This is a genomic window from Craterilacuibacter sp. RT1T (genome assembly GCF_023502145.1).
GTDB lineage: Bacteria > Pseudomonadota > Gammaproteobacteria > Burkholderiales > Chromobacteriaceae > Craterilacuibacter.
Window position 1 is genome coordinate 399,034 of record NZ_JAMFLI010000002.1, and the last position, 56,595, is coordinate 455,628.

Sequence of the window (56,595 nt, forward strand, 5' to 3'; positions counted from 1 at the left end):
GCAATATCGATGGCTATGCATTGGCTTTGTGGCAGCTGTTTGTTGCCATGGCGGCGGCGGGGGCAGGCTTGCGCGAAAAATTGCTGCACCACGGGCTGGCCTTGGGTTACCACCCCGCTTTTGCCGAGCTGGCACAGGCGGACAGCCGGATGGCGCTTGAAGCAATAGGGCAGCGCTACGGTTTTGTCCGTAGCCGTCCGCCTGCCAAGGCAAAGCTGTGGCTGGTCGAGAAGGTGGCCGATGCGGCCGAGCCTATGGTGGCGAGTGTGCTGGAGGAGGCGGATGCCTACCTGACTTTCGGCCAGTTGGAGGCTGCGCTGGCCTTGCTTGAGCGCAGTATTGTCAGCGCGCCGGCGCAGCTTGAGCTCTATCCGCAGCTACTGGCCCTGTATGAAAAAATGGAAGATTTGCCCGGATTGCTAGCCTTGCAACAGCGCTTGCAGCATGGCACACAAACGCTGCCGGATGAGGGCGCCGTGATGATCAACACCCTTATCCGGCGCCTGCAAAGGCCTGCCGAGGTGGCCTGATAGATGATGACCACGATAGATAGCCACACTCTGGTGGTGCTGGCTCTAGGGATGGATGCACGCAAGCTGGCCATTTTGCGCATGGCTTTTCGCATGCATAAAGCGATATGTTACCAGCTGTCCGAATCTGCCCAGGATGAGCCGGTACTGGCCATTGTCGATGTTGACAGCCCGCAAGGCTGGGCCGTTTGGGATGATTTTCGCACCGCGCATCCCGCCTTGCCTGCATTGATTGTTTCGTCTTTTGCGGTCACGGATGCACCTGCGCCGGTGCTGCCCAAGCCTATCCGCGTCGAGACACTGTTTCCTGCCTTGCAACAGTTGCGGGTGAGTAAGCCGGTGCTGGCTGCGCCGCGACCAACTGCCGCCGTGCAAAGTGAGCTTGAACCGGTCGTTGCGCCGCGCGCGGTCATTGTTTCCGATGTGATCGCCGAGCCGGCTTCTTCCTGTGCAGTCATGCAAAAGCTTGAAATGACGGCGGCGGGGGGGGGCGGCGGCGATGAGCCGCAAAGTCATCCGCTTGTTTCGGCAAAGCAGAAGGCGGATGTACGGCCTAAGCCGCTTGCCGTGTGGCCGCAGACTATGGGCAGTTTTGACCCGAATGCCGGCTTGTATGGCGTGCTGCGCACCCTGTACCGTAAGCGGCGCAGTGCCGCGGTGTTGGTGCATGGCAAGGTTGTGCTGCACTTTTATCCGGCTCAGGAGAGGTGTGAGCTGTTTGCCGATCTGGCCCTGCTGATTCAGCTTTGCGCATCGCCTAACAGTGAGTTTCGCCTGGCCGTATTGCCGGATGGGCAAGAGAATGCACGCCCCGATGCGCCGAGCGCACATGCGGTGTTATGGCAAGTTGCGTTATGGACCGCCCGCGGGCGCATGCCCCGCGGGCTTGATGGTAATAGCCGCTTGCGTTTGCGCCACTGGCCCAACCTGACCCGCTTGGCCGATATTCCCGATGCCATGCGTATGGCTGCGTTCTGGACGCGCACGCCAGCGAGTGCCTGTATGGCGCAGCGTATGCTGGGGGTGCAGACGTCCGATTTGTGCAATTTTATTGCGGCATGCCTTGCTATTGATTTGCTTGATGCCCGCTTGTCTGCAACGGCAAGTAGCCCGCCACCCATGGTGCAACCCTTGCCCGACGTTGCGCGTCGTGGCCTGCTTTCCCGCCTGCTCGTGCGTTTGCGCGGGGCTTAAGATCAGGAATCGATATGCGTCAACAGGACAACAAAATCATCTTTACTGGCCCCGTCGGTGCCGGCAAGACAACGGCTATCGCAAGCATCAGCGAGATTAGCCCGGTCAGTACCGATGTGCAGGCCAGTGATATGACGCTCAATCGTAAGGGTGAGACCACCATCGCACTGGACTATGGCTTGATGCAACTGGGCGACGGTGTGCGTGTTCACCTGTACGGTACGCCGGGGCAGGAGCGTTTTGACTTTATGTGGGAGATCATCAGCAAGGGGGCGATTGGCCTGATTGTCCTGATCGATAACAGCCGGCCCAACCCCAGTGGCGATCTGCAGTTCTTTCTCAACGCTTTCAAGACGCTGCGCACGCATGCGCCGCTGGTGATCGGCGTCACCAAAACGGATCAGGCCCCGCAGCCTTCTGTTGAGGTCTATGCCAGTTTGCTGGAGAAATTTGGCCTGCACCCACCGATTCTCGAGGTCGATCCGCGCAATGGCGACGAGGTTCGCCAGTTGCTGATGGCCTTGCTTTTTACCATTGATCCAGGGCTGGAGGGCTGAGATGCAAGGGAGCTACCAGTTATGCGGTCCCTACTATGCCAGGGCAACGCCGGGTGGGGCCTATTACGCCGCGACAACAACGCGGCAAGATCCGGGGCGCAATATGATGCTGCATATCCTGCGAGATGGTGCAAGGGTGCCTCTGGATGATGCGACCTTGAGTCGCTGGTTTCCGGATGATGCACCCGAGGTGTTGGCCGAGCGCTTGTACCGCTTGCAAAAACTGGAATTTGTCGAGGCGCAGCTGACCGCGCAGCCACCGCAAGATACCCGTCTGGAAGTGCTGCTGCCGCCGTGGCTAAGCCGGCTGTCGGAAAGTGGCCGCGCCTTGCTGGCTGATGATAATGGCTTGTGTTACGCCAACTCAGGCTTTGCCCACGAAACGGCCGAAGAATTATCGGCGCTGGGCGGAGATTTGATTCAGCTGACCCATCGCCACCGCCGGCTGCTGCACAATAATTTACAGCTGGCGAGTCAGGCGTGGGCCTTAACGGCACCAGACGGTCAGGCTGAACTGAGCTTTCACCCCATTTTGATTGGTGAGCAGCCGTTTATGCTGGTGATCGGGGATGCCCCCAGATTGAATTCGTCGGCACTGGTCGACCTGATTGAGGCGCTTTGCCGCCGTTATACCTGACCCAAGGGATTCCCGGAGAAAACCCCATGCGCGAACAAATGCTCAAATCGATACTTAGCGACTTGAACGGCGCCAGCGCCGATATCGAGGCTTCTGCGATTATTTCGGCCGACGGGCTGACCATGGCTGCTTTACTGCCACAGAGTGTGGATGAAGACCGTGTCGGTGCCATGGCCGCCGCCATGCTGTCGCTGGGCGAGCGTACCGCGCGCGAACTGGCGCGTGGCACGTTGGAGCAGGTGATGATTAAGGGTGAGGACGGTTATATTTTGATGAGTTACGCCGGACGCGACGCCGTGTTGACGGTGATTGCGCGCAAAGAGGCCAAGCTGGGCCTGATCTTTCTGGATGCCCGTCGCGCAGCCAAAAGCGTGGCTGAAATCCTGTAGCGCGCTTGCCGCGATAGCCTTAGAACCTGTTCACGATCTGCTGCGCATCGGCGATACGGCGTTAAAAACAGCTTCGAAATGCTCATGTACCACCTGTACATTCCGCTTTCTCAGCCGTTTTCGCCTTGTTTCGCCCTCGTTCGCGAGATCGTGAACACGCTCTTATGGCTGGCGGCCTATCGGCCTGACTTCAATCAGGCCGGCGACTAGGCGGCGAGAGTGCTGAGCCAGCGGGCAATGCGCTGGGCTGCACTTTCCCAGCCTGCGTCCAGCATCATCATATGCGCCAGTTCCGGCAATATTTCCGCATTGACCCCCAATCGTGCGGCGCTGGCGGCAATATCGGCCGGCGTGATGATTTTGTCTTGGCCGGCGCCCAGTACCAGCGCCGGTGTGCCGTTCAAACGGCGTTGCCACAGCGGATTGATCAGGGTCATATCCATGATCGCGCGCTGGCTTTCCTGTTGCGAGCGTTGTGCCAGCAGTGCGACATCTTCCTCTGACGCCGCATCCGAAAACAGCAGGGCGCGTATCTCGGCCATAAAACGGTCTGCCATCGGCCCCGGGCTTGCCTGGTAGCGATTTAGCGCCAGTAGCAATTCGGGGGTGTAAGTCAGCATATTCAGGGCGGAGCCCGTCAGCCCCAATGGCGACACCGAGGCTAAGAATGCGGCGCCGGGCAGGGTATGGCGGGTGAGGTATTGCTGCAGCACAAAGCCGCCCATGGAGTGGGCGATCACGACGGGGGCGCGCTCCAGTGCGGCAATCGTGCGGCTTAAATTGTCGACATAGTCCTGAATGCTGATGGCGGCCAGATAGGGTTGTCCTTCGCTTGCAGCATGCCCCTCCAGGCTCAGCGCCAGGCAGTCGTAGCCTTGGGCGTTGAACCACGGCATAAAGTGGCGTTGCCAGCACCAGGCACCACTGAAAGCACCATGGACAAATAAAAGCGGCGGCCCTTTGGGCGCGCCGCTGGCAGGACTACGGAGCAGTTCTAGTTTTGCGGGCATTTACAGAATTTCAGTTGCGTAATCGGCCAGACGCGAGCGTTCGCCGCGCTGCAAGGTGATATGGCCGGCATAAGCCCAGCCCTTGAAGCGGTCGACGACGTAAGTCAGTCCAGAGCTGCCTTCGGTCAGATAAGGCGTGTCTATCTGCGAGATATTACCCAAGCATACCACTTTGGTGCCGGGGCCGGCGCGGGTAATCAGGGTTTTCATCTGCTTGGGGGTGAGGTTTTGTGCCTCGTCTATGATCAGGTATTTGTTGAGGAAGGTGCGTCCGCGCATGAAGTTCAGGCTCTTGACCTTGATGCGCGAGCGGATCAAGTCGCGCGTCGCTGCGCGCCCCCAGTCGCCGCCATCGTCTTCGCTATGGCCCAGCACATCGAGGTTGTCCTCCAGTGCGCCCATCCAGGGCGCCATCTTTTCCTCTTCGGTGCCGGGCAAAAAGCCGATATCTTCTCCGACCGGGATGGTGACGCGGGTCATGATGATTTCGCTATAGCGTTTGTCTTCCAGCGTCTGGGCCAGACCGGCCGCCAGCGTCAGCAGGGTCTTGCCGGTGCCGGCCTGGCCCAGCAGGCTGACAAAGTCGATTTCCGGATCCATCAGCAGATTAAGCGCAAAGTTCTGTTCGCGGTTGCGCGCAGTAATGCCCCAGATATTGTTCTTGTTGTGGCTGTAGTCCTTCAGCGTTTCCAGCGTGGCCTCCAGACTTTCAAGCCGGATCACCCGCAGCAGCAAGGGTTGCTCGCCCTGCTGGAACAAGAGCTGGTTGCGGTAAAGCGCGGCCACGTCCGGGCCATTGATCTTGTAGTAGCTGCGGCCGTGCTCGGTCCATGACTGGACATCATTGCCGTTGCGCTCCCAGAAGCCGGCATCGATTTCACGGCTGCCGGTGTAGAGCAGGTCGCTGTCTTCCAGCACCTTGTCGTTAAAGTAGTCTTCGGCATCCAGCGACAGCGCGCGTGCCTTGATGCGCATATTGATGTCTTTGGACACTAGAACGACCGGCCGCTCGGGATGCAACTCTTTGAGTGCGCGGACAATGCCGAGGATCTGGTTGTCGGCCTTGCCGGTCGGCATGGACGCCGGCAAAACGCTATGGATGATCTGTGTTTGCAGCAGCAAATGGCCGCTGGCTGCGCCTTTGCTGGAGTCTTGCAGCGGAATGCCCAGTTCGATCGGGCTTGCGCTGCTACGCAGAATCTCATCGAGAAAGCGGCTGGTCTGGCGCGCATTGCGTGCCACTTCGGACATGCCGCTTTTGTGCATGTCCAGCTCTTCCAGCGTAATGATGGGAATGAAAACGTCGTGTTCCTGAAAGCGGAACAAGCTGGTCGGGTCATGCAGCAGCACATTAGTGTCAAGCACGAAGAGTTTACGTGTTGGCGCTTTCTTGCGTGTCGTCATGATAACGCTCCTTAAACAGGATCGACCGGCTTGTCCGGCCCGGTTTACAGCCCCTTGATATAGGCGAGCACCTCGGCAGCGTGTTCGGCTACCTTAACGCCGCGCCAGCTTTTGAGTATCTGGTTGTCGGCGCCAATCACGAAAGTACTGCGTTCAATACCGCGCACTTCTTTACCATACATTTTCTTTTGCTTGATCACGCCAAACAGGCCGCAGGCCAGCTCTTCGCTATCCGACAGCAAGGCAAAGGGCAGGCTGAACTTGGCCTTGAAGTTCTCGTGCGACTTGAGGCTGTCGCGCGAAATACCGGCAATGTCGGCACCTGCAGCCTGAAATTCACTATACAGGTCACGGAAGGCGGCTGCCTCGTTGCTGCAGCCCGGGGTGTTGTCCTTAGGGTAGAAATACAGCACCAGCGGCTTTGGTGCGGCAGACAGATTAAAGCTCAGGCCGGAGGTGGCGGGCAGGGTGAAGTCGGGGCAGGTTTGGTCGTCCATAACATATCCTCTTATTTTTGAGATGGGGGTGCAGCTAGTGAACCTTAGGTTCGTGGCATTCAAGCTAGGGTGTCAACGCGCTGGCCCAGATGGGCAGGATTATTGAGCTGGGCCGGTGCCGGTACGCTTTGCAGTAGGGCCAGCGCGCCTTGTGCCTCTATCTGTGTGGCTTTTTTTAGCATGGTGATCTGTACGCTTTGCTGAACTTGCGCTTGCTGCATCTGGCTGATGGCTTCCATGACCCTCTCCCGATAGTGATGAACTATGACAGAATACACCGGTTTAATCACATCCCGTGCGGCAAGCTGATAAAATGCCCACCATTAATCGCCCACAGGAATGACCATCATGAGTGCAACTCGCCACAGCCCGCTGCTGATTCTAGGTTCCGGCCCTGCCGGCTACACTGCTGCCGTTTATGCGGCGCGTGCCAACCTGAAGCCGGTACTGATTACCGGTATGGCGCAAGGCGGCCAGCTGATGACGACCACCGATGTGGATAACTGGCCGGCTGATGCCGAAGGTGTGATGGGGCCGGATCTGATGCAGCGTTTTCAGCAGCATGCCGAACGTTTCGGCACCGAAATGATTTTTGACCAGATTCATACCACCCATGTGCATGAAAAGCCTATCCGCCTGGTGGGCGATGCCGGCGAGTACACTTGCGACGCGCTGATTATCGCCACCGGCGCCTCGGCCCAGTATCTGGGCCTGCCTTCGGAAGAAGCCTTTTCCGGTAAGGGTGTTTCCGCCTGTGCCACTTGTGACGGCTTCTTCTATCGCAACCAGGATGTGGCCGTCATCGGCGGCGGCAATACGGCCGTGGAAGAGGCGCTGTATCTGGCCAATATCGCACGCCATGTGACGCTGGTTCATCGTCGTGACACCTTCCGTGCCGAGAAGATTCTGGTCGACAAGCTGATGGCGCGCGTCGCCGAAGGCAAGATCACGCTCAAGCTCAATGCCAATCTGGATGAAGTACTGGGCGACGCCAGCGGCGTAACCGGTGCCCGTCTGCGTGCCAACGACGGCTCGCTGGAAGAGATCAAGCTGATGGGGGTATTTATCGCGATCGGCCACAAGCCGAACACCGACATTTTCAAGGACCAGCTGGATATGGATGCCACCGGTTATCTGGTGACGCAGGGTGGGCGTGACGGCAATGCGACCGCCACCAGCGTAGCCGGTGTATTCGCGGCTGGCGACGTGCAGGATCATATCTACCGTCAGGCGGTGACCAGTGCCGCCTCGGGCTGTCAGGCCGCGCTGGATGCCGAGCGCTACCTTGATCAGCTGAAGTAAATCTTGAAGGCTTACAAGGCCGAGCTGAAAAAGCTCAAGCAACAGGTCAGGCCCAAGGCCTTGCCTGTTGTGCGTTCTGCGCCACTGCCCGAAAAAGACGAAGAGCCCGACTTTGCCCGGTTGTTTGCCGATGTCAGACCGCTTAAGCAGGCCGCGCGGGCGCCCGATACCCGGCCCAAGCCGCCGCACTGGCCTCGCCATGGCAAAGCCAGTCATGGCAGCAGCGACGCACTGGACGAACATCTGCTGCACGAGATGAGCGGCTGGTTCGAGCGCGACGAGCAGGCCGGGCATTTTCTGGGTAACGGGCTGCCCGCAGGCACGCTGAAAAAGCTGCGCGGCGGGCATTGGCCGGTGGTGGCCACGCTGGACTTGCATGGCACCAACCGCTACGAGGCACATAGCCTGCTGGCGCTATTTCTGCATCGCGCCCGCACACAGGGCAATTGTGTGCGCGTGATTCACGGCATGGGCTATGGCTCGCGCGGCACGCCGGTGTTGCCGCGCATGGTGCGCCACTGGCTGATGCACCACCCGCAGGTATTGGCTTTTTGTACCTCCCATGCCCGTGATGGCGGCGATGGCGCGCTTCTGGTTTTGCTTAAGCGTAGTGCGGTGTCGCGCGAAGATTGACGCCTGCGTTTGCCTGAACGCCTGTTCAGCCTCCCGCAAGCGAGCGCAAGACAAGGTAAAAACGGCTGAGAAAGCGCAGGATACATGCGCATTTCTCAGCCGTTTTTCATTTCGTATCACGGGCGCGCCGCCCTTGGTACTTACTCCGAGCGCCGGCGGCGTGCTTCTTCCAGCAGATAAAGCTGATAGTCGTCCAGATCGCCATCGAAGTCCTGTACCCCGCCACGCGAGACCAGCCAGAATTCGTCACAGACCGCGCGCAGCAAGGCACGATCGTGGCTGACCAGCATGACCGAGCCTTCGAACTCGTTGAGCGCGACACTCAGCGCCTCGCGGGTCGCCAAGTCCAGATGGTTGGTCGGTTCATCCAGTAGCAAGAGGTTGGGGCGCTGCCAGACCAGCATGCACAACACCAGTCGCGCTTTTTCGCCACCGCTCATGCTGCCCACGGCCTGTTTGACCATGTCGCCGCTGAAATTGAAGGTGCCGAGGAAGTTGCGCAAGCCCTGCTCGCGGCAATCGGCCGCATTGGGGCGGATGGCGGCCGGAATGTCGCGTGCCAGGCGGAACATGTGTTCTAGCGGGTTGTCTTCGGGGCGCAGTACATCCAGTTCCTGCTGCGAGAAGTAACCGATATTCAAGCCCTTGCCGCGGATGATTTCGCCGGAAATCGGGTTGAGCGCGCCGGCAACGGTTTTGACCAGCGTCGACTTGCCCTGTCCGTTGGCCCCCAGAATGCCGATACGCTGGCCGGCCAGTACCGAGCGGCTGACCTGCTGGACGATGGTAGTCGGCGGCGTACCCTCGGCGCTGCCTTCTGCCGGCGGGTAACCGAAGGCGGCTTCGGCGATGGTCAGCATCGGGTTGGGCAGGCTCATCGGCTCCTTGAACTCGAACTGGAAGTCGGCATCGGCCAGCACCGGCGCAATCTTTTCCATGCGCTCCAGTGCCTTGACGCGGCTTTGTGCCTGCTTGGCCTTGCTGGCCTTGGCCTTGAAACGGTCGATGAACTTTTGCAGGTGCGCCATCTTTTCCTGCTGCTTGGCCTGTGCCGCCTGTTGTAGCAGCATCTGTTCGGCCCGCATGTCTTCGAACTTGCTGTAGTTGCCGCCGTAGCGCACCAGCTGGCCATGGTCGATATGCAGCGTGACATGGGTAACGGCATCGAGGAATTCGCGGTCATGGCTGATTACCACCATGGTGCCGCCATAGTTCTTCAGCCAGGCTTCCAGCCAGACCAAGGCATCGAGGTCAAGGTGGTTGGTCGGCTCGTCTAGTAGCAGCAAATCGGACGGGCACATCAGTGCGCGCGCCAACTGCAGGCGCATACGCCAGCCGCCAGAGAAACTGTTAACCGGCAACTCCAGCTCGGCCACCTTGAAGCCCAGGCCCAGAATCAGCGATTGTGCGCGTGCGGCGGCATCGTGCTCGCCAGCATCGTTCAGTGCCATATAAGCATGGGCCATGGCCATGCCGTCATCGCCGGCTTCAGCCTCCATCACCTCGGCACGTGCTGCCAGTAGGACGGTGTCGCCTTCGATCACGAATTCGGTCGCGCTTTGCGCGGTTTCCGGCATGTCCTGTGCCACCTGCGCCATGCGCCACTGGCTGGGAATGGAGAATTCGCCGCTGTCTTCGTGCAGCGTGCCGTTGAGCATGGCAAACAGCGAGGATTTACCCGCGCCATTACGCCCGACCAGACCGACTTTTTCGCCGGGAGTGAGCGTGACCGAGGTGTTGTCCAGCAGGACTTTGGTGCCGCGACGCAAGGCCACGTTTTTCAGAATAATCATGGAGAGTGCCGACCGGCGGGTGTTGTATGCGTTAAAAGGCGGGTATTGCTTGCGACAGCCAAAGCGGCTGTTGTCGTGTGTGGCAGGGGCGCCGGCATTGCGCGGGCAAAGCGGCGTCCCTTCAGGCTATGGCCGGGCTTACTTCCACACCGGCTTGGGTGGGGTGCCTTCGGATACGGTCAGGATCTCGTAGCCGGTGTCGGTGACGAGCAGGGTGTGCTCCCACTGTGCCGACAGGCTTCTATCCTTGGTGACGACGGTCCAGTTGTCCGCGAGCATGCGCAGATGGCGTTTGCCCTGGTTGATCATCGGCTCGATGGTGAAAATCATGCCGGCCTTGATCTCGACGCCGGTGCCCGGGCGGCCGTAGTGCAATACCTGGGGCTCTTCGTGGAATTTGGTGCCGATGCCGTGGCCGCAGAATTCCTGCACCACGCTATAGCCCGCTTTTTCCGCATGCTGCTGGATGGCGTAGCCGATATCGCCCAGGCGCGCGCCCGGCTTGACCTTCTCTATCCCTTTCCACATGCATTCGTAAGTGATGCGGCACAGGCGGCGGGCGTGCTCGCCGACTTCACCCACGTAATACATGCGGCTGCTGTCGCCATGGTAGCCATCCTTGATCACGGTGATGTCGAGGTTGACGATCTCTCCGTTTTTGAGCGGCTTGTCGTTGGGAATGCCGTGGCAGATAACCGGGCCCACCGAGCTGCAGATGGATTTGGGGTAGGGCGTGCCGCCATCCGGCGCGTAGTTAAGCGGTGCCGGAATGGTGCCTTGCACATTCACCATATAGTCATGACACAGCCGGTCCAACTCTTCGGTGGTGACGCCCGGTTTAACAAAGGGCGTGATGTAATCCAGCACCTCGGACGCCAAGCGTCCGGCGATGCGCATTTTTTCTATATCCTGCTGGGTCTTGATGACGATGCTCATGGCGGTGTCGCAAAGAGTGTGATAACGCGCCATGGTAACAAAAACGGGCACCCTAAGGTACCCGTTGCGTTTCAAAGTGTTAAACGATCAGAAGTTGACGCGAATGCCGGCGCCGATGGCTTGCGGGTCGTTGCCGGCTGCAAGCACATCTTTGCCTGTCGCGTCTTTGCCGGTGTAAACGGCGTTGTTTTGGAAGTTGACGCTGGCTGCGCTGTTATTGTCGATCTTGGTCGCGTAGGCATAGACTTGAGTCATCTTGCTCAGGTTGTAAGTGCCGCCCAGGATCCATTGCGAAGCCTTGTAGTCGTCGGCGTTAACTTTGCCGTCCAGCTTGCCAAGTGCGCCGTAGGACAGACGAACCGAGGCCTTGCCGAAATTCTGCTGCACGCCAACAGTCCAGTCGTCCTGCTTCAGGTCGCTACCAACAGCCAGGTCGTCGCGTGCCCATTCGTAGCCAGCGATCAGCAGAGTGTCGGCGATCTTGTACGAAGCGGACAGCTTGGTGAACTTGCGGGTATCGACGCCAGTTGCGGCATTTTTCTGCTGGTCGTAGCCCAGACCCACTTTCAAGCCTTCCAGCGTGTACTGGCCGGCGATAGACCAGCGGTCGTTGCTGCCAGTGTCGGTTTCGTCAGCCTGCACCGACGCGCCGAACACCAAGCCGTTCCAGTTCTGGCTGGTGTAGCTGACACTATTGATGTAACGCGCTTCGCCGCGGCTGAAGATCTGACCTGAGCCCTGGTTGCCGGCGGTAGTGTTGACCATCAGGTCCTGGCCGGTGTCGGTCAGGCGCTTGTAAGCGGAGTCGAAGCGGCCAAGTACGACGGTGCCGAAGGTCGCGTCGGACAGGCCGACGAAGCTGTTGCGGCCAGCCCAAGTATTGCCGCCACCGTTGTCGTACAACGACAGCGAGTTTTCAATCTGCCATACCGCCTTCAGGCCGTTACCCAGATCTTCGCTGCCCTTGAAGCCGATGCGTGAATTGTCGGAGTTGACGCGAGTCGTGCGGTCGTACTCCGAGTTTAGAACCGGTTTTTTATCGGCATCGACAGCTTTGCCTATTTTGCTGGTGTCCGTACCCGTGGCTTTGGCCGAGTCAACGCTACCTGCCATAAAGCCATAAATCACGACATCGGCGTGGGCAACAACCGGCAGGGCGAACAGTGCGCTCAGGGCGAGGGCGAGGGTTTTCTTTTGCATGCTTGCAGTGCTCCGTTTCGAGAGGGCTAAATTATTTAGGCAGACCGGCCGCTTCTGTGGCGGCTCGATTGCTTGTGTTAATTTAGCAACCAAACATTGCACTTGTGTTGCAAAATAGGTAAAAACTACGTGAGGAGTAACCCTATGTGTTGTTTTTACGCCAAAAACTTGTTGGGGTAGATCTCGTCGATCAGGGTGCGGCAATCGACAATGCGCAACTGGTTGTCGCGTGCGAAGTCCATCAGAAAGGTGAAGATGGAAGGGTGGATTTTTTCCAGCTTCTTGTCGATGGCCACACAGCGTATGCCATCAAGCAACATGGGGCGGACAAACTGGTGGTAAGCCAGTTTCTGGTCCTCGCCGAAGGAGGACATGATGCCGGACAGTCGTTCGGCCCAGTCGCTGGGGCGGAAGGTGCGGCCTTCCTCGGTAATGCCTTGGATAACGATTTCGTAGGGATTGCAGATCATGATGGCGGCGCTTGCCTTGCAGGGTGGTTGTCTCTTGTATCCGGCATGCTGCGCGGGTGGTCGCGGCATGCCGGAGAGTTATTCCGCCATTCTATCCTAGTTTCAGATGCGCTTGAATGGGGGTAGTGAAGACAGCAGCTTTTTTCCATAGCGCTGACGGGTGATGCGGTTGTCGAGTATGGTGACGCGCCCCCAGTCCTGCTCGGTGCGGATCAGGCGGCCTACCGCCTGAATCAGCTTGATCGATGCTTCTGGGACGGTGACTTCGATAAATGGGTTGCCGCCACGTTTTTCTATCCAGCGCGCCAGCGTTTTGCCGACCGGATCGTCCGGCATGGCAAATGGCAGCTTGGCGATAATGACGTGCACGCAGGCTTCGCCCGGCAAATCCAGCCCTTCCGAGAATGAGTCCAGCCCGAAGATCACGCTGGCCTTGCCCTCCTTGATGCGCTGGTAATGGTTCTCCAGCAGTCTGCTCTTGGGGAGTTCGCCCTGTACCTGCACCGTGGCGCGCAAAGTGTCGGGCAGGGCGCCGGCGACGTCCTGCATCTGGCGGCGCGAAGAAAACAGCACCAGCGTGCCGACTGCCTGGGTTTCATCTATCAGCTTGGGCAGCCAGTCGGCGATTTCGCGCGTATGTGCGGCCGGGTCTTTGGGGCTGGCGGATAGCGGCGGCAGGTAGAGCTCGCCCTGCTCGCTGAAGTTGAATGGCGAATCCAGCGCAATGCAGCTCACTTCCGGCAGCCACTTGAGACCGGTTTGCGACAGCAATAGATCAAACTCGCCCAAAGAGCGCAAGGTGGCCGAGGTCAATAGCGCGGCGGCAGCGCGGCGCCATAGCGTAGCGGCCAGGCTGGCGGCAGCGCTAACCGGAGAGGCGCAGAACTGGTAGTCGCCCTTGCCGTCGAGTTTGCGCGACACCCATTTGGCAATCGGCGGCGCATTCTCGTCGCTTTCCTTTTCGAACAAATCCCATACCGCGTTGAGCTGCTCGCTGCGTGCAACAATAAAGCCCAGATCGGTTGCGGCCTTGTCCAGCGCCGGTGCTTCTTGCGGTTTTTCGCGCCGCACTTCGGACAGCGCATCGCCCATGCCGGAAATGTGCTTGTACAGCATGCGTGCGGCCAGGGCCATATTGCCGGCGGGTTGCTTCAGGTGCTCGGGCAGGCAACCGTCTTCCAGTAGCCAGGTCGGCTCCGGGTTGCCGTCCGAGGCCGACAGCGCCGGCTCGCCACCCAGTAGCCACAGCCACTCGGTCAGCGTTTCCATGCAGGCGGCCGCCGCTTCGATCGCGCCATTGCATAGCTCGGGCTTGGCAATGTGCGTCTCGATGCGTGCCGACAGTGCGGCGACCTTTTCCAGCCAGCCCATGGCTTGCGCCAGGCTATGTTCGGCGGCGAATTGATTGACCGCTTTTTTAGCCAGATGGTGCGCTTCGTCTATGCAGTAAAAACTGTCGTCCGGTGCCGGCAAAATCACGCCGCCACCCATGGCGATGTCGGCCAGCATCAGGTCGTGGTTGGCGACGACGACATCGACGTTTTCCAGCGTGTCGCGCGCCAGATAAAACGGGCATTCGGCACGGTTGGGACAGCTGGTTTTCAGGCAGCCATGCCTGTCGTTGGTGACGCGAAACCACAGGCTGTCGTCGATGATGGTCGGCCAGGTGTCGCGGTCGCCATTCCATTGGCGCTGATGAAAGGCCGAAGAAAGAATGTTGAGCGTGTCTAGCTCGGCCTGCTCCGGTTTTTTGTCCCATAGCGCCAGCGCAGGATCAGGGGCAAACAGCGCATCCTGTGCGTGCTCGGCGGTCAGGCCGTACAGCCGGTACGGGCACAGGTAGCGGCCCCGCCCTTTGGCCAGCGCAAACGTGAGTGGCAGGCCGCTGTTTTCAATGACAAAAGGCAGATCGCGGTTAACCAGTTGCTCCTGCAAGGCAATGGTGGCGCTGGTGACCACCAGTTTTTTGCCGCGCATCTTGGCCATGACGCCGCCGGCCAGCAAATAGGCCAGACTCTTGCCGACACCGGTTGGCCCTTCCACCACGACAATGCTTTCCCCTTGTCGCTCCGGCAGCTCTCCGTCTTCTATGCTTTTGCTACGCGAGAATGCGTTGGCAATTTCGGCCAGCATGCGGCGCTGGGCTGCGCGTGGGCGGAATCCGGGCAGGTTGTCGGACAAGGTTTTGTAGTGGTCGCGGATCGCGTCTTTTTCGGCATCGGTAAGCATGGCGGGATTGTAACGTATGGGGACTATGTGCGGTCGCAAAATGACGGCGCGCCCACAACTGGATACGATAGCCAAACGGCATTGGCCGTCACCATAATGAAGCCGGACGAAGTGGTATGGCTGCTGCCGCTTACGTTCGCAGGAGAATCAGATGAACCCTGTAAGTCGCGTATTGATTGTCAGTCACGATGCGGTGCTGGCCCGCGCCATGAGTAAGGGGCTGCAATTGGCCGCCCAGAAACTGGCCAACCCTTTCGGCCTGTGTTTTGCCACGGCAGCCTCGCCACAAAATGCGCTGGCGGAGATTGCCGCAGATGGCGAACTGCAGCTGGTATTGGTTGACCGTTATCTGCAAAGCGGCGGCTCATATGGCGATGTGGTGGCACTGATTAATGCGATCGGCGAGTTCCGTCCGGAATTGTCGTGCTATGTCTTGCTGGGGGACGAGGATGAAAAGCTGCAGATAGACGAGTTGGCCAGCCATGCGCTAAGTGGCTATTTCTACCGGGACGAGGCGGATTACCCCGGCTGGTTCCGTATCCTGAGTGCCGAGCTTGCCGAGAAATCGGCGACCCCTTTTTACGATGCTTTACGCCGCTATGTCTCCATGGCCAAGGATTCCTGGCATACGCCGGGACACTCCGGTGGCGAGTCCTTGCGCGGCAGTCCATGGGTCGGGGATTTTCACGAATTTGTCGGCGAGAACATGTTGCGTGCTGATTTGTCGGTGTCGGTGCCGATGCTGGATTCGCTGATGCACCCCACCGGCGTGATTGCCGAAGCGCAGGCGCTGGCGGCCAAGGCTTTTGGCGCGCGTGAAACCTATTTCGCCACCAACGGCACCTCGACTTCGAATAAGGTCATCTTTCAGACGCTGCTGGCTCCGGGTGACAAGCTGCTGCTGGATCGCAACTGTCACAAATCGGTGCATCACGGCGTGATTCTGTCCGGCGCACGGCCGGTTTATCTTGATTCGTCTGTTAACCGCCAGTACGGCATCTTCGGCCCGGTGCCCAAGGTCACCATTTCTCAAGCAATAGCCGACAATCCGGACGCACGGGTGTTGATCCTGACTTCATGTACCTACGATGGCCTGCGTTATGACCTGGCGCCCATCATCGCGGCGGCGCACGCGGCGGGGATCAAGGTGATTATTGATGAAGCCTGGTACGGCCATGCCCGCTTTCATCCCGCTTTGCGCCCGACCGCGATGGAAGCGGGGGCCGATTACGCGACGCAAAGTACACACAAGGTGCTGTCGGCGTTTTCGCAAGCCAGCATGATTCATGTCAACGATCCGGATTTTGATGCCCATCTGTTTCGTGAAAACTTCAATATGCACACCTCGACCAGCCCGCAGTACAACCTGATTGCCAGTCTGGATGTGGCGCGTAAGCAGGCGCAAATGGAGGGTTACCGCCTGTTGGCGCGTACGTTGAAGCTGGCGGAGGAGTTGCGGCTGAAAATTGATGCAACGGGTGTGTTCCGGGTGCTGGGGCTGGACGAATTGCTGCCGGAGGAGGTGAAGGGCGATGGTGTCCGGCTGGATCCGACCAAGCTGACCATCGATATCTCGCGCTCGGGTTATGGCGCCGAAGAGTTGCAGCGCGAATTATTCGAGCGTTTCAATATTCAGGTTGAAAAGTCGACGTTTAACACGCTGACGCTCTTGCTGACCATAGGCACGACCAAGAGCAAGGTGTCGCGCTTGATGGATGCCATGCTGCGTCTGGCGCGCGCGCAAAAACCGCCGCGCCCGCTGGTGCGTCTGCCCGAAATGCCGCGTTTTACCCGTCTGGCCTGCCTGCCGCGCGATGCGTATTACGAGGCCGGCGAGCGTCTGGCGCTGTTTGATGATGAGGGACGACCGAACAATGCCTTGATCGGCCGTATCGCTTGCGACCAGATCGTGCCTTACCCGCCGGGTATCCCGGTGCTGGTGCCCGGCCAGCTGATAGACGAAAGCGTGCTGACTTATCTTGCGCGCCTGATGAAGGCGCAAAAAGGGATAGAAATGCATGGGCTCGCTGATTTACAAGGGGAAATGGCTATCCGGGTGCTGGCAGAAAAAGAGCTTGCCAGGTTGCACTGCAATATAAATATGTCATGAGAGCTTGCCACGACTTGTGAATTGGGATACATATATAACTGTCGCAATTCTATAAAACATGCCAATGCATTGTTTTGGATTGTTGGTATCCTGACGTAAACAACTTGATATTGCGTATCGCAAAGTGCGTCGTGACCTGCCGCGTGCTGGCACGACTGCCGTTTTTTGGAAGATCTGATGAAAGAACCATGGCAGTACCTGAAATCCAGTGTCCCTTTATCTGCCGCCGGCCTTGATGCCTGCGAACGGGTCGGGCTACTGCGACGACGAAGCATCGCGGGCGAACTCTATCGTCCGCTGCCGGGTCAGGGTGCGCCCATGGTATTCGGCAAAAATTCGGCCTGACCTCTTGCGTGACCGGTGAGTTGCCCATGCGCTGGCCGGGATGCAAGGAATAGCTTCACCCAACCGGGTTTTGTTTGCCTGCCGCATGACGGCGCAAACAGCCAAGATTTCTGAAAGATAAAGACAATGAACAGCATCAAAAAAGTGGTACTCGCTTACTCCGGCGGTCTGGATACTTCCGTTATCCTGAAGTGGCTGCAGGACACCTATCAGTGTGAAGTCGTCACCTTTACCGCCGACATCGGTCAGGGCGAGGAAGTGGAGCCGGCGCGGCAGAAGGCGATCGCGCTGGGGATCAAGCCGGAAAACATCTATATCGATGATTTGCGCGAAGAATTCGTCCGCGATTTTGTCTTCCCGATGTTCCGCGCCAATACCGTCTATGAGGGCGAGTATCTGCTGGGCACCTCGATTGCCCGTCCGCTGATCGCCAAGCGCCAGATCGAAATTGCGCGTGCAGTGGGGGCCGATTCGGTCAGCCATGGCGCCACCGGCAAGGGCAATGATCAGGTGCGTTTCGAGCTGGGCTATTACGCGCTGCAGCCCAATATCCATGTGATCGCACCATGGCGCGAATGGGATCTGCTCTCGCGTGAAAAACTGCTGGCCTATGCCGAAACCCACGGCATCGATATCAGCAAGCGCAAGAGCGGCGCCAGTCCTTACTCGATGGATGCCAACCTGCTGCATATCTCCTACGAAGGTCTGGCGCTGGAAAACCCGGCGGCCGAGCCGGAAGAAGAGATGTGGCTGTGGTCCAATTCGCCGGAAAGCGCTCCGGATCAGGCCGAATATCTGGAGCTTGAATACCAGAACGGCGATATCGTCGCGATTAACGGTGTTGCCATGAGCCCGGCCCAAGTGCTGACCCAGCTTAACCAGATCGGCGGCAAGCACGGTATCGGCCGTCTGGACATTGTCGAAAACCGTTATGTCGGCATGAAGTCGCGCGGCTGCTACGAAACGCCGGGCGGCACCATCATGCTCAAGGCGCACCGCGCCATCGAATCGATCACGCTGGACCGTGAAGTGGCGCATCTGAAGGATGAGTTGATGCCCAAGTACGCCAAGCTGATTTACACCGGCTACTGGTGGAGTCCGGAGCGCGCCATGATGCAAACCATGATCGATGCCTCGCAAGCGACGGTAAACGGCTGGGTGCGCCTGAAGCTGTACAAGGGTAATGTGATGGTGGTTGGGCGCGAGTCCAAGACCGACTCCCTGTTCGACCCGAATATCGCGACTTTTGATGAGGACGGCGGCGCTTACAATCACGCCGATGCAGCCGGTTTCATTCGTCTGAATGCACTGCGGATGCGTATCGCGGCTAACGCCAAACTCAAGCGCGGCTAAGCTTGAGCGCTGAAACAATAAAGCCCCGTACGCTGTCAGGCGTACGGGGCTTTTGTCTGGGCGGGCTTAGTTGTGATACGCGGTCACGCGTTCGACTTCTTCTTTCGAACCCAGGAAGACCGCGACGCGTTCATGCAGGGCGGCCGGCTGGATGTCCAGAATGCGCTGATGGCCGTTGGTGGCCATGCCGCCGGCCTGCTCGACGATAAAGGCCATCGGGTTGCCTTCGTACATCAGGCGCAGCTTGCCCGGCTTGGCCGGATCGCGTGCATCTTTCGGATACATAAACACGCCGCCGCGCACCAGAATGCGGTGCACTTCGGCCACCATGGACGCAACCCAGCGCATATTGTAATCCTTGGCCAAGGGGCCGGTCTTGCCCGCCAAGAGTTCGCCCACATAGCGCTGCACCGGCGCTTCCCAGTGGCGCATATTCGACATATTGATGGCGAACTCGCCGGTTGCCTGCGGGATTTTCATCTCGGAATGGGTCAGTACGAAGCTGCCGTTCTCCCGATCCAGAGTGAAGCCGTAGACGCCGTTGCCAAAGGTCAGCACCAGCATGGTCTGCGGGCCGTAGACGGTGTAGCCGGCGGCAACCTGACGCGTGCCCGGCTGCAGGAAATCGGCCTCGGTCGGGTGGCCGCTGACCGACTCATCGCATTCGAGCACCGAAAAAATGGTGCCAACCGAAATATTGACGTCGATATTGGATGAGCCATCCAGCGGATCAAACAGCATCAGGTAGCGTCCGCGCGGCAGGCCGTCCGGAATCGAGTACGGCAGCTCCATCTCTTCGGAGGCCATCGCCGCCAGATTGCCGCCCCATTCATTGGCTTCCAGCAATACATCATTGGCGATCACATCCAGCTTTTTCTGCGCCTCGCCCTGCACATTGCCGGTGCCGGCTTCGCCCAGAATGCCGGCCAGTTCGCCCTTGCCCACCGAGTGCGAGATTGCCTTGCAGGCACGGGCGACGGTTTCTATCAGGTGGCGCAGATCCGGCGGCAGAGTGCCGGCCTTGCGTTGTTGTTCGATCAGGAAGCGGGAAAGGGAGGTGCGGCTCATGAAAACCTCGGGTGTTTTAACGATGACAGGTTGGCTTTGCGCGGAATTATACCCGTGCGGGATGATGGCTGTCTTGCAGTGCCGCGCGCCGGGTGTCCGGGCGCGGCACCTGCTTTAGTTGCTCAGCAAGCCTCTAAGCACAAAGGGCAGAATGCCGCCTGCGCGGTAGTAATCCACTTCAATCGGCGTGTCGATGCGGCAGCGTAACGGAATTTGGACACTGCTGCCGTCTGGCCGGGTCATGCTCAGGCTGAGTAGCTGCTGCGGCGCAAGGCCTTGGGCAATGCCCTCGATGGTAAAGATTTCGTTCCCCTGTATGCCCAGGCTTTGCCAGCTATCGCTGCCCATGAACTGTAAAGGCAGCACGCCCATGCCGACCAGGTTGCTGCGGTGTATGCGCTCGAAGCTGCGGGCGATGACGGCGCGTATCCCCAGAAGCTGGCTGCCCTTGGCCGCCCAGTCGCGGCTGGAGCCGGTGCCGTATTCTTCGCCGGCAAACACCAAGGTCGCGATGCCGCGTTGTTGCCAGACCATGGCCGCCTGGTAGACGCTGGTTTGCACGCCATCGAGCAAGGTGTAGCCACCCTCGATCCGGCTGCCGTCGTCTTTAGCCGGCAGCATCATGTTTTTGATGCGTACATTGGCGAAAGTGCCGCGCAACATCACTTCATGATTGCCGCGCCGGCTGCCGTAGCTATTGAAGTCGGCACGCTTAAGCCCCAGAGACGACAAGTACTGTCCGGCGGGCGTGTTCTCGCCGAAAGAACCGGCCGGCGAGATATGGTCGGTGGTGACCGAGTCGCCCAACAGCAGCAGGGCGCGGGCGCCCCGAATGTCGGTTACGGGTTTTTCCTGCATGGAAAAACCGTCGAAAAAAGGCGGGCGGGCAATATAGCTGCTGCTAGGCCAGGGGTAGGTTTCGCCTTGTGGCGCGCTGATTTCATTCCATAAATCGTGGTCGCGGGTAAAGTCGGCATATAGCCGGCGGAAGGTGGCCGGATCAAAGGCCGTGGCCATCAGCGCAGCGATTTCGCTGGAGCCCGGCCAGATATCCCTGAGGTGAACCGGCTGGCCGTCCTTGCCTGTGCCCAGAGGGTCGCGCGTGAGGTCGATATCGATGCGCCCGGCGATGGCGAAGGCGACCACCAGCGGCGGCGAGGCCAGATAGTTGGCGCGCAAGTTGGGGTGGATTCGTGCTTCGAAGTTGCGGTTGCCGGACAGTACCGCCGCGCATACCAGATCATGCCGGGTAATGGTGTTGTTGAGCTCGGGAGCAAGGTCCCCGGCATTGCCTATGCAGGTGGTGCAGCCATAGGCCGCCAGCGCAAAGCCCAGTTTGGCTAGCGGAGCCAGCAGGCCGGCTGCTTCCAGATAGGCGGTCACCACGCGCGAGCCGGGGGCCAGGCTGGTCTTGATGCGCGGGTTGACCTGCAGGCCCTTGGCCACCGCTTTTTGCGCCAACAGCCCGGCGGCCAGCATAACCCCGGGGTTGGAGGTATTGGTGCAGCTGGTAATGGCGGCAATCAGGATGTCGCCATGCCCCAGATCGCCTGATCCGTTTGCGTAAGGGGTGTGGTCCGGAGTCGGACGGTTGTCGACCATTTCCACGACATCGCGTGCCAGGCTTTTGTCTTGCAGGCGCTGACTGCTGTCGGCACTTTGTCCGCTTCCCTGATGTGACAGCGGGTAGCGTTTGGCAAGATCGGCCGGCGCTTTGTTAAAGCCGTTTTCCGCTGCCGGCATGGAAAACAAGCGGGTGAAATTGTCTTTCATCGCCTCAAGGCCGATACGGTCTTGCGGGCGTTTGGGGCCGGCAAGGCTGGGGGTGATGCTTGCCAGATCCAGTCGCAGGGTGCGGCTGTAGGCAATATCGCCGGGCTTGGGCATGCCGAATAGCCCTTGTGCCTTGAAGTAGCCGGCGAAAGCCAGAATGTCGGCCTCGCTGCGGCCGGTGCCGCGCATATAGGCCAGCGTATTGTCGTCTACCGGAAAGAAGCCCATGGTGGCGCCGTACTCTGGCGCCATATTGGCGATGGTGGCGCGATCGGCAACCGACAAGCTGGCGCTGCCCGCGCCAAAAAACTCGACAAAGCAGCCGACGACTTTTTCACTACGCAGCATCTGGGTCAGGGTGAGCACCAGATCGGTGGCGCTTATGCCTTCGGCTAACTGCCCATCCAGCTCGACGCCGACCACGTCGGGTGTCAGTAAATAGACCGGCTGTCCCAGCATGGCCGCTTCGGCTTCTATTCCGCCCACCCCCCAGCCGACGACACCGACGCCGTTAATCATGGTGGTATGGCTATCTGTGCCGACCAAGGTGTCGGGAAAGACCACGCCATCCTGCTCGCGCAAGCCGTGAAACAGATACTCTAGATTAAGCTGATGCACGATGCCTATGCCCGGCGGCACGACCTGGAAGGTATCGAAGGCCTGCATGCCCCATTTCATAAACTGGTAGCGCTCGCGGTTGCGGGCAAACTCGTGCTCCATATTGTGTCTGAGCGCCTGGGGGCTGGCGAACTCGTCCACCATCACCGAATGGTCCACCACCAGATCGACCGGCACCAAGGGCTCAATGCGCTTGGGATCAAGCTTCATGTCACTGGCGACGCTACGCATGGCGGCCAGATCTGCCAAGAGTGGCACACCGGTAAAGTCCTGCAAAATAACGCGCGCCACGGTAAACGGAATCTCGCCGTGGCGCTCGGCCCTGGGTTGCCAGTTGGCCAGCGCCCTGACATGTTCCGGTGTGACTTTCAAGCCGTCGCAGTGGCGCAGCACCGACTCCAGTACGATGCGGATGGAAACCGGCAGGGTAGACACCGGCCCGATGCCGGTCGCCTCCAGCGAGGGCAGGCTGAAATAGTCAAGCACACGCCCGTCACTCAGGGCTAGGGTGTGGCGGGTCGCGGCGTAAGGGTGGCGCATGGCAGGCTCCTGGGGCGGGTGATCTGAACGCTATGGCTCAAGTCTAGAGCGCCGATGCCCATGCTGCGCCAAAGATCAGGGGCTTGGCGCTTGCGCCTCCTGCTCCAGCCACTGGCAGAAGGCGTTGATGGCCATGTCGCTGATGGCGGCGCGCGGGGCGACCCAGCAGTAGCCGCGTACCGGTACGGCTGGGCCTTTAAGCGGGGCAATCAGCGTGCCTTGCGCAATGAGTCGCTCGGCCATCGGTCGCGGCCCAAGCACAATGCCTAATCCTTCGGCGGCGGCTTGCAAGGCGAAGGAGAAGCGGTCGAAGTGCAAGGTATGCGCCGCTTTAAGCTCGGGCACACCGGCGAGCGTGAGCCAGCGCTGCCATGCGGTCGGTCGGGTGTCGGCATACAACAGGGTGTGGCGCGCCAGATCGGCCGGGCTGTGTATGGCATGCTTGCCCAGCAGTTCGGGGTGGCACAGCGGTAACTCCCACTCGTCCAGGAAAGGCTTGGCAATATGGCCGGGCCAGTCGCCGGGGCCGCGGCGGATGGCGATATCGAACGGGGTATCCAGCCGGCTGATGTCGCGGTCAGAGTTCACCAGATGCAGTTCGATATCGGGGCAGGCGGCACGAAAGCGCTTGAGTCTGGGGAGTAGCCAGTACATGGCAAAAGTCGGCGTGGCGTTAATGGTCAGGCGGCGCAAGCGGTCGGCCTGCATCAGTTGGCTGGTCGCGTTGGCGATCAGGTCCAGGCCGTCCTGTACCTGAATCAGGTAGCGCCAGCCGGCATCGCTTAGGCGCACCCGGCCGCCGCTGCGCGTAAATAGCGCGACGCCCAGCCAGGCTTCCAGTTGCTTGATCTGCTTGCTCACAGCACCGTGCGTGACAAACAACTCTTCGGCAGCGGCAGAAAAGCTCTCCAGCCTTGCTGCCGCCTCGAAAATACGCAGTGCGTTCAAAGGCGGGTAGGTATTCATGTTGTGATTTTATCTCACAAACAGTGTGGCGAATAATCCTTTGTATCTGTGAGGCATAGCGCGTACGCTAACGCCATCTCGGTGTAATGGGTTTTGCCCGTGCGCCGGAGGCTGGACGCCCCGTGTGCCAGCATTATCTGCAAATTACAATCAAGCAAAAAGGTCAGAAGCCATGCTCGTAGCCTACCGTCAGCACGTTGCCGAGCGCGCCGCGCTGGGTATTCCGCCCCTCGCACTTTCCGCCTCCCAGGTTGAAGAACTGGTCGAGCTGCTGAAAGCCCCGCCTGCAGGCGAAGAAGATTTTCTGGTTGAACTGATTACCCATCGTGTACCGCCTGGTGTGGATGATGCGGCCAAGGTCAAGGCCTCCTTCCTCGCCGCCGTCGCCGAAGGGTCGGTCGTATCGCCTTTGCTGTCGCGCGCGATGGCAACCGAACTGCTGGGCACCATGCTTGGCGGCTATAACGTCAAGCCTTTGATTGACCTGCTGGACGATGAGGCCGTGGCCGAAGTTGCGGCAGCCGGTCTGAAGAAAACCCTGCTGGTGTTCGATTATTTCCACGACGTGAAGGTCAAGGCCGACGCCGGCAATGCCTACGCCAAGGCTGTGCTGCAAAGCTGGGCCGACGCCGAGTGGTTCACTTCGCGCCCTGAAGTCGCACAAAAAATCACGGTAACCGTATTCAAGGTGCCGGGCGAAACCAATACCGACGACTTGTCGCCGGCACCGGACGCGACCACCCGTCCCGACATCCCGATGCACTATCTGGCGATGCTGAAAAATACCCGTCCGGACGCGGCGTTCAAGCCGGAAGAAGACGGCAAGCGCGGTCCGATGCAGTTTATCGAAGACCTGAAGCAAAAAGGCCATCTGGTTGCTTATGTGGGCGACGTGGTCGGCACCGGTTCTTCGCGCAAATCCGCCACCAACTCGGTGGTGTGGGCGACGGGCCAGGACATTCCGTTTGTACCGAACAAGCGCTTCGGCGGCGTGACGCTGGGCGGGAAAATTGCCCCTATCTTCTTTAATACTCAGGAAGACTCCGGCTCGCTGCCGATTGAAGTTGACGTTTCCAAGCTGGAAATGGGCGATGTAATCGATATCTACCCGTACGACGGCAAGATCGAGAAAGACGGCGCGCTCATCGCCGAATTCGCGCTCAAGAGCCAGGTCTTGCTGGATGAAGTGCGTGCCGGCGGCCGTATTAACCTGATTATCGGCCGCGGCCTGACCGCCAAAGCGCGTGAAGCGCTGGGTCTGCCGGTATCGACTGAGTTCCGCCTGCCGAAAGATCCGGCCGGTTCGAACAAGGGCTTTAGCCTGGCACAGAAGATGGTGGGTCGTGCTTGCGGTCTGGCCGAAGGGCAGGGCGTGCGCCCGGGCACCTACTGCGAGCCCAAGATGACGACCGTCGGCTCGCAAGACACCACCGGCCCGATGACCCGTGACGAGCTGAAGGACCTGGCTTGCCTGGGCTTCTCTGCCGATCTGGTGATGCAGTCTTTCTGCCATACCGCAGCGTATCCAAAGCCGGTCGATGTGCGCATGCATAAAGAGCTGCCAGCCTTTATCAGCACCCGTGGCGGCGTATCGCTGCGTCCGGGCGATGGCGTGATTCACTCTTGGCTCAACCGTCTGCTGTTGCCGGACACCGTCGGCACCGGTGGCGACAGCCACACCCGCTTCCCGATCGGTATTTCCTTCCCGGCCGGCTCCGGTCTGGTCGCCTTTGCTGCCGCGACCGGCGTGATGCCGCTGGATATGCCGGAATCGGTACTGGTACGCTTCAAGGGCGAGTTGCAGCCTGGCGTGACCTTGCGTGATCTGGTTGGTGCGATCCCGCTGTACGCGATCAAGCAAGGCTTGTTGACGGTCGCCAAAGCCGGCAAGAAGAATGTGTTCTCCGGCCGTATCCTCGAAATCGAAGGCCTGCCTAATCTGAAGGTCGAGCAGGCGTTCGAGTTGTCCGACGCCGCTGCCGAGCGTTCGGCCGCTGCTTGCGCCATTGCACTGGACAAGGCACCGATCGCCGAGTACATGCAGTCCAATATCACGCTGATGAAGTGGATGATCGCCGAAGGCTATCAGGATGCGCGCACGCTGGAGCGCCGTATTCAGGCGATGGAAGAGTGGGTGGCCAATGGCGAACTCCTGAAGCGTGACGAGGATGCCGAGTACGCCGCCGTGATCGAAATCGATCTGGCCGATATCAAAGAGCCTATCGTGGCTTGCCCGAACGATCCGGACGATGTGAAGTTTATGTCCGAAGTGGCCGGCACCCAGATCGATGAGGTATTTATCGGTTCGTGCATGACCAATATCGGCCACTTCCGCGCCGCTTCCAAGCTGCTGGAAGGCAAGCAGGATATCCCGGTAAAACTGTGGGTCGCCCCGCCGACCAAGATGGATGCCAAGCAGTTGACCGAAGAAGGCCACTACGGCGTACTGGGTCGTGCCGGCGCACGCATGGAAATGCCGGGCTGTTCCTTGTGCATGGGTAACCAGGCGCAGGTACGCGAGGGCGCGACCGTGATGTCCACTTCGACCCGCAACTTCCCGAACCGTCTGGGCAAAAACACCAATGTTTTCCTGGGCTCGGCCGAACTGGCTGCGGTATGCTCCAAGCTGGGCAAGATTCCGACGGTGGAAGAGTATCTGTCCAATGTCGGTATCTTGAACGCCAGCAGCGCCGAGGTGTACAAGTATCTGAACTTCAACCAGATCAAGGATTATCAGGATGTCGCCGATGGCGTATCGGCCTGAGTCTTGAAACTGGAAAACTGACGGCGGCCCCTTGCGAGGGGCCGTTTTTTACTGGAGCACGTGATGTACGGCAAATTATGGCTTGTGTTGGCGACCTTGGGTCTGGGGGCTTGTGCCGGTACGCCCCCCGCTCATCTCGGGGTCAAAGACGGCCGGCTTGCGCCTTGCCCGGCTTCACCTAACTGCGTATCCAGCCAGGCGCCGGCCAGCGATGTGCAACATGCGATCGCGGCGCTGGAATTGCGGCGCGCCGATTTGCCATGGCCACAGATTGTGGATGTAGTCGGCAGCTTGCCGCGCACCCGCATCGTTAAACAGGAAGAGGGCTATCTGCATGCCGAAAGCCGTAGTGCCTGGCTGGGTTTTGTCGATGATGTCGAGCTTTATCGTCCGGCCAATAGCCAATGGCTGGCATTGCGTTCGGCTTCGCGTCTGGGTTATAGCGATCTGGGCGTGAACCGCGCCAGAATGCAGGCTTTGCGTGAAAGTATGGCTAAGGCGGGCTTACTGGCTGACTGAGCCCACTCATAGTTTGACGGGATCGGTTATGATTGGGATCAAATTTTCTTCTGATGGTTGGCGTAATGGATTTTTCTCATTTGACTGAAGAGCAGTTCACCAATATTTCCATGGTGATTTTTCTGGGCGGACTCATCCTGTTTATGGGCTTCATTATTTGGGATCTGGGCAAGAAATCCAAAGCCGGCAAATTCGGCACCTTTGTCCTGTTTCTGGCGCTGGGTACCGGTGTTGCAGGCTTTGTATTCAAGAATGCGCTGGTCGAGTTTCTGCTGATGCGTTAAGGCTTGTCTAAGAGCGTGTTCACGCTCTCGCGAGCGAGGGCGAGACAAGGCGAAAACGGCTGAGAAAGCGGAATGTACAGGTGGTACATGAGCATTTCGAAGCTGTTTTTAACGCCGTATCGCCGATGCGCGGCAGATCGTGAACAGGTTCTTACAGCAGGCTGGCCAGCGTTTGCCATAGGCTGCTGTTGGCAAACAGATCAAGCAGCAGTTGTAGCAGCCAGACAAACAGCAGCACGGCGACGATGCCGCTTGCGACTGCCGCCGCGAGTAGCCCCAGCCCCAGCTTGATCCAGCTTCCGCGCGATATGCTGGTGACGCGAGGCAGCAAGGAAGCGAGCATGGGCGCGTAACGCAGCAGAAATTTAGCTGCGATCATGATTTTCATAGGTATCCCTGTTGTTTCATCGTGTGCTTGTCGTTTTTTATGATTAGCCCAGATAGGCGATGCCAGCGGTCAGCGTGCTCGTTGCGCCAAGTACACCTAATAGACGGGCATCGCGCCTGTTTTTATCCTGACTTTCACGCCAAGCCGCTAGCCAGAGCGACATGCCGAGTAAAACCGAGATAATAAGGAGTGCGCTCATATGACTTGTGCCTTGGCAGGGCGTTTGGTGCAGCACAGACCCCATTGTTGCAGCAGGCTGACCAGAACTTCGCACTCGGCATCGGCAATGTGGCGGTCGGCTTCTATGACCCGTGCGCAAAGCTGCAAGACTTTTTTGCGTAACTCGGTATCGTTGACTTCTTCCAGCCAGTGTTGCAAGGCCTCGGGCTTAAAGTGGCTTGCATCCACCCATGGCAGACCGGTCAGCAAATCCTCGCAAAATGTATGCAGCAGCGTATGTAGATCATTCCGGCTTAGCCCCAGTTGGCGATAGGCATCGCATTCTTCCAGGATGTCCAGTTCGGACTGCGACAGGTGGCCGTCTGCAAGCATGGCCAGAATGATGATGCGGGCGGCAGACTGCGGGCTGTTTTGCGGGTAGGTACGCATGCTCGGGCTTCCTTGATCATTTGGCTTTGGGTCCGGCACAAAGTGTGTGGACAGGCGGAATATAGGGTGTAACTAAAACATAAAAAAGCAGACAATAAAGAACATAATGTTCTGGAAAAACTGAATATGAGTCTGGATTTCAGCTATCGCCATCTCTACTATTTCTGGGTGGTGGGCAAAGAAGGGGGGATCTCCCGTGCTGCCGAGCGCCTGGGGATGGCCGTGCAGACCGTGAGCACACAGGTGCGGGAGCTGGAGCGCAGTCTGGGAGTGGAGTTGCTCAAGCCATCCGGGCGTACGCTGGTATTGACCGAGGCCGGAGTGGCTGCATTGCAGCAGGCGGATCTGATTTTTCAGCTGGGCGAACAGTTGCCGGCGCGGGTGCGCGATGCGGTGAGTGCGCCGGTGTTGCGCTTATCCATCGGAACATCGGATGGCTTGTCCAAACTGATGGTGCACCGGCTATTGCAGCCGGTCATGGGTGTGCCGGGTCTGCGTCTGTCTTGTCATGAGGGCGAGTTTGATGACTTATTGGCCGATCTGGCCTTGCACCGGCTGGATTTGGTGCTGGCAGACCGGCCTGCACCAGGCAACCCCAATATCAGGGTGTATAGCCATGCTTTGGCAAGCTCTGCGCTGGCTTGGTATGGCATGCCTTCCTTGGCTGCCGAAGCACGCGTGGATTTTCCGCATTCGCTGGCGCGGGTGCCGGTGTTGCTGCCCAGCACCCACAGTGCCGTGCGTACCCGGCTTGATTTATGGTTCGAGCGCGAGGGGGTCAAGCCCTGCATCGTGGGCGAGTTTGAGGACAGCGCCTTGCTTAATACCTTTGCCGCCGGCGGGATGGGGGTGTTTCCTGCACCTGAGCGCGTGCACGAGGCGTTGATACATAGCCTGGGTGTCGAACGCATTGCAAGCTGCCATGCGGTGGAGGAGTGTTTTTTTGCTATCGGCAATGAAAAAAAGGTGCAGCATCCTTTGCTGCAGCGCATCCTGCAAAAAGAGCGCTAGCGGTGTTTACCCGGCCACGGCGTATGCGTGGCGCTGACAAGTACAGGGGCGGGCGCTAGAATGTGCAGCCTCATTAAGAAGGAAGCTATCATGCCATCGTTTGATATTGTCTCGGAAGTGAATCTGGTTGAAGTGCGCAATGCGGTTGATCAGGCCAGCAAGGAAGTTGCCACCCGTTATGACTTTAAAGGCTCCAGTGCGCGTCTTGAGTTGACGGAGAAGGTCGTAACCTTGTATGGCGACTCCGAGTTCCAGATCGAGCAGGTTAAAGATATTCTGGTCAATAAACTGGCCAAGCGCGGTCTGGATGTGCGTTGCCTCGATTATGGCAAGCTGGAAAGCGTGGGCGGCAACAAGGCCAAGCAGGTGATCACGGTTAAGGAAGGTATCGAAACCGAATTGGCCAAAAAAATCACCCGCATGATCAAGGACTCCAAGGTCAAGGTGCAGGCCAGCATTCAGGGCGAGTCCGTGCGGGTGAGCGGTGCCAAGCGCGATGTACTGCAAGAAGTCATTGCGATGATGAAGAAGGAAGTGACCGACTTTCCGTTGCAGTTTAATAATTTCCGTGACTAAGTCCGGCTGACGGGTCAGATTTTATTGTAGATTGTATACAATATTGCGCGAGATCAAAGTCCTTTGCGATAGCGGATTCTACTATCCGCTATCGCCTTTTGTTTTTCTGGTTTAAGCCATGGATTCCCGTTCTTCCAGCAGCACCGCGCATGCGGTGCTGCTTGTCATTTGTGCCATTGTGTTCTGGGCCAGTAATGTCGTGATTGCGCGCGCTTTTCGCGCCGAACTGACACCTTTCTGGCTGGCGTTCTGGCGCTGGTCCTGTGCGACGCTGGTGTTGTTTCCCTTTGTGCTCAAGCCTTTGTGGCGGGAACGTGCACAATTGTGGGCAGTGCGTGGGCGGCTGTTCTGGCTGGCACTGTTCGGCATTATGGGCAACAACGCCTTTATCTATCTTGGGGTCGCCAGCGCCAGCGCCACCAGCGCGGCCGCCTTGCAGACCTTTACCCCGGTGTGGATCATGCTGCTAGGTGCCCTGGTGCTGGGGCGGCGCCTGCCTTTACTGGCGTGGGCCGGGGTGGTGTGCGCGGTTGCCGGGGCATTGACCATTGCCACCGAAGGAAATCTGGCCTCGATTGTGGCGCTGCAGATGGGGGCGGGCGAGGCTTGGCTGATTGCGGCCAGCCTGTGCTGGGCGATTTACACGCTGATCGTGATGACCTTGCCGCGTGAACTGAATGCCGGCGCTTTGCTGGCCATCCAGATGGCGCTGGGGTCTTTGCTGTTGCTGCCCTTGGCGCTGGTGTTCGAGCCGGCGACGCTGGCGCCGGCCCTGTGGAGTAGTGAGACCATGGTGGCCGTGCTGTATCTGGGGGTTTTTCCTTCGGTGCTTGCCTATGTGTTCTACAACCGGGCAGTCAAGGTGCTGGGCGGCGAGCGTACCGGCAACTTTATGAACCTGCTGCCGGCGGCTTCGAGCTTGCTGTCTTTTGTTTTTCTGGGCGAGATGCTGCAAGGCTTCCATTTGCTGGGCTTTGCCGGAATCATGGGCGGGATCGTCTTGTCGGCGGGTACTAAGCCTAGCCTGCCGCGCTGGCTGCGCGAATTGGTGCGTGGCAATATCTTGCCGATGTCGCGTTAAATTAAAAGCCGGCGGCAGGGCGCCGCCGGCGGGTATCAGCCTACGCGGCCGACAATGGCGGCGGTGGCAATCAGCTCTTCCAGCAACGCGATCGAGGCCTTACCGCTGACCACAAAGGGGTTCAGCTCGGGCTTCTCCGAATACTTCAGCAAGGTGCCCGGATTGACCTTGGCCAGATTGACCTGGCCCATGGTCCAGTTGGCAAAACGCCGCTCGCTGATTTCCTCGAAATGCAGCAACTCGACGCCATGATGGCGCGTGTCGGCAGAAATCCGGCTGTAAAGCGCCGACACTTCGGCCCGGCCACCTTCCAGTACCTGCATGAAAATATCCCCGCTAAAACACAGAATGCCAGTCAGGCCGTTGGCCGGATTGTGTGCATGTGACTGCGCCAGAATCGAGTCCAGCAGATCCTGGGTGTGGGGCTGAACGGCACGACTAGCATAAAGCAGGCGAACGAGCATGGTGTGTGTCCTCAGTTTTTATTGGGAAGGAGCGCAAGAAACTCACGGCGCAGGTCTGGATTCTTCAGGAAAGAGCCGCGCATCACGCTATTGATCATCTTGGAATCCATATCCTTCACGCCGCGCCAGTGCATGCAGAAATGATCCGCTTCCATCACGATAGCCAGCCCGTCCGGGCTCATCTTGTCTTGCAGTAAATTGGCCAGCTGGATCACGGCTTCTTCCTGTATCTGCGGACGGCTCATCGTCCACTCGGCCAGGCGCGCATACTTGGACAGACCGATCAGATTGGAGTGCTCGTTGGGCATCACGCCTATCCACAGGCGGCCGATAATCGGACAGAAGTGGTGTGAACAGGCGCTGCGTACGGTAATCGGGCCGACGATCATCAGCTCATTCAGATGTTCGGCATTAGGGAACTCGGTCACCGGCGGTTGCTCGACATAGCGCCCCTTGAACACCTCGTTCAGGTACATCTTGGCCACGCGCCGTGCCGTATCTTGCGTGTTGTGGTCGCTCTCGGTATCGATGACCAGGCTTTCCAGCACACCCTTCATCTTGAGCTGAACCTCATCCAGCAGCTCTGCCATTTCTCCCGGCTCGATATAGGCCGCGATATTGTCATTGGCGTGAAACCGCTGGCCGCTGCGGCGGATGCGCTCGCGGATGCGGCTGGAGACGGGCGTTGTGTATTCGGTGCTGCCGTTGCTTTCCGGCTTGATGTCAGTGCTCACGCGCAAGGTCCTGTTCTGATGTCGCTAACTACGGCAGGGCTGGAGTAGGCCGTGCCGAACGGATGACAGCGAGTGTAGGGCAAATGCCGCATGCCGTCGATTAGCAGGGTGGAGGCTTACTTCAAGAACACAATATGGGATATAGGCTGTTTGCTATCAGCGCATTCGATGCGGCGCCGGGAAGTCGCTAGGACGAGTGGACTGACACATATTGTGAGCCAGGGCCTGCGTGCCGGGGGCGCGTATTTTGTGCTGGCGGCGCGTTGATTTTGCCATGCTTCCCCTTCTCCACTGAAAACACTTCCGCGAAATACGGGCTGATTCAGTGTGTGTTACGCAGATAGTCGTGCGCTGTCGCAAACTATAGATAACGATCAATAACTAATATTTAACGTATATGGCATATTCGCAGCTTGCTATATTCATCGATAGCCACCGCATGCAAGGTGATGCGGTGCGGGGCGCTGCCTTGGCGTGGCGAACCGTGAAAAACGTTGCCGAATCTGGCTTGATGTGTATCGGGGCATGGGGGAAGCAAGATTTTGAGTTGCAGGCATGGAAAAAGTGGAGCGGTGAACATCGGCATCATTCTACTGAAATGGTCAGCTCGTACTTTAAGCCCGGGCGCAGGGTGATTGCTGGCTTTGCCAGTCGTTAAAACGCCTGTTTTGAGTGCCGTCAGCAGACGGTAAGGGGCGCGAATGATGGCTGCTATCTTTGCTTGGTGAGGAGGGCGGCCGAGGCGTGTACTCACGCAGAGAGTCGCGGGAAAGTGCGATGACAAATAAGTTAATTGGCCGATCGCGCTTAATCGTATGGTATTTATTTTTAATATTTTCGCTGTGATAAATATATTATTGCTATTTGTTAATGCGTTGCACATTACCATTATATTTATGTCATATGCCGCTAAAAAAACAATTTCTACCCCTTTTCATGGTGTTGACTTGCATATTGCTCAGGTTTATATTCAATTTTTTCTTGCTTAATGGCTTGATTAAAGTCTAGGTTTGTAAGGCAATATTTGCCGGGTGTTCAGGTGTCTGCGTTTATGTAGGCTGCTGAATAAGGTTTGCATCCCGGATTAGGCTGTGGCGACTGCCGATATGGAAGTGGAGCATGTTATTGCCACGCAACTCTCTTAAATACAGCATAAAGGTTTGGTACTATTATGAGTAGCTATAACGCGGTATTAGCAAGAAATACAGAAAATGCACCTAAAGCTATTGGGCTGTATTCGCAGACTGTAGCTTTCTCTCATTATAATAATCTTTCCGCCCAGCTGCCGGTCGACCCAAAAACGGGTAAATTGGTTGCCGGTGGTGTTAAAGAGCAGGCTAAGCAGTGCTTCAATAATATCAAGGCAGTTGTGGAAAGTATTGACCACGCCATGGACGATGTTGTCCGGATTACCATCTTCCTCAAGAATATCGCTGATCTTGATGCCGTGAGCGAAGTTTACGCATCGTTCTTCTCCGGCTATATGCCAACGCTGACAACTGTCGCCGTATCCGCTTTGCCGATGGATGCTCAGGTGCAAGTTGAAGCCCTTATTTCGAATGGTGTAGGTACTATTCCTGGCGCGCCACAGGCCGGTGATCTTATCAAGACGACCCATAACACGGAAAATGCACCGGTGAGCGCGCTGTCCACGCAAACAGTTGCATTCTCGCATTACAATAATATTTCTGCTCAATTGCCTATCGATCCTAAAACCGGAAAACTGGTCGCAGGTGGCGTGAAAGAGCAAGCGGCTCAGTGTCTGAAAAACGTGAAGGCGATTCTTGAAGGGATCGACGTACCTTTTGACGATATCGTTAAGGTCAATGTCTTCCTGAAAAACTTCTCGGATATTGATGCCGTAAACGAAGTTTATACGACATTCTTCCCTGATTCGGCGATTGCTAGAACCGTAGCCTATGTTCCTGCACGCACTGTTATTGCCGCAGCTGCTTTGCCTATGGATGCGCTGGTGCAAGTCGAAGTGGTGGTATCGCACGGTGACGGCACGCCGCCGCAAGCGGTTGAAGATAGGCATGGTCTCGTTATCTGGGCAAACAATACCGATAATGCGCCTAAAAATGCCCTGTCCACGCAAACGGTAGCTTTCTCCCACTACAACCATCTTTCGGCACAATTGCCTTTGAATGCGAAGACGGGCGAAATGGTGGCGGGTGGTGTTAAGGAACAGGCAGAACAGTGCCTGAAAAACATCAAGGCTATTGTCGAGAGCATCGGCCATGTGCTGGGTGACGTGGTTAAGGTCAACGTCTTCCTGAAAAATATCGAAGATATGAATGCAGTAGACGAGGTTTACACCACGTTCTTCCCTGGTGGCGTACCAGCTCGCAGGACCGTGGGTGTGTCCGCATTGCCTCACGATGCGCTGATCCAGATTGATGTCGTCGTAGCGAATGCCGAAGGTACGCCACCTAAGGCATAACAGTCTTGAATGGGTAGACACGGAAACAGTGATGATTTCGTGTTGATGTCGGGGCGCGCAAGTCGCGTCACCACACATAAAAGGAGGCCGGTAGATTCCGGCCTCCTTTTTTATGGGCCGCATGGATTGCGCCGCAGATGGAAAAAGTAATGGCGGAGCGGTGGATAGGTAAAACGGGCTGCGAGCAGATATATAGTGCGCATCGCAGGGCGTTAACACCAACGTGCAATGAGGTATAGTCAAGAAAAAACCCAACCGAGATCGCTTGGGTTTTCAGTGTCTGGTGGGGCGGCGACTATCACAAAACGCCTTGCAAGCATTATTTTTGAAGGATTCGTGCATTTCGTTTTTTAAAAATACCAACATAAATACCAACAAGAAATTCATGCTGCGCTGGATCATTGCAGTCTTGTCGCGGCCTTGTCTGTGTACGGCGGCGCGGTCGCTCAAGAAATCAAAGGGGATTCGGCGTAGGCCGACTGCGGCGCCGGCTGTGCCTTTGGTGCCTCCTGCCAGACCCAGCGCCAGCACAGGGTCCAGATAATCGCCGCATCGACCAAGAAACCGGCACCCATCACCCATAGCACCTCGTGCATGCCGGGCACCCAGCCGCCTGCCTGCACGGCGTAAGCTGCCGGTAGCGTGATCAGCAGGGTAATCAGCGCCTTGATGCTCGGACCGGGCACTTTGGCCAGCATCGCCAGATTGTCTTCTTCGGCAAGCCAGGGGGTGAAGTCGCCAGCCCCGTGTCGCCATGCTTCGCGCAACGGCATTCTTTCCAGCCGGGTAAGTGGAGTTGTTATGCGTGGTCCTTGTCGATAGGTGGTCGTGCTTTTGGCCATCGGCTTTCCGGCTTCAGGCGCCAGTAAAGCGGCCATGATACGACAGCTTGACAGCGCATTACATGAGCATGGTCAAGGGTGTGGGTTTCCGGTTCTTAATAAGGGAAAACAACAGTCAGGAGGCGGTATTGGCATACTGTGTGCCGTATGTATTATGTTTTGTAAGCTTTTGCAGACCCATATCAATCAAATCGGGTGGGTTTTATGAGACTATTCCGGACAATATGTTCTTGCGAATGGAATAAGCGCGCATGGCCGAGCTCAATAAGACGACCCTCACCGAAACCGACATCATCACCAAATTCCTGCTGCCTGCGATCAAAGGGGCAGGGTGGGATGACTTAACCCAGATCCGGCAGGAGGTAAAGCTGCGGGACGGCAAGGTGGTGGTGCGCGGCCAGCTGGCGGCGCGCAAGAAGGTCAAATCGGCCGATATTGTGCTTTACCACAAGCTAGGTTTGCCGCTAGCGGTGGTCGAAGCCAAGGCCAACAAGCACGAGATGGGCAAGGGCATGCAGCAGGGGCTGGATTATGCGCGCCTGCTCGATGTGCCCTTTGCGTTTGCCAGCAATGGCGATGGCTTTGTGTTTCACGATAAAACCAACCCCGCGCAGCTGGAAACCGAGATCGCGCTGGCTGATTTCCCCACCCCCGCCCAGTTGTGGGACAAGTTTTGCGTCTGGAAGGGCTACAGTGCGGCGCAGCTGCCGGTCATCAGCCAGGACTACTACTCGGACGGCAGCGGCAAGTCGCCGCGCTATTACCAGCTGCAGGCCATCAACAAGACCATCGAGGCCATTTCGGCCGGGCAAGACCGGGTGCTGCTGGTGATGGCCACCGGCACCGGCAAGACCTACACCGCCTTTCAGATCATCTGGCGGCTGTGGAAGGCCAAAGCCAAAAAGCGCATCCTGTTTCTGGCCGACCGCAACATCCTGGTGGACCAGACCCGTATCAATGATTTTCAGCCCTTTGGCTCGGCCATGACCAAGGTCACAGGCCGCAGCGTCGATCCTGCCTATGAAATCCACCTTGCGCTGTATCAGGCGCTGACCGGGCCGGATGAGTCGCAAAAAGCCTTCAAGCAGGTAGCGCCGGATTTCTTCGATTTGATTGTGATAGACGAGTGCCACCGTGGCAGCGCAGCCGACGACAGCGCCTGGCGCGAGATCCTCGAATATTTCTCGGCAGCTACCCAGGTTGGCCTCACGGCCACGCCCAAGGAGACCGATACCGTTTCCAGTACCGATTACTTTGGCGATGCGGTCTACAGCTACTCGCTCAAAGAGGGGATCGAGGATGGTTTTCTCGCGCCCTATAAAGTGGTGCGGGTGGATATCAACGTCGATCTGCAAGGTTGGCGGCCGACCAAGGGCCAGCTTGATAAACATGGCAATCTGATTGAAGACCGCATCTACAACCAGAAGGATTTTGACCGCACGCTGGTGATCGACGAGCGCACTCAGTTGGTGGCCGAAACCATCAGCAACTACCTCAAGAAAACCGACCCGATGGCCAAAACCATCGTCTTCTGCAATGACATCGACCACGCCGAGCGCATGCGCCGGGCACTGGTCAATCTCAACCCGGAGCAGATGGCCAAGGATGACCGTTATGTGATGAAAATCACCGGCGACGATGAGCTGGGCAAGGCGCAACTTGATAATTTCATCAACCCCAAGAAGCCCTATCCGGTGATCGCCACCACCTCGGAGCTGATGAGCACCGGCGTGGATGCCAAGACCTGCAAGCTGGTGGTACTGGACCAGAACATCCAGTCCATGACCAAGTTCAAGCAGATCATCGGTCGCGGTACCCGCATCGATGAGAAGTTCGGCAAACTGTGGTTTACCATCCTCGACTTCAAGAAGGCCACCGAGCTGTTTGCCGATCCCCGTTTCGATGGTGATCCGGTACGGGTCATCATTACCGATCCGGATACCATCAATGATCCGGATGGGGATATGGACGACATCATCGACGGTAGCGACCCTGTGCCAGCGCGCGGGAAGGGGCTCGAGTCCGATGGCGAAGAAGGTGCTGATACGGACACCATTGGCGGTGGTAGCGAAGGGCAAGCGGGGGGCGAGGGCAGCGCCCCCATCGCTGAACCGGAGCCCGGTGTCGGCAAATTTTATATTAACGGGGTGACTGTCAGCGTGATGGCCGAACGGGTGCAGTATTACGATGCCGACGGCAAGCTGGTGACCGAATCGTTCAAGGATTACACCCGCAAAGCCCTGCTCAAAGAGTGCGCCACGCTGGATGCCTTTACCAAGCGCTGGCAGGGTGCCGAGCGCAAGCAGGCCATCATGGATGAGCTGGCCCAGGCGGGTGTATTGTGGGAGGTGCTCAGTGCCGAAGTGGGGCAGGATCTCGACCCGTTCGACCTGATCTGCCATGTGGTGTACGATCAGCCCCCGCTGACCCGCCGCGAGCGGGCGGAGAATGTCAAAAAGCGCAACTATTTCACCAAGTACAACGACACCGCCCGGCAAGTATTGAGCACGCTGCTCGACAAATATGCAGATCAGGGTGTGGCCGAAATAGAAACCAAAGATGCGCTTAAAGTGACCCCCTTTACCGAGCTGGGTCGCCCGCTGGAGCTGGCCAAAAAAGGCTTTGGTGGTCCAAAGCAGTTCGAACAGGCCATCACCGAACTGGAACAAGAGATTTACCGCCAGCCGCTACGGGCCTGACCCGCGCTGGCATCGCATTGCACCCGGATGGTCAACCCCGTGTTGGCCATTTGCATTTATTCAGTTAGCTAACGCCTTCGCCTTCAAGAGAATTTCATGTCATCCATTAGCTCCGTTATCAAATCCATCCAGGACATCATGCGCAAGGACGCCGGTATCGACGGCGATGCCCAGCGCCTCGGCCAGCTTTCCTGGCTGTTGTTTCTCAAGGTTTTCGACGCGCAGGAAGAAGAACTGGAATTCGAGCAGGGCGATGGCTACCGTCAGCCCATCCCCGAGCGTTTCTTGTGGCGCAACTGGGCGGCAGATAGCGAAGGGCTGACCGGCGACGCCCTGCTTGAATTCGTTAACAACGAGCTGTTCGACAGCCTGAAAAACCTGCCCGCCAATATCCGGCTTAACCCCCGTGGCTATGTGGTGCGCGAGGCGTTTTCCGACGCCTTCAACTACATGAAAAACGGCACCCTGCTCAAGCAGGTGATCAACAAGCTCAACGAAATCGACTTTGGCGACAGCAAAGAGCGCCATCTGTTCGGTGACATTTACGAGCAGATTCTGCGCGACCTGCAAAGCGCCGGTAACGCCGGCGAGTTTTACACCCCGCGCGCCGTGACCCGCTTTATGGTCAACCGCCTCGACCCCAAGCTGGGCGAGCGCATCATGGACCCAGCCTGCGGCACCGGCGGCTTTCTGGCCTGCGCCTTCGACCATGTAAAAACGCACTATGTCGAGACGTCGGCCGACCACCAGACCTTGCAACAGCAGATTCTGGGGGTCGAGAAAAAGCAGCTGCCGCATCTGCTGTGCACCACCAATATGCTGCTGCACGGCATTGAGGTGCCGGTGCAGATCCGCCACGGCAACACCCTCAACCAGCCGCTGTCCAGTTGGGATAGCGATATCGATGTCATCCTGACCAACCCGCCGTTTGGCGGCACCGAAGAAGACGGTATCGAGCAGAATTTCCCCGCTGATTTGCGCACCCGCGAAACCGCCGACCTGTTCCTGCAGTTGATTATCGAAGTGCTGAAAAAAGGCGGCCGTGCCGCCGTGGTGCTGCCCGATGGCACCCTGTTTGGCGAAGGGGTCAAGACCAAGATTAAGCAGCTGCTGACCAGCGAATGCAATCTGCACACCATTGTGCGCCTGCCCAACGGCGTGTTTGCCCCCTATACCGGCATCAAGACCAATATCCTGTTTTTCACCAAGGGCCTGCCCACCCGTGATGTCTGGTTTTACCAGCACCCTTATCCGGCGGGTGTGAAAAACTACAGCAAGACCAAGCCGATGAAGTTCGAAGAATTCGAAACTGAAATCGCCTGGTGGGGCGACGAGGCCGACGGTTTTGCCGCCCGCGTCGAAACCGAGCAGGCATGGAAGGTCGGCATCGACACCATCATCGAGAGGGGCTTCAACCTCGATATCAAAAACCCCCATGTCGGCGAGCAGATCAGCCACGATCCGGATGCGCTGCTGGCCAGCTATGCCAAAGAGCAGGGGGAGATTCAGGCCTTGCGCGACCAGCTCAAAGCCATCCTTGGCGAGGCACTGGGAGAGGCGGGTCAGCAGCATGACTGATAGCAGCCAAGAGATTGCGATCTTTGAAGGGGAAAACGGCGAAATCGCCGTCACCCTGCAACAGGATACGGTCTGGCTCAATCAGGCGCAGCTGGCAGCCCTGTTTGCCAAGAACAAGCGCACCATTTCCGAGCATATTCGCAACCTGTTTAAAGAGGGCGAGTTGGAAGAGAGCGCAGTTGTCCGGAATTTCCGGACAACTGCCAGCGATGGCAAAAGCTACGACACCCAGCACTACAACCTCGACGTCATCATCTCGGTCGGCTACCGGGTCAAATCGCCGCAAGGGGTGCGTTTTCGCCAGTGGGCGACCCGGCTATTGAAACAGCACCTGATTCAGGGTTACACCCTTAACCAGCAGCGTTTCGAGCAAAATGCTTGCCCGCGAGGCGACCTGAACTTGCTGGTGGCCGAGTCGGTCCCAGCGCAAAAAGACACCCTGATCCGCCTGATCATCAATATGCTGAGCCCGACGCCGGCTGTGACAGACTTTGGAACTACCCCATGAGCCCTATCGATTCCCTGATTACCGACCACCTCGATCTGTGGACAGCGGCGGTACGCCCCAAAAGCAGCGCCGGGCGCGGCAGCAATAGCAAGCTGGAACTCACCGGCATCAAAAAGCTGCGCGAGCTGATTCTGGAGCTGGCGGTGCGCGGCAAACTGGTGCCGCAAGACCCGAGCGATGAACCGGCCTCTGTGCTGCTGGAACGGATTGCTGCCGAAAAGGCGCAGTTGGTGATCGATGGCAAAATTAAAAAGCCCAAAGCCTTGCCGGAAATAGGTGAGGAAGAGAAGCCATTCGAACTGCCGGAAGGGTGGGAGTGGTGTCGGCTAGATGAGCTATCGCTTACATCTGAGGCTGGTTGGAGCCCGCTGTGCGACAATACCCCACGCAAAAATGAGCAATGGGGCGTATTAAAAGTCAGTGCTGTTACATGGGGTAAATTTTTAGCTGAAGAAAATAAGGCATTACCTGAGCCACTTGAACCAAAACCTGAATATGAGGTATTGCCAGGAGACTTCCTTATATCTAGAGCAAATACCGCAGAACTTGTCGCAAGAGCTGTTATAGCCCCCGCTAACACGCCTTGTAAGTTAATGATGAGTGACAAGATAATAAGGTTTCGCTTTTCTCATTTTGTTAACTCAAGTTACATTTGTTTAGCTAATGGCTCTTGCACATCTCGTGAGTATTACTCTCGTGTTGCTGGAGGAACCAGTAGCTCTATGAAGAATGTCTCCAGATTACAGATCCAGAATCTGGTTATTGCATTACCACCATTATCTGAGCAGAAAAGAATACTTGATAATTGTGAGAAGTTAATGGCCCTCTGCGACCATCTGGAGCAGCGCAGCGAATCACAGTTGGCGGCCCATCAGACGCTGGTGGAGGCCCTGCTGGCGACCCTGACCGACAGCGCCGACGCCGACGAGCTGGCGCAAAACTGGGCGCGGCTGGTCGGCCACTTCGATACCCTGTTTACCACCGACGCCAGCATCGACGCCTTGAAACAGACCATTCTGCAACTGGCGGTGATGGGCAAGCTGGTGACGCAAGATCCGAGCGATGAACCCGCCTCCGTCTTGTTGGAACGCATCGCTGCCGAAAAGGCGCGACTGGTTAAAGAGAAGAAAATCAAAAACGAGAAACCGCTGCCTGCGATTAGCGAAGATGAAAAACCGTTTGAACTGCCGTTGGGGTGGGAGTGGTGCCGTTTTGAAGATGTTGTTGATATTCAAAGCGGTATAACTAAAGGTAGAAAATTAACGAATCGGGAGCTAGTTACAGTTCCTTATTTAAGTGTTGCCAATGTTCAGCGTGGGTTTGTTGATGTGGCAGGTATTAAGTCAGTTGAGCTTCCTGTTGATGAAATTGAAAAATATCAGGTTTTGGCTGGTGATCTTCTGATTACTGAAGGAGGTGACTGGGATAAGGTTGGTCGCACAGCAATTTGGGCGGATGAAATGCCATATGTCGCACACCAGAACCATGTATTTAAGGCTAGAAAGTTTCTTCAAGAACAGGATGAATCTTGGTTAGAGATGTTCCTGAATGGGCCTTCAGCTAGAGATTATTTTGCTGGTTCAAGCAAACAAACGACTAATTTAGCATCGATCAATAAAACACAATTACGTGGTTGCCTAATTGCCATCCCACCCAAAAATGAAAAAAGTTGTATTGTTGCCAAAGTCGATGAGTTAATGACTCTCTGTGACCAACTTACAGCCCGCCTGCAAACCAGCCAGCAGACCCAGCTTGCCTTGGCCGAGACGCTAATGGAAGGTACTCTGGCCTGACAGCCGGCAGGGCGTCCGCAGTGGCGCCCTACATCCTTGCCATGGCTATTCTATGAAACCGCGTAATCCCATTTCCCCTTTACCGTTAAGCAGGTTGCTTCAGTTATGAGCCTCTACCATATCGCCGATAAAAACCTGACCCCGTTAACCCCGACCACCTTTGCCGCCGAGGGCTTGCACGAGCGTCAGGATCTGCAGGAGGCGTTGAAGCACAATATCGCTGCCATTGCGCCCGATTGTCTGGTGATTGCCGACGAGTTTTCCGACTGGGAAGACAGCCGCCGCCGCATCGACCTGCTAGCCATTGATCGCAATGCCAATCTGGTGGTGATCGAACTCAAGCGCGATGAAGTCGGCGCCCATATGGAGTTGCAGGCGCTGCGTTATGCCGCCATGGTTTCGAACATGACCTTTGACAAGGCCTGCGACTATTTCGAACGCTATCTTGTCGCCGAGGGGCTAGCCGATAGCGGCAGAGAGTGTGCCAGAGAGAAACTGCTGGCGTTTACCGGGCTGGATGAGAGCCAGCTTGATGATTTCGGCAATGATGTGCGCATCATGCTGGCCTCGGCCGACTTTGGCAAGGAACTGACCACCTCGGTGTTATGGCTGCGGGACAAAGGCATTGATATCAGCTGCGTGCGCTTAACCCCGTTCAAATACAAGGGCGAGGTGCTGATCAATGCCGAGCCGATCATCCCGGTGCCGGAAGCGGAAGCCTATCAGGTCAAATTCCGCGAAAAGCGCGCCGAAGAACGCGCCAGCCAGCAAAGCTCACGCGACTACAGCAAGTACCGTTTTAACGGCGAGGTCTACAACAAACGCAAGTTGGCGTTAGCGGTGATTAGGCAGTGGGTCCAGAATCGCCAGCTCACCAGCTTTGCGCAGATAAGCCACTATCTGTCGCAGTACGATTTGCCTAGGGCCGTCATCTTGGTTGATCAGATTGCCGAGAAAAATTTTAACCGCTGGCATTCGGCAGCCGGGGATCTCATCGAGCTGGCGTCTGGTGAACAAGTCGCGGTTTCTAATCAGTGGGGTGAAAATATCAATGATCTGGTGCGGGCGATGGCGCAACAGGTTGACACCATTGAAAAAGTTTAGTGTTTAAAGGGTGGTATGCTTGCATATTTTGATGTAAGTCAAACCTACGTGAGTCATTGGCTTTGTTGCACAAATCATGGTCGGAGCTGGTGAGGCAGAATGACTGCATGAACAAGCCCGCCCCACCCAAGTACAAGACTATCAACTGGAAGACCTACAACGCGGCGCTCAAGACACGTGGATCGCTGATGATCTGGCTGGATCGTGACATGAACTGGAACGGTGCCCCGCTCGGCAAACGTGGGCGCACGCCGACTTTCCGCGATGCGGCCATTCAGTTCTGCCTGACGATCAAATGCCTGTTCAACCTCGCACTCCGTCAAGCAGTGGGCATGGTGCAAAGCCTACTCAAACTGGCAGGGCTGGACTGGATGGTGCCGGACTACAGCACGGTGTGCCGGCGCCAGAAGCATCTGCAGGTGGTCATTCCTTGCCGTCCGACCGCGACCGGGCTACACCTGCTGATCGACAGCACCGGCATCAAGATGCTGGGCGAAGGCGAATGAAAAACAAAGAAACACGGCGCGGGGTACCGCCGCCAGTGGCGCAAGGTGCACTTGGGCATCGATGTGCAGACGCTGGAAATCTGGGCGATTGAAGTGACCGGCAACAAGGTAGGCGACGCACCGATGCTGCCTGAGCTGTTGAGCCAGATTCCACCGGAGGAAAGGATTGACTCCGTAAGCGGTGATGGTGCCTATGACACCAAAGGATGCCATGAGGCGATTGCCAAGCGAGAAGCTGAGGCAATGATTCCGACGCGGAAGAATGCCAAGCCATGGAAGGAGAATCGACTGGGTGCGCATGCCCGGAACGAGATTCTGCGCGCAACTCGCCGTTTGGGGAGCGTGATCTGGAAAAAGTGGAGCGGTTACCATCGCCGCAGTCTGGTAGAAACCAAGATGCGTTGTTTCAAATTACTGGGTGAGCGGGTAATGGCAAGGGACTTCGATCGCCAAGTCGCAGCGCTCCAAGTGCGTGCGGCGATCTTGAACCGCTTCACACGACTCGGTACGCCGATGACGGTGCGCATGCCATAAATCCGTCTGGGGAAAGGGGCTGTGCATGCCGCAGCCTATTTATGCAACAAAGCCGAAATAAAAAAACCCCGAGAGGCTTATTTCTCGGGGTTCTTGGTGTTTCATGACACGTCATGAAACGGTCGTTTGGTGGAGGCGGCGGGAATCGAACCCGCGTCCGGAAATCCTACACAGTGAGTTCTACATACTTAGTCGTGTCATTTGGATTTAACCTCGACCACGCCGACGGACAGGCTGGGTTCTGGCGAGTTACCTATTGTTTCGCACTGAGCCAAGTAACCCGACACAGCACTAGCAGATGTAAAGTGACACTACAGGGTTTTGACGCCCCCGGCCCATCTGCGAACCGTTGTAGTGTCTAGCCGGCCGTTAGGCTGCTAGAGCGTAAGTTTCGTCGTTTGCGACTAAAAAAATTCAGTGTTTTACGGGATGACTGAAATCCCGGTATGCCCTCATCCGCTTCGCAACCCCCGTCGAAACCAGGTCGCCCCCAGATTTGGTAGCGCGAGTATACCGCGTTGGCAGCGTGTCTGCCAGCTTTGTGTGGCCTTATAGATGCTGGAGCAGGTCCAGCGGGTGGTCGATGGCGATATCGGCCGCCCATTGTTCGGGTTTGTCGCTGTCAGCGATATAGCCCCAGTTGGCCAGCACCGTTTTCATGCCGACTATGCGTCCGGCCTGAATGTCGCGCTCGGCATCGCCCACATACAGGCAGTGTGCCGGCTGGATGCCGATCTGGCTGGCGGCGTGCAGCATGGGCTTGGGGTCGGGCTTGGCCACGCCGACGGTGTCGCCGCTGACCACGACCGCAGGCGCGAGCACAAAGGGCAGGGCGGGAACGAGGCGGTCGGTGAAGCGCATCGGCTTATTGGTAATAATGCCCCAGCTCAGGCCGCGTGCGGCCAGTGCCGCAATCATGTCGTTGACGCCGTCAAACAGGCAGGTTTCGTTGGCAAAGCCGTGTTCGTACTGCTCGAGAAAGCGCAGGCGATACTCTTCGAAACGCGGGTGTTCCTGCGTAATGCCGAAACCCAGGCTAACCAGGCCGCGCGCGCCGTGGCTGGCGATCGGGCGGATGGCGGCATAGGGCTGGGCGGGCAGGCCTTCTTCCGCCAGCAGGCGGTTGAGTGCGCCGCCAAGGTCGCGGGCGGTGTCGGCTAGCGTGCCGTCTAGGTCGAACAGGACTGCCTGTATGGTCATGATGGGTGTGGCTGCAAGTCGTGGGAAGGATATTGTCCCTGCGATCGGCTGCAGGGACAAGTTAAGGCCGGCTGTTAGCGCAGGGTCTTGCCCAGGAACAGCTTATAGGCCGGGTTGTCGGTTTCTTCGCTGCAGGGGTAGCCCAGCGTGTCGATAAAGTGCTGGAAGGCCTCGTTATCGGTGGCGGGAACCTGAATGCCGACCAGAACCCGGCCGTAGTCGGCGCCGTGGTTGCGGTAGTGAAAGAGCGAAATATTCCACTCGGTGCGCATGGCGTCGAGGAAGCGCTTGAGCGCGCCCGGGCGCTCGGGGAACTCGAAGCGCAACACGCGCTCGTCCTGCAACTGCGGTGCATGGCCGCCTACCAGATGGCGGATATGCAGCTTGGCCATTTCATTGTCGGTCAGGTCTATGCCTTCCAGGTCTTCGGCCCTGAGTGCATCGATAATGCGCTCGACGTCCTCGCGCCCGCTGATCTGGATGCCGACAAATACATGGGCAAGCTTGGGGTCGGCAAAGCGGTAGTTGAATTCGGTGATGTTGCGCTGGCCGATGATGTTGCAAAACTTCTTGAAGCTGCCCGGTGTTTCCGGAATGGAGACGGCGATAATCGCTTCGCGCCGCTCGCCCAGCTCCGAGCGTTCGGAGACATGGCGCAAACGGTCGAAATTCATATTGGCGCCGCAGTTAATGGCGACCAGGGTTCGCCCTTCACAACGTTCGCGCTCGGCGTAGGCTTTGGCGCCGGCCACCGCCAAGGCTCCTGCCGGCTCGCAGATGGCGCGGGTGTCTTCGAAAATGTCCTTGATTGCCGCGCAGACGGCATCGGTGTCGACCAGGATGATTTCGTCCAGCAATTCGCGGCACAGGCGGAAGGTTTCCTCGCCCACCAGCTTGACCGCGACGCCATCGGCAAACAGGCCGACATCCTTCAGTTCGACCCGGTGCCCGGCAGCGATAGACTGGCGCATGGCGTCCGAGTCGACCGGCTGCACGCCGATGACCTTGATTTCCGGCTTCAGGCGCTTGATATAGCTGGCGACACCGGCGGCCAGGCCACCGCCGCCAATGGCAACGAAGACCGCATCGATAGGGTCGGGGTGCTGGCGCAGGATTTCCATGGCGATGGTGCCCTGGCCGGCGATTACATCCGGGTCGTCGAAGGGCGGGATATACACCTTGCCGCTGCTGGCAACCAGTTCCATCGCATGCTGGTAGGCGTCGCTATAGGATTCGCCGAACAGCACCACCTTGCCGCCGCGGCTCAGTACACCGTCTATCTTGACCTGCGGCGTGGTAACCGGCATCACGATGGTGGCTTCGCAGCCTATCTTGCTGGCCGACAGGGCCACGCCCTGCGCATGGTTGCCGGCACTGGCGGTAATCACCCCTTGTTGCCTTTGCTCGGGTGTGAGCTTGGACATTTTGTTGTAAGCGCCGCGCAGCTTGAAGGAAAACACCGGCTGCAGGTCTTCGCGCTTGAGCAGGATGGTGTTGCGGGTGCGGCGCGACAGATTGGGGGCGATCTCCAGCGGCGATTCGATCGCCACGTCGTAGACGCGCGAGGTCAGGATGCGTTCAAGATAATCGGTCGGAGGGGTGGGCATGCGGGTTTCGTCCTTTGATGCATATGTCTTGTTTATTCAGGCTATCAGGAAATGGCAGCAGGGGGAACGGCTGATCGCAGCTGTTTTACGCTGCCGCGCGCAGAGCGCAGGCGTGTATAATCGCCAGCTGATTCTATGCGGACCTGTTGCGTCTGCCCTTATGCCTGAAACTAAACGATGAAAAAACTGACGTCCCTGATTGTTGCCGCCGCCTTTTCGCTGCCGGTTATTGCCAATACCGTATTCGTGCCGCCTGTGCCCGCCATTGCCGGCAAGGCCTATTACCTGACCGATTTCCATAGCGGCGAGACGATCGCCTCGCTGAATCCCGATCAGCGCATTGAGCCTGCTTCCCTGACCAAGCTGATGACCGCTTATCTGACCTTTAAGGCACTGAAGGAAAAGCGCCTGACGCTGGATCAGACCTTGACCGTGTCGCAAAAGGGCTGGAAAACCGAAGGCTCGCGCATGTTCCTCGACCCGAAAGTGCCGGCCAAGGTCGATGACCTGATCAAGGGCATGATCGTACAGTCGGGTAACGATGCTTGCGTCACGCTGTCCGAAGCGATTGCCGGCAGTGAAGAAGTGTTTGCCCAACTGATGACGGCCGAAGCCAAGCGTCTGGGCATGAAGAACACCAATTTCCAGAACTCGACCGGCCTGCCGGGCGACGCGCACTACACCACGGCGCATGATCTGGGGATTCTGGCGACGTCCATTATTCGCGACTTCCCGCAGTTCTATCAGATCTATTCGATGAAGTCGTTTACCTATAACGGCATCACCCAGCCTAACCGCAACCTGCTGCTGTACCGCGACCCGAACGTAGACGGCATGAAAACCGGCTTTACCAATTCGGCAGGCTACAACCTGATCGCGTCCAGCCATCGCGACGGCCGTCGCGTCGTGTCGGTGGTGGTCGGCACCAACAGTCCGGAAGCGCGCGCGGTGGAAAGCTCCAAGCTGCTGAACTACGGCTTGCAGTTCTTTGAAACGCCCAAACTGTATGAAGCCGATAAGCCGGTGTCCGAGGTCAGCGTCTACAAAGGCGAAGACAGCAAGTTGGCCATCGGCTTCAATCACAACGTCTATGCCACCGTCGCCAAGGGGCAGACCGGCAAGCTCAAGGCTGACCTGACCACCATGCAGCCGGTGATTGCTCCGATCAAAAAAGGGCAGACCGTCGGCAAGCTGGTGGTGTCGCTGGATGGCAAGGTGGTGCATGAAGAGCCGGTGGTGGCCCTGAAAGATGTGGCCGAAGGCGGTTTCTTCAGCCGGTTGTGGGACAGTATCAAGCTGATGCTGGGCTGGTAAGTCAGCACCGGGCGGTGCAGGGTTTCTCTGCCCGCCTGAGCCATACGGGCCTTGTGGCAAGGTCAATGGAAGGAAAGAGTATGAGCGAACAAAAAGATGTATTCGAATTCCCTTGCCGTTTTCCGGTCAAGGTCATGGGCGAGCGCCATGAAGAACTGACCGCCACCGTGATCGAAGTGGTGCGGGTGCATGCGCCGGATCTGGATGAAGTGGATGTGGTGGTGCGCGAAAGCAGCAGCGGCAAGTATCTGTCGCTGACGGTGACGGTGAATGCGCATAGCCGCGCCCAGCTGGACCAGATCTATCTGGCGCTGACGAGTCACCCCATGGTCAAGATTGTTCTGTGAGCATGCAGCGTCTTGTCAAACAGTTGGGGCTGGCCGATTACGAGCCCATCTGGCGCGATATGCAGGCTTTTACCGATGCGCGCACGGCCGACACCGCAGATGAACTGTGGGTGGTCGAGCATCCGCCGGTGTATACGCTGGGTCTGGCCGGCAAGCCCGAACATTTATTGTGCCCGACCGATATTCCGCTGGTGCGTACCGATCGCGGCGGGCAGGTTACCTATCACGGCCCCGGCCAGCTGGTGGTCTATCTGCTGATTGACTTCAAGCGTCTGGGCCTGGGGGTGCGCGAACTGGTGCGGCGCATTGAAAACGCCATTATCGCCATGTTGGCCGAGTGCGGCATCGCCGCCGCCGGCGATGTGAATGCGCCGGGTGTCTATGTGCAAGGCGAAAAAATCGCTTCGCTCGGGCTGCGCATCCGCAACGGTGCGGTCTACCACGGCCTGTCACTCAATGTCGACATGGATCTGACGCCATTTAACTGGATCAATCCCTGCGGCTATCAAGGCTTGAAAGTGACCCGGCTCAAAGACTTGGGTGTGTCGCTGACGGTGGCCGAGGCGGCTGAACGGCTGTTGCCGCATCTGGATCGCGAGCTGGATGCTCCGGTGCAGGGGCAGCCGGCGTAAACGAGATGCAACAATACAAGACTGGCACCGCCAAGGTGCAGGAAAACGGCAAGGAGTCCGCATGAAGCTGGAAAACGACGCAGGCGTCAAACACAAAGGTGCGGCCAAGACCGCGCGCATCCCGATCAAGGTGGTGCCGCTGGATGAAAAGCTGAAAAAGCCGGAGTGGATCCGCGCCAAGCTGCCATCGGGTCAGCGCTTTGGCGAGATCAAGGACATTCTGCGCGCGCAGAAACTGCATACCGTGTGTGAAGAGGCGACCTGTCCGAATATCGGCGAGTGCTTCAGCAAGGGTACGGCGACCTTTATGATCATGGGCGACATCTGTACCCGCCGCTGTCCGTTCTGTGATGTCGGCCACGGCCGGCCCAATCCGCTGGATGTGAACGAACCCAAACACCTGGCCGAAACGGTGGCCGCGCTCAAGCTGCGCTATGTCGTGATCACTTCGGTGGATCGTGATGATTTGCGTGACGGCGGTGCACAGCATTTTGCCGACTGCATCAGCGAAATCCGCAAGCTGTCGCCGGACACCCAGATCGAAGTGCTGGTGCCGGACTTCCGTGGCCGGCTGGACATCGCGCTGGAAATTCTGGCCGCCACGCCGCCCGATGTGATGAACCACAATCTGGAAACCGCGCCGCGCCTGTATAAGCAGGCCCGCCCGGGTGCCGACTATGTGCATTCGCTGGAACTGCTCAAGCAGTACAAGGCCTTGCGTCCGGAAGTGCGCACCAAGTCCGGCATTATGGTCGGTCTGGGTGAAACCGATGAAGAAGTGCGCGCGGTCATGGCGGATATGCGCCGCTACGATATCGATATGCTGACCGTAGGCCAGTATCTGCAGCCGACCGATGGCCATTTGCCGGTGTTGCGTTATGTGCACCCCGACCAGTTCAAGGCTTTTGAAACCGAGGCGTACGCCATGGGCTTCAAGCATGCCGCCGTCGGTGCCATGGTGCGCTCCAGCTATCACGCAGATCAGCAGGCTCATCAGGCCGGCGTGTAAAATTTGCGGCATGGCTGTTGCGGGATAAAGCCGGGTGCCTGGGGTGTCCGGCTTTTATTTTAGGGCGCAGCGGCATGCCGTTTGTCCGGCGCCGGTTTTTGCGTTAGAGTGCCGGCTCTTTTAAATGCCTCCGCGGCAACCCTCGCGCCATTAAAAACAATCCCATGCATAACACTATTTTTACCACCCCCGTAATCCGCACCCTGATGGCCTGGCTGTCCATCCTGCTGCTTAAACTCAGCGGCTGGAAGATCAACGGCAACTTCCCGGCCATTCCCAAGTACGTGATGATCGCCGCGCCGCATACCAGCAACTGGGATTTCCCGGTGACGCTGGCCGTCTGCTTTGCCAAGGGGGCGCAGATTTACTGGATGGGCAAGCATTCACTATTCAAAGGGCCGATGGGGCCGGTGATGCGCTGGCTGGGCGGGATTCCGGTGAATCGCAACCGCAACAACTCGCTGGTGCAGCAGATTGTCGATGTCTACCACGCATCGGACAGGCTGGTGGTGATCATTCCGCCGGAAGGCACGCGTGCCAAGGTGACCGAGTGGAAGACCGGCTTTTACCATATTGCCAAGGGCGCCGGCGTGCCGGTGGTGCCGGCCTATCTGGATTTCAGCCATAAACAGGCCGGCATTATGGAGCCGTTTTATCTGGGCGAGGATCTGGATACGGATATGGCCAAGATTCGCGCCCTGTTTGACGGCATCAACGGCAAGCGCCCGGATAGTTTCTAAGAACCTGTTCACGATCTGCTGCGCATCGGCGATACGGCGTTAAAAACAGCATTCGAAATGCGCATGTACCAGCTGTACATTCCGCTTTCTCAGCCGTTTTCGCCTTGTTTCGCCCTCGTTCGCGAGATCGTGAACACGACTCTAAGTAGGAAATGGCGGGGGCAAGGCGGGCTTCAGGCAAGAGGCGCACCTTGCCCCCGTTTTTGTCTTAGCGCGGGGCAAGCCAGCCTTGCTGTTCGGCCTCGGACAAGGCATCGCTCAGCCAGTCGGCAGCCTGCGGGCAGCCGGCGGCGACCTGACTAACGGCTTTGTCCTGAACTTGCTGGCGGCTGATTCCATTTTCGCGCCAGCTTTGTCCCTGGCTGTTAAGGTTAAGCAGGATGGGCATCATCCGGTCCATGGCATGGGCAAAACGGGCTTCTGCACTTTGTCCGGCATCGAATTCCAGCCAGTCATCCAGTAACTGTTCGGCTTGGGGCGCGGGCAAGAGGCCGAAGATGCGTTTAACGGCGGCCAACTCTGCCGCCTTGCGCTCGGCCAACCCTTCTTCGGCATAAAAAATGGTGTCGCCGGTGTCGATTTCGCCGATATCGTGCACCAGCAGCAAGCGAATCACCCGTTCGATATTGATGCTTTCGGTGGCATGTGGTGCCATGGCCAGCGCCAGCATGGCGACCTGCCAGCTGTGTTCCGCCGAGTTTTCATAGCGCTCCAGCGTGATCGGCTTGTTTTTCCTCAGCACGGCCTTGAGTTTGTCGATTTCGATAATGAAGGCGACGCGCGCCTGCAGTGCATGGTAGGGGCTGGGCATCTGTTCGGTTCTGTCCTGTGTTATTGAAGTTGTGCCGTATGCCGGGCAATGGCGACCAGCACTTCGACCGCCTTGTGCATGGCCTGGATGCTGACACATTCATGTTTGCCATGGAAATTAAAGCCGCCGGTAAACAGATTGGGGCAGGGCAGCCCCATAAACGACAGGCGCGAGCCATCGGTGCCGCCGCGTATGGGCTTGATCTTGGGCTTGATGCCGGCGCCCTGCATGGCGGCGCAGGCAATGTCGATAATATGCGGGTGTGGCGTTATCTTGCGGCGCATATTGAAATAGCTGTCGCTGACCGTCAGCACCAGGCGCGGCTGATCCAGCTCGCGGTTAAAGGCGGCCACCCGTTCGGCAAGATAGGCTTTACGCCGGGCAAAGCCCTCGTCGACAAAGTCGCGGATCAGATAATGCAGCTCAGCGGCTTCGACATCGCCCGCCATATGGTGCAGGTGGAAAAAACCTTCAAGCCCTTGCGTTTGTTCCGGCGTCTCGTGTTGCGGCATGCCGCTATGAAACACGCTGGCCAAGGTCAGGGCATTCACCAGCGTACCGTAGGCCGTGCCCGGGTGGACATTGTTGCCCTGTATTTTGATGCAGGCCGAGGCGGCGTTGAAGTTTTCGTATTCCAGCTCGCCCATTTCGCCGCCATCCACGGTATACGCCCACCTGGCCGGAAAACGCGCCAGCGGAAACAGATCGGCACCGCGGCCGATTTCTTCATCCGGGGTAAACGCCAGATAGATCTCGCCATGGATGATGTCGGGCGAGGCGAGCAGGGTTTCTACGGCCGTGACGATTTCGGCGATGCCGGCTTTGTCGTCGGCGCCAAGCAAGGTGCGGCCATCGGTGGTAATCAGGTCGTGGCCACGGCAGCTGCGCAGTGCCGGAAACGCCTTGAGCGAAATGCGCTCGCCACTGTCGCCAAGGGCGATGTCCTTGCCTTTCCATGCCGGGACGAACTGCGGCTTTAGCGGCTGGGCGGCAAAGTCGGGCGAGGTGTCCAGATGGGCAATCCAGCCTATGGCCGGCGCACTGCAGCCCGGGCTTGCCGGCAGACGGGCGGTCAGATAGCCGTTTTCATCCAGTGTCACCTCCGCCAAGCCTAGTGTAGTGAGTTCAGTCGCCAGTTCTTGCGCCAGGATGCGCTGCCCGGCTGTGCTGGGGCAAGATGGGCTGGCGGGGTCGGAGCGGGTATCGATATGGGCGTAACGCAAGAAGCGTTGAGTGAGCGGGCTTTGCATGGTGAGGCCTCATTCAAGCGTAGTGGGCTCACTATGCGCCGCGCCGCGCAGGATTTCCTTGCTTTAGCACAGACTCCTTCAAGAAAAATACCGGTTTCAGGGCAGTTTGGCCATGGCTTGTGCCATGCGCGCGAACATCGCGTCGGCATCCACTTCGGTCAGGTAAAGCGCGTTGCGGGATCGGCCGGTCGTGCCCCACCAGTCAACCGCGCAATGGCCTTGAGTCAGCGGGCTATCGGTTTCGACTTCGACATTGACCTGGCGGCCGCTGAACAGCTCGGGGGCCAGCAGCCAGGCGATGGCGCACGGATCGTGTAGCGGTGCGCCCATCTGGCCGTATTTCTGCACATCATGGCGCTCGAAACTGGTCAGCAGCGACGCCGCCAACGGGCCGCAATGGTTGGGCAGCGACGACAGGGCGGCGACGCGCGACGCCGATGTACAGGCTTTGTGGGTCACATCCAGCGGCAGCATGACCAGGGGAATGCCGGCATGCAGCACCTGTTGCGCCGCATGCGGGTCGACATAGAAATTGAATTCGGCCGAGGGGGTGACATTGCCGCCTTCGAAATAGGCGCCGCCCATCAGTACGATCTCTTTGATGCGCGAGGCGATGTCCGGCGCCTTCAATAGCGCCAGCGCAATATTGGTCAGCGGGCCGACCGGGCATAGCGTGACCGTGCCGGCTGGCTCGCGCCGCAAGGTATCGATCATGAAGTCGACGGCATGCGCAGCTTGCAAGGGCATGGCCGGCTCATGCATGGGCGCGCCTTCCATGCCGGTCTTGCCGTGTACATGCTCGGCGGTGACCAGCGGGCGCACCAAAGGCCGGGCAGCTCCGGCGTAAACCTTGATGTCGCTGCGCGCGGCCCATTCGCATACGATGCGCGCGTTGCGGCTGACGGCTTCTATGCCGACATTGCCGGCGACGCAGGTAATGCCCAGCAAGTCGATTTCATCCCGCGCGCCCAGCAAAAAGAGCAGGGCGATTGCGTCGTCCAGTCCCGGATCGGTATCAAAAATAATGGGCTGTTTGTGCATGGTGTATCCCTTTGGCTGGATGAGCGCGCGTCGAGTGATGCTAATGTATCGTTATCGTTCTTAACCTGATTTGATTTGACTATGGTAGCTTGGCATTTAGCCGTCAACCGACATGCAATTGGTCAGAACGGCGCCATCCTGCTACACTCTGCGACCTTTCTATGTAGCGCGCCAAGTCATTGTGAACAAAACGGAATTTTCATCGCTGGGGCTGTCGGCCCCCTTGCTCTCCAATCTCGACGGTCTGGGTTACCACCAGATGACGCCTATTCAGGCTCGCGCCTTGCCGGTGATTCTGTCCGGCGGTGACCTGATCGCACAGGCCAAGACCGGTAGCGGCAAGACCGCAGCCTTCGGTCTGGGCGTGCTGTCACGCATCAATCCGCGCTGGTTTGCCGTACAGGCGCTGGTGCTGTGCCCGACGCGCGAGCTGGCAGACCAGGTGGCGCGCGAAATCCGCCGCCTGGCGCGCGCGATCGACAATATCAAGGTCGTGACGCTGACCGGCGGCACGCCCATGGGCCCGCAGATCGGCTCCCTGTCGCACGGTGCCCATATCGTGGTTGGCACGCCGGGCCGCCTGCATGACCATCTGTTCCGCGAAACGCTGGATCTGTCCAAGGTAGAAACCTTGGTGCTGGACGAGGCCGACCGCATGGTCGACATGGGCTTTTACGAGGAAATCACCGGCATCGTCGATGCCTGTGCCAAGAAGCGCCAGACCTTGCTGTTCTCGGCGACGTATCCGGACAATATCCGCAAACTGGCGGCCCGTTTCCTGAAAAACCCCGAGCAGATCCGTCTGGAATCGCTGAACGACACTTCGCGTATCGAGCAGCGCTTTTACAAGGTCAGCCCCGAGGCACGCATTTCGACGGTGGCGGCGGCACTGGCGCACTTCCGTCCGGCCTCTACCCTGGTGTTTTGCAACACCAAGGAGCAGGTCAAAAATATGGCGCGCGACCTGAGCGCGCAGGGCTTTTCTTCGCTGGCGCTGTATGGCGATCTGGAACAGCGTGACCGCGACGAGATTCTGCTGCAGTTTGCCGCCGGGTGCGCCAGCGTGCTGGTGGCGACCGATGTCGCGGCGCGTGGTCTGGATATCACGACGCTCTCCTGTGTCGTGAATGCCGACCTTGCGCATGACCCGGAAATTCATATCCACCGCATTGGCCGTACCGGCCGTGGCCACGACAAGGGGCTGGCGCTCAGTCTGGTTGTGCCTAGCGACGGCAAGCGTCTGGCGCAGATTGAAGTGCAGCAGCAAGGCCCGGCCAACTGGCGCGATCTGAAAGAGCTGGTGGCGCAAAAGGCACCGGCCGCCGCACCGGCCATGGCCCTGATCTGCATGACCGGCGGCAAGAAAGACAAGATCCGTCCGGGCGACATTCTGGGCGCATTGACCGGTGATGCCGGCCTGCCGGGCAGCGCCATCGGCAAGATCAGTGTCAGCGACAATATCAGCTACGTGGCCATCGAGCGCGCACGCGCCAAGGAAGCGCTGGCGCATCTGGACGGCGGCCGCGTCAAGGGCCGCAATGTGAAGGCGCGGTTGGTGTAAAGCGCCAGCCTTGCATCACGCGAAACCCGTCACCAAGTGACGGGTTTTTTTTTGCATGGACTGTTGTTGGTGCGGGCCAAGGAAAGGGGCGCACACAAGCACGGCGGCCAAATATTTTTTGTGGATAGCCTATCCTGCATACAGACTCAATCCGGTTTTTTCATTGTTTCGGCATTCGGTGGGCTGCGCATGGGCGTTGCCATCCGGCTGCAAGGAGATAGAGATGCGTATTTTGTCCGTTTTCACGCGCCGCAGCGCCTGTCTTGCCTTGGCCGGCCTGTTGCTGGGCTCGGGGGTGCAGGCGGCTGAGGCGCTCAAGGTTGGCTCCAAAATCGATACCGAAGGCGCTTTGCTGGGCAATATGATTATTCAGGTGCTGGAGGCAAACGGCATCAAGACGGCCAACCGTTTGCAGCTGGGTAATACCAAGGTGGTGCGTACGGCCCTGACCGCAGGCGAGCTGGACATCTACCCCGAGTACACCGGTAATGGCGCTTTCTTTTTTGCCGATGAAAGCGACCCGGCCTGGAAAAAAGCCGATGCCGGCTATCAGCGGGTACGCCAGCTGGATCTGGCGCGCAACAAGCTGGTGTGGCTGCAGCCGGCACCGGCAAATAACACCTGGGTGATTGCCGTACGCAAGGATGTGGCCAGTGCCAACCGGCTTAAAACCATGGCCGATCTGGCGCGCTGGCTCAATCAGGGCGGGCGCTTCAAGCTGGCGGCCTCGGCCGAGTTTATCGAGCGCCCGGATGCCTTGCCGGCATTTGAAAAAGCCTATGGCTTCAAGCTTAAACAGCCGCAGTTGCTGACCTTGGCCGGTGGCGACACCTCGGCCACCATCAAGGCGGCGGCCGAAAAAAATTCGGAGGTGAATGCCGCCATGGCCTATGGCACCGATGGCCCTTTGGCCGCCTTGGGTCTGGTGGCGCTGGATGATGTGCGCGCGGTGCAACCGGTCTATGCCCCGGCGCCGGTGATACGCAGTGATGCACTGGCGCGCGCGCCACGGGTGCGCGAATTGCTGGCACCGGTGTTCCGTTCGCTGGATGGGCCGACCTTGCAGCGCTTGAACGCCAGTATTGCGCTAAA

Annotated in this window: 52 protein-coding genes, 1 other RNA gene and 2 pseudogenes (2 of these 55 cut by a window edge); 31 read left to right on the top strand and 24 right to left on the bottom strand. The window is 58.1% G+C overall.

Features of this window, described 5'->3' with window-relative positions:
* The 6 genes from M3P88_RS05705 to M3P88_RS15915 all read left to right on the top strand — a co-directional run.
* Positions 1–530, top strand: partial view of a tetratricopeptide repeat protein gene (locus M3P88_RS05705; RefSeq protein ID WP_249615077.1) — the 3' end only. The gene continues 814 nt to the left of window position 1, outside the view; 530 of the gene's 1,344 nt are visible here — the last part of the coding sequence; its start codon lies beyond the left edge, outside the window; the stop codon is at positions 528–530.
* Positions 531–533: 3 nt separating this feature from the next.
* Positions 534–1,724: a hypothetical protein gene (locus M3P88_RS05710; protein ID WP_249615078.1), complete on the top strand. Its 1,191-nt coding sequence runs from the start codon at positions 534–536 to the stop codon at positions 1,722–1,724.
* 14 nt (positions 1,725–1,738) lie between these two features.
* Positions 1,739–2,281, top strand: a complete 543-nt coding sequence (locus M3P88_RS05715) for a GTP-binding protein (RefSeq protein WP_249615079.1) — start codon at positions 1,739–1,741, stop codon at positions 2,279–2,281.
* A gap of 1 nt (position 2,282) precedes the next feature.
* On the top strand, positions 2,283–2,918 hold the full coding sequence (locus M3P88_RS05720) for a peptidase M23 (RefSeq protein WP_249615080.1): 636 nt from the start codon (positions 2,283–2,285) through the stop codon (positions 2,916–2,918).
* Positions 2,919–2,944: 26 nt separating this feature from the next.
* Positions 2,945–3,307 (top strand): roadblock/LC7 domain-containing protein, encoded by a 363-nt coding sequence (locus M3P88_RS05725; RefSeq protein ID WP_249615081.1) that lies wholly within the window; start codon positions 2,945–2,947, stop codon positions 3,305–3,307.
* Positions 3,308–3,391: 84 nt separating this feature from the next.
* On the top strand, positions 3,392–3,517 hold the full coding sequence (locus M3P88_RS15915) for a hypothetical protein (protein WP_283773119.1): 126 nt from the start codon (positions 3,392–3,394) through the stop codon (positions 3,515–3,517).
* On the opposite strand, the gene M3P88_RS05730 is transcribed toward M3P88_RS15915, so the two are convergent.
* The 4 genes from M3P88_RS05730 to M3P88_RS05745 are packed head-to-tail and all read right to left on the bottom strand — an operon-like array spanning position 3,514 to position 6,457.
* Positions 3,514–4,317: an alpha/beta hydrolase gene (locus M3P88_RS05730; protein ID WP_249615082.1), complete on the bottom strand. Its 804-nt coding sequence runs from the start codon at positions 4,315–4,317 to the stop codon at positions 3,514–3,516. The two genes, M3P88_RS15915 and M3P88_RS05730, sit on opposite strands and share 4 nt — an antisense overlap.
* Positions 4,318–5,721 (bottom strand): PhoH family protein, encoded by a 1,404-nt coding sequence (locus M3P88_RS05735; RefSeq protein WP_249615083.1) that lies wholly within the window; start codon positions 5,719–5,721, stop codon positions 4,318–4,320.
* A 44-nt stretch (positions 5,722–5,765) separates the two neighbouring features.
* A complete protein-coding gene (locus tag M3P88_RS05740; protein ID WP_249615084.1) occupies positions 5,766–6,218 on the bottom strand; it encodes a peroxiredoxin in 453 nt (150 codons plus the stop codon).
* A gap of 59 nt (positions 6,219–6,277) precedes the next feature.
* Entirely contained in the window at positions 6,278–6,457 is a 180-nt protein-coding gene (locus tag M3P88_RS05745; RefSeq protein WP_249615085.1) for a putative motility protein, read from the bottom strand.
* A gap of 109 nt (positions 6,458–6,566) precedes the next feature.
* On the opposite strand from M3P88_RS05745, the gene trxB reads away from it, so the two are divergent.
* Complete coding sequence (gene trxB, locus M3P88_RS05750) at positions 6,567–7,520, top strand: thioredoxin-disulfide reductase (RefSeq protein ID WP_249615086.1); 954 nt, start codon at positions 6,567–6,569, stop codon at positions 7,518–7,520.
* 3 nt (positions 7,521–7,523) lie between these two features.
* Positions 7,524–8,153 carry a Smr/MutS family protein gene (locus M3P88_RS05755; protein WP_249615087.1) on the top strand — a complete coding sequence of 210 codons (630 nt, stop codon included), beginning with the start codon at positions 7,524–7,526 and terminating at the stop codon, positions 8,151–8,153.
* A 140-nt stretch (positions 8,154–8,293) separates the two neighbouring features.
* On the opposite strand, the gene M3P88_RS05760 is transcribed toward M3P88_RS05755, so the two are convergent.
* The 5 genes and pseudogenes from M3P88_RS05760 to dinG all read right to left on the bottom strand — a co-directional run bounded on the left by M3P88_RS05760 (position 8,294) and on the right by dinG (position 14,781).
* Positions 8,294–9,946, bottom strand: a complete 1,653-nt coding sequence (locus M3P88_RS05760; protein ID WP_249615088.1) for an ABC-F family ATP-binding cassette domain-containing protein — start codon at positions 9,944–9,946, stop codon at positions 8,294–8,296.
* Between the two features lie 138 nt (positions 9,947–10,084).
* Positions 10,085–10,882: a type I methionyl aminopeptidase gene (gene map / locus M3P88_RS05765; RefSeq protein ID WP_249615089.1), complete on the bottom strand. Its 798-nt coding sequence runs from the start codon at positions 10,880–10,882 to the stop codon at positions 10,085–10,087.
* Positions 10,883–10,969: 87 nt separating this feature from the next.
* A complete protein-coding gene (locus tag M3P88_RS05770; protein WP_249615090.1) occupies positions 10,970–12,082 on the bottom strand; it encodes a porin in 1,113 nt (370 codons plus the stop codon).
* Between the two features lie 182 nt (positions 12,083–12,264).
* A pseudogene (locus M3P88_RS05775) lies at positions 12,265–12,555 on the bottom strand (DUF3579 domain-containing protein); the annotation flags it as partial.
* A 99-nt stretch (positions 12,556–12,654) separates the two neighbouring features.
* Positions 12,655–14,781 (bottom strand): ATP-dependent DNA helicase DinG, encoded by a 2,127-nt coding sequence (gene dinG, locus M3P88_RS05780; protein WP_249615091.1) that lies wholly within the window; start codon positions 14,779–14,781, stop codon positions 12,655–12,657.
* Positions 14,782–14,932: 151 nt separating this feature from the next.
* On the opposite strand from dinG, the gene M3P88_RS05785 reads away from it, so the two are divergent.
* The 3 genes from M3P88_RS05785 to M3P88_RS05795 all read left to right on the top strand — a co-directional run bounded on the left by M3P88_RS05785 (position 14,933) and on the right by M3P88_RS05795 (position 18,589).
* The gene (locus M3P88_RS05785) at positions 14,933–16,891 is read left to right on the top strand and encodes an aminotransferase class I/II-fold pyridoxal phosphate-dependent enzyme (protein ID WP_249615092.1); all 1,959 of its coding nucleotides are present in this window, start codon (positions 14,933–14,935) and stop codon (positions 16,889–16,891) included.
* 177 nt (positions 16,892–17,068) lie between these two features.
* Entirely contained in the window at positions 17,069–17,236 is a 168-nt protein-coding gene (locus M3P88_RS05790) for a hypothetical protein (protein ID WP_249615093.1), read from the top strand.
* Positions 17,237–17,362: 126 nt separating this feature from the next.
* Complete coding sequence (locus M3P88_RS05795; protein ID WP_249615094.1) at positions 17,363–18,589, top strand: argininosuccinate synthase; 1,227 nt, start codon at positions 17,363–17,365, stop codon at positions 18,587–18,589.
* A gap of 66 nt (positions 18,590–18,655) precedes the next feature.
* Here M3P88_RS05795 and M3P88_RS05800 read toward each other — a convergent pair whose 3' ends face one another.
* The 3 genes from M3P88_RS05800 to gcvA form a co-directional block, all read right to left on the bottom strand.
* Entirely contained in the window at positions 18,656–19,657 is a 1,002-nt protein-coding gene (locus M3P88_RS05800; protein ID WP_249615095.1) for a class 1 fructose-bisphosphatase, read from the bottom strand.
* A 114-nt stretch (positions 19,658–19,771) separates the two neighbouring features.
* Positions 19,772–22,588, bottom strand: a complete 2,817-nt coding sequence (gene acnA, locus M3P88_RS05805) for an aconitate hydratase AcnA (RefSeq protein ID WP_249615096.1) — start codon at positions 22,586–22,588, stop codon at positions 19,772–19,774.
* 75 nt (positions 22,589–22,663) lie between these two features.
* On the bottom strand, positions 22,664–23,554 hold the full coding sequence (gcvA, locus tag M3P88_RS05810) for a transcriptional regulator GcvA (RefSeq protein ID WP_249615097.1): 891 nt from the start codon (positions 23,552–23,554) through the stop codon (positions 22,664–22,666).
* 172 nt (positions 23,555–23,726) lie between these two features.
* On the opposite strand from gcvA, the gene acnB reads away from it, so the two are divergent.
* From acnB to M3P88_RS05825, 3 genes are all read left to right on the top strand, one after another.
* Positions 23,727–26,318, top strand: a complete 2,592-nt coding sequence (acnB, locus tag M3P88_RS05815; RefSeq protein ID WP_249615098.1) for a bifunctional aconitate hydratase 2/2-methylisocitrate dehydratase — start codon at positions 23,727–23,729, stop codon at positions 26,316–26,318.
* Between the two features lie 63 nt (positions 26,319–26,381).
* Positions 26,382–26,837, top strand: a complete 456-nt coding sequence (locus M3P88_RS05820) for a DUF1499 domain-containing protein (protein ID WP_249615099.1) — start codon at positions 26,382–26,384, stop codon at positions 26,835–26,837.
* Between the two features lie 65 nt (positions 26,838–26,902).
* The gene (locus M3P88_RS05825; RefSeq protein ID WP_502798943.1) at positions 26,903–27,121 is read left to right on the top strand and encodes a DUF2788 domain-containing protein; all 219 of its coding nucleotides are present in this window, start codon (positions 26,903–26,905) and stop codon (positions 27,119–27,121) included.
* Between the two features lie 151 nt (positions 27,122–27,272).
* On the opposite strand, the gene M3P88_RS05830 is transcribed toward M3P88_RS05825, so the two are convergent.
* The 3 genes from M3P88_RS05830 to M3P88_RS05840 are packed head-to-tail and all read right to left on the bottom strand — an operon-like array spanning position 27,273 to position 28,118.
* Positions 27,273–27,509: a hypothetical protein gene (locus M3P88_RS05830; protein WP_249615100.1), complete on the bottom strand. Its 237-nt coding sequence runs from the start codon at positions 27,507–27,509 to the stop codon at positions 27,273–27,275.
* A 43-nt stretch (positions 27,510–27,552) separates the two neighbouring features.
* A complete protein-coding gene (locus tag M3P88_RS05835) occupies positions 27,553–27,708 on the bottom strand; it encodes a hypothetical protein (protein ID WP_249615101.1) in 156 nt (51 codons plus the stop codon).
* Entirely contained in the window at positions 27,705–28,118 is a 414-nt protein-coding gene (locus M3P88_RS05840) for a tellurite resistance TerB family protein (protein ID WP_249615102.1), read from the bottom strand. The genes M3P88_RS05835 and M3P88_RS05840 overlap by 4 nt, the downstream gene beginning before the upstream one ends.
* 126 nt (positions 28,119–28,244) lie before the next feature.
* Here M3P88_RS05840 and M3P88_RS05845 point away from each other — a divergent pair, with 126 nt between their 5' ends.
* The 3 genes from M3P88_RS05845 to M3P88_RS05855 all read left to right on the top strand — a co-directional run bounded on the left by M3P88_RS05845 (position 28,245) and on the right by M3P88_RS05855 (position 30,786).
* Positions 28,245–29,129 (top strand): LysR family transcriptional regulator, encoded by an 885-nt coding sequence (locus M3P88_RS05845; RefSeq protein ID WP_249615103.1) that lies wholly within the window; start codon positions 28,245–28,247, stop codon positions 29,127–29,129.
* A gap of 90 nt (positions 29,130–29,219) precedes the next feature.
* Positions 29,220–29,705 carry a YajQ family cyclic di-GMP-binding protein gene (locus tag M3P88_RS05850; RefSeq protein ID WP_124736177.1) on the top strand — a complete coding sequence of 162 codons (486 nt, stop codon included), beginning with the start codon at positions 29,220–29,222 and terminating at the stop codon, positions 29,703–29,705.
* 118 nt (positions 29,706–29,823) lie between these two features.
* The gene (locus M3P88_RS05855; protein ID WP_249615104.1) at positions 29,824–30,786 is read left to right on the top strand and encodes a DMT family transporter; all 963 of its coding nucleotides are present in this window, start codon (positions 29,824–29,826) and stop codon (positions 30,784–30,786) included.
* A gap of 35 nt (positions 30,787–30,821) precedes the next feature.
* Here the strand turns inward: M3P88_RS05855 and M3P88_RS05860 are convergent, their stop codons facing one another.
* Both M3P88_RS05860 and folE read right to left on the bottom strand, forming a co-directional pair.
* Positions 30,822–31,250: a BLUF domain-containing protein gene (locus tag M3P88_RS05860; RefSeq protein WP_249615105.1), complete on the bottom strand. Its 429-nt coding sequence runs from the start codon at positions 31,248–31,250 to the stop codon at positions 30,822–30,824.
* 11 nt (positions 31,251–31,261) lie between these two features.
* A complete protein-coding gene (gene folE / locus M3P88_RS05865) occupies positions 31,262–31,984 on the bottom strand; it encodes a GTP cyclohydrolase I (protein ID WP_249615106.1) in 723 nt (240 codons plus the stop codon).
* Between the two features lie 1,171 nt (positions 31,985–33,155).
* Between folE and M3P88_RS05870 the strand changes: the two genes are divergently transcribed.
* Positions 33,156–34,427 carry a RidA family protein gene (locus tag M3P88_RS05870; protein WP_249615107.1) on the top strand — a complete coding sequence of 424 codons (1,272 nt, stop codon included), beginning with the start codon at positions 33,156–33,158 and terminating at the stop codon, positions 34,425–34,427.
* A 446-nt stretch (positions 34,428–34,873) separates the two neighbouring features.
* On the opposite strand, the gene M3P88_RS05875 is transcribed toward M3P88_RS05870, so the two are convergent.
* The gene (locus M3P88_RS05875) at positions 34,874–35,200 is read right to left on the bottom strand and encodes a hypothetical protein (RefSeq protein WP_249615108.1); all 327 of its coding nucleotides are present in this window, start codon (positions 35,198–35,200) and stop codon (positions 34,874–34,876) included.
* Between the two features lie 320 nt (positions 35,201–35,520).
* Here M3P88_RS05875 and hsdR point away from each other — a divergent pair, with 320 nt between their 5' ends.
* The 6 genes and pseudogenes from hsdR (at position 35,521) to M3P88_RS05905 (ending at position 43,991) form a co-directional block, all read left to right on the top strand.
* Positions 35,521–37,968 carry an EcoAI/FtnUII family type I restriction enzme subunit R gene (hsdR, locus tag M3P88_RS05880; RefSeq protein ID WP_249615109.1) on the top strand — a complete coding sequence of 816 codons (2,448 nt, stop codon included), beginning with the start codon at positions 35,521–35,523 and terminating at the stop codon, positions 37,966–37,968.
* Positions 37,969–38,064: 96 nt separating this feature from the next.
* Complete coding sequence (locus M3P88_RS05885) at positions 38,065–39,546, top strand: N-6 DNA methylase (protein ID WP_249615110.1); 1,482 nt, start codon at positions 38,065–38,067, stop codon at positions 39,544–39,546.
* Positions 39,539–40,054, top strand: a complete 516-nt coding sequence (locus M3P88_RS05890) for a virulence RhuM family protein (protein ID WP_249615111.1) — start codon at positions 39,539–39,541, stop codon at positions 40,052–40,054. Before M3P88_RS05885 ends, M3P88_RS05890 begins: the two co-directional genes overlap by 8 nt.
* Positions 40,051–41,847 (top strand): restriction endonuclease subunit S, encoded by a 1,797-nt coding sequence (locus M3P88_RS05895; protein ID WP_249615112.1) that lies wholly within the window; start codon positions 40,051–40,053, stop codon positions 41,845–41,847. The genes M3P88_RS05890 and M3P88_RS05895 overlap by 4 nt, the downstream gene beginning before the upstream one ends.
* A gap of 105 nt (positions 41,848–41,952) precedes the next feature.
* Positions 41,953–42,951 carry a PDDEXK family nuclease gene (locus M3P88_RS05900; RefSeq protein ID WP_249615113.1) on the top strand — a complete coding sequence of 333 codons (999 nt, stop codon included), beginning with the start codon at positions 41,953–41,955 and terminating at the stop codon, positions 42,949–42,951.
* Positions 42,952–43,058: 107 nt separating this feature from the next.
* Positions 43,059–43,991, top strand: a pseudogene (locus M3P88_RS05905) (IS5 family transposase).
* Positions 43,992–44,118: 127 nt separating this feature from the next.
* On the opposite strand, the gene ssrA reads toward M3P88_RS05905, so the two are convergent.
* The 3 genes from ssrA to ilvA all read right to left on the bottom strand — a co-directional run bounded on the left by ssrA (position 44,119) and on the right by ilvA (position 46,798).
* Positions 44,119–44,483: a transfer-messenger RNA gene (gene ssrA / locus M3P88_RS05910) on the bottom strand.
* Positions 44,484–44,540: 57 nt separating this feature from the next.
* Entirely contained in the window at positions 44,541–45,191 is a 651-nt protein-coding gene (locus M3P88_RS05915) for an HAD family hydrolase (RefSeq protein ID WP_249615114.1), read from the bottom strand.
* A gap of 74 nt (positions 45,192–45,265) precedes the next feature.
* Positions 45,266–46,798, bottom strand: coding sequence for a threonine ammonia-lyase, biosynthetic (ilvA, locus tag M3P88_RS05920; protein WP_249615115.1), 1,533 nt, complete (start codon positions 46,796–46,798; stop codon positions 45,266–45,268).
* 177 nt (positions 46,799–46,975) lie between these two features.
* Here ilvA and M3P88_RS05925 point away from each other — a divergent pair, with 177 nt between their 5' ends.
* The 5 genes from M3P88_RS05925 to M3P88_RS05945 all read left to right on the top strand — a co-directional run bounded on the left by M3P88_RS05925 (position 46,976) and on the right by M3P88_RS05945 (position 50,840).
* Positions 46,976–48,112: a D-alanyl-D-alanine carboxypeptidase family protein gene (locus M3P88_RS05925; RefSeq protein ID WP_249615116.1), complete on the top strand. Its 1,137-nt coding sequence runs from the start codon at positions 46,976–46,978 to the stop codon at positions 48,110–48,112.
* An 80-nt stretch (positions 48,113–48,192) separates the two neighbouring features.
* Positions 48,193–48,459, top strand: coding sequence for an HP0495 family protein (locus M3P88_RS05930; RefSeq protein WP_249615117.1), 267 nt, complete (start codon positions 48,193–48,195; stop codon positions 48,457–48,459).
* A gap of 2 nt (positions 48,460–48,461) precedes the next feature.
* Complete coding sequence (gene lipB / locus M3P88_RS05935) at positions 48,462–49,091, top strand: lipoyl(octanoyl) transferase LipB (RefSeq protein WP_249615118.1); 630 nt, start codon at positions 48,462–48,464, stop codon at positions 49,089–49,091.
* 61 nt (positions 49,092–49,152) lie between these two features.
* On the top strand, positions 49,153–50,100 hold the full coding sequence (lipA, locus tag M3P88_RS05940; protein WP_249615119.1) for a lipoyl synthase: 948 nt from the start codon (positions 49,153–49,155) through the stop codon (positions 50,098–50,100).
* A gap of 164 nt (positions 50,101–50,264) precedes the next feature.
* Entirely contained in the window at positions 50,265–50,840 is a 576-nt protein-coding gene (locus tag M3P88_RS05945) for a lysophospholipid acyltransferase family protein (protein ID WP_249615120.1), read from the top strand.
* A gap of 208 nt (positions 50,841–51,048) precedes the next feature.
* Here M3P88_RS05945 and M3P88_RS05950 read toward each other — a convergent pair whose 3' ends face one another.
* The 3 genes from M3P88_RS05950 to M3P88_RS05960 form a co-directional block, all read right to left on the bottom strand.
* Entirely contained in the window at positions 51,049–51,651 is a 603-nt protein-coding gene (locus tag M3P88_RS05950) for an HD domain-containing protein (RefSeq protein ID WP_249615121.1), read from the bottom strand.
* Between the two features lie 20 nt (positions 51,652–51,671).
* Entirely contained in the window at positions 51,672–52,901 is a 1,230-nt protein-coding gene (pepT, locus tag M3P88_RS05955; RefSeq protein WP_249615122.1) for a peptidase T, read from the bottom strand.
* 96 nt (positions 52,902–52,997) lie between these two features.
* A complete protein-coding gene (locus M3P88_RS05960) occupies positions 52,998–53,942 on the bottom strand; it encodes a nucleoside hydrolase (protein ID WP_249615123.1) in 945 nt (314 codons plus the stop codon).
* Positions 53,943–54,123: 181 nt separating this feature from the next.
* On the opposite strand from M3P88_RS05960, the gene dbpA reads away from it, so the two are divergent.
* Positions 54,124–55,503, top strand: a complete 1,380-nt coding sequence (gene dbpA / locus M3P88_RS05965; RefSeq protein ID WP_249615124.1) for an ATP-dependent RNA helicase DbpA — start codon at positions 54,124–54,126, stop codon at positions 55,501–55,503.
* 223 nt (positions 55,504–55,726) lie between these two features.
* Positions 55,727–56,595, top strand: the 5' portion of a protein-coding gene (gene osmF, locus M3P88_RS05970; RefSeq protein WP_249615125.1) for a glycine betaine ABC transporter substrate-binding protein OsmF. It continues 61 nt past the right edge of the window; the window shows 869 of its 930 coding nt (coding positions 1–869); its start codon is at positions 55,727–55,729; the stop codon falls past the right edge of the window.

Bases quoted from the DNA above. Each gene is read 5' to 3' on its own strand.
- M3P88_RS05710 (WP_249615078.1), top strand. From the start codon at position 534: ATGATGACCACGATAGATAGCCACACTCTGGTGGTGCTGGCTCTAGGG.
- M3P88_RS05715 (WP_249615079.1), top strand. From the start codon at position 1,739: ATGCGTCAACAGGACAACAAAATCATCTTTACTGGCCCCGTCGGTGCC.
- M3P88_RS05720 (WP_249615080.1), top strand. From the start codon at position 2,283: ATGCAAGGGAGCTACCAGTTATGCGGTCCCTACTATGCCAGGGCAACG.
- M3P88_RS05725 (WP_249615081.1), top strand. From the start codon at position 2,945: ATGCGCGAACAAATGCTCAAATCGATACTTAGCGACTTGAACGGCGCC.
- M3P88_RS15915 (WP_283773119.1), top strand. From the start codon at position 3,392: ATGTACCACCTGTACATTCCGCTTTCTCAGCCGTTTTCGCCTTGTTTC.
- M3P88_RS05730 (WP_249615082.1), bottom strand. From the start codon at position 4,317: ATGCCCGCAAAACTAGAACTGCTCCGTAGTCCTGCCAGCGGCGCGCCC.
- M3P88_RS05735 (WP_249615083.1), bottom strand. From the start codon at position 5,721: ATGACGACACGCAAGAAAGCGCCAACACGTAAACTCTTCGTGCTTGAC.
- M3P88_RS05740 (WP_249615084.1), bottom strand. From the start codon at position 6,218: ATGGACGACCAAACCTGCCCCGACTTCACCCTGCCCGCCACCTCCGGC.
- M3P88_RS05745 (WP_249615085.1), bottom strand. From the start codon at position 6,457: ATGGAAGCCATCAGCCAGATGCAGCAAGCGCAAGTTCAGCAAAGCGTA.
- trxB (WP_249615086.1), top strand. From the start codon at position 6,567: ATGAGTGCAACTCGCCACAGCCCGCTGCTGATTCTAGGTTCCGGCCCT.
- M3P88_RS05760 (WP_249615088.1), bottom strand. From the start codon at position 9,946: ATGATTATTCTGAAAAACGTGGCCTTGCGTCGCGGCACCAAAGTCCTG.
- map (WP_249615089.1), bottom strand. From the start codon at position 10,882: ATGAGCATCGTCATCAAGACCCAGCAGGATATAGAAAAAATGCGCATC.
- M3P88_RS05770 (WP_249615090.1), bottom strand. From the start codon at position 12,082: ATGCAAAAGAAAACCCTCGCCCTCGCCCTGAGCGCACTGTTCGCCCTG.
- dinG (WP_249615091.1), bottom strand. From the start codon at position 14,781: ATGCTTACCGATGCCGAAAAAGACGCGATCCGCGACCACTACAAAACC.
- M3P88_RS05785 (WP_249615092.1), top strand. From the start codon at position 14,933: ATGAACCCTGTAAGTCGCGTATTGATTGTCAGTCACGATGCGGTGCTG.
- M3P88_RS05790 (WP_249615093.1), top strand. From the start codon at position 17,069: ATGAAAGAACCATGGCAGTACCTGAAATCCAGTGTCCCTTTATCTGCC.
- M3P88_RS05795 (WP_249615094.1), top strand. From the start codon at position 17,363: ATGAACAGCATCAAAAAAGTGGTACTCGCTTACTCCGGCGGTCTGGAT.
- M3P88_RS05800 (WP_249615095.1), bottom strand. From the start codon at position 19,657: ATGAGCCGCACCTCCCTTTCCCGCTTCCTGATCGAACAACAACGCAAG.
- acnA (WP_249615096.1), bottom strand. From the start codon at position 22,588: ATGCGCCACCCTTACGCCGCGACCCGCCACACCCTAGCCCTGAGTGAC.
- gcvA (WP_249615097.1), bottom strand. From the start codon at position 23,554: ATGAATACCTACCCGCCTTTGAACGCACTGCGTATTTTCGAGGCGGCA.
- acnB (WP_249615098.1), top strand. From the start codon at position 23,727: ATGCTCGTAGCCTACCGTCAGCACGTTGCCGAGCGCGCCGCGCTGGGT.
- M3P88_RS05820 (WP_249615099.1), top strand. From the start codon at position 26,382: ATGTACGGCAAATTATGGCTTGTGTTGGCGACCTTGGGTCTGGGGGCT.
- M3P88_RS05825 (WP_502798943.1), top strand. From the start codon at position 26,903: ATGGATTTTTCTCATTTGACTGAAGAGCAGTTCACCAATATTTCCATG.
- M3P88_RS05830 (WP_249615100.1), bottom strand. From the start codon at position 27,509: ATGAAAATCATGATCGCAGCTAAATTTCTGCTGCGTTACGCGCCCATG.
- M3P88_RS05835 (WP_249615101.1), bottom strand. From the start codon at position 27,708: ATGAGCGCACTCCTTATTATCTCGGTTTTACTCGGCATGTCGCTCTGG.
- M3P88_RS05840 (WP_249615102.1), bottom strand. From the start codon at position 28,118: ATGCGTACCTACCCGCAAAACAGCCCGCAGTCTGCCGCCCGCATCATC.
- M3P88_RS05845 (WP_249615103.1), top strand. From the start codon at position 28,245: ATGAGTCTGGATTTCAGCTATCGCCATCTCTACTATTTCTGGGTGGTG.
- M3P88_RS05850 (WP_124736177.1), top strand. From the start codon at position 29,220: ATGCCATCGTTTGATATTGTCTCGGAAGTGAATCTGGTTGAAGTGCGC.
- M3P88_RS05855 (WP_249615104.1), top strand. From the start codon at position 29,824: ATGGATTCCCGTTCTTCCAGCAGCACCGCGCATGCGGTGCTGCTTGTC.
- M3P88_RS05860 (WP_249615105.1), bottom strand. From the start codon at position 31,250: ATGCTCGTTCGCCTGCTTTATGCTAGTCGTGCCGTTCAGCCCCACACC.
- M3P88_RS05870 (WP_249615107.1), top strand. From the start codon at position 33,156: ATGAGTAGCTATAACGCGGTATTAGCAAGAAATACAGAAAATGCACCT.
- M3P88_RS05875 (WP_249615108.1), bottom strand. From the start codon at position 35,200: ATGCCGTTGCGCGAAGCATGGCGACACGGGGCTGGCGACTTCACCCCC.
- hsdR (WP_249615109.1), top strand. From the start codon at position 35,521: ATGGCCGAGCTCAATAAGACGACCCTCACCGAAACCGACATCATCACC.
- M3P88_RS05885 (WP_249615110.1), top strand. From the start codon at position 38,065: ATGTCATCCATTAGCTCCGTTATCAAATCCATCCAGGACATCATGCGC.
- M3P88_RS05890 (WP_249615111.1), top strand. From the start codon at position 39,539: ATGACTGATAGCAGCCAAGAGATTGCGATCTTTGAAGGGGAAAACGGC.
- M3P88_RS05895 (WP_249615112.1), top strand. From the start codon at position 40,051: ATGAGCCCTATCGATTCCCTGATTACCGACCACCTCGATCTGTGGACA.
- M3P88_RS05900 (WP_249615113.1), top strand. From the start codon at position 41,953: ATGAGCCTCTACCATATCGCCGATAAAAACCTGACCCCGTTAACCCCG.
- M3P88_RS05915 (WP_249615114.1), bottom strand. From the start codon at position 45,191: ATGACCATACAGGCAGTCCTGTTCGACCTAGACGGCACGCTAGCCGAC.
- ilvA (WP_249615115.1), bottom strand. From the start codon at position 46,798: ATGCCCACCCCTCCGACCGATTATCTTGAACGCATCCTGACCTCGCGC.
- M3P88_RS05925 (WP_249615116.1), top strand. From the start codon at position 46,976: ATGAAAAAACTGACGTCCCTGATTGTTGCCGCCGCCTTTTCGCTGCCG.
- M3P88_RS05930 (WP_249615117.1), top strand. From the start codon at position 48,193: ATGAGCGAACAAAAAGATGTATTCGAATTCCCTTGCCGTTTTCCGGTC.
- lipB (WP_249615118.1), top strand. From the start codon at position 48,462: ATGCAGCGTCTTGTCAAACAGTTGGGGCTGGCCGATTACGAGCCCATC.
- lipA (WP_249615119.1), top strand. From the start codon at position 49,153: ATGAAGCTGGAAAACGACGCAGGCGTCAAACACAAAGGTGCGGCCAAG.
- M3P88_RS05945 (WP_249615120.1), top strand. From the start codon at position 50,265: ATGCATAACACTATTTTTACCACCCCCGTAATCCGCACCCTGATGGCC.
- M3P88_RS05950 (WP_249615121.1), bottom strand. From the start codon at position 51,651: ATGCCCAGCCCCTACCATGCACTGCAGGCGCGCGTCGCCTTCATTATC.
- pepT (WP_249615122.1), bottom strand. From the start codon at position 52,901: ATGCAAAGCCCGCTCACTCAACGCTTCTTGCGTTACGCCCATATCGAT.
- M3P88_RS05960 (WP_249615123.1), bottom strand. From the start codon at position 53,942: ATGCACAAACAGCCCATTATTTTTGATACCGATCCGGGACTGGACGAC.